Origin of the sequence: Paenibacillus ehimensis NBRC 15659, assembly GCF_004000785.1 — a bacterium.
Taxonomy (GTDB): Bacteria; Bacillota; Bacilli; order Paenibacillales; family NBRC-103111; genus Paenibacillus_G; species Paenibacillus_G ehimensis.
In genome coordinates this window covers 1-41527 of the sequence record NZ_BILX01000059.1, presented here as the reverse complement: position 1 = coordinate 41527, position 41527 = coordinate 1, and the positions used below count along the sequence as shown (strand labels likewise).

Annotated in this window: 46 protein-coding genes, 3 tRNA genes, 1 pseudogene and 2 riboswitches; of the genes and pseudogenes, 5 read left to right on the top strand and 45 right to left on the bottom strand. The window is 54.3% G+C overall.

The window, feature by feature from the left end:
• From PEH01S_RS25485 to PEH01S_RS25355, 27 genes and pseudogenes are all read right to left on the bottom strand, one after another.
• Positions 1–389 (bottom strand): annotated as a pseudogene (locus tag PEH01S_RS25485) (hypothetical protein); the annotation flags it as partial.
• Positions 386–904 (bottom strand): NuoB/complex I 20 kDa subunit family protein, encoded by a 519-nt coding sequence (locus PEH01S_RS25480; RefSeq protein WP_010500430.1) that lies wholly within the window; start codon positions 902–904, stop codon positions 386–388. The pseudogene PEH01S_RS25485 and the gene PEH01S_RS25480, both read right to left, overlap by 4 nt.
• A complete protein-coding gene (locus tag PEH01S_RS25475; protein WP_025852942.1) occupies positions 889–1254 on the bottom strand; it encodes an NADH-quinone oxidoreductase subunit A in 366 nt (121 codons plus the stop codon). Before PEH01S_RS25475 ends, PEH01S_RS25480 begins: the two co-directional genes overlap by 16 nt.
• Before the next feature lie 241 nt (positions 1255–1495).
• Positions 1496–1903 carry a F0F1 ATP synthase subunit epsilon gene (locus tag PEH01S_RS25470; RefSeq protein ID WP_025852943.1) on the bottom strand — a complete coding sequence of 136 codons (408 nt, stop codon included), beginning with the start codon at positions 1901–1903 and terminating at the stop codon, positions 1496–1498.
• A 209-nt stretch (positions 1904–2112) separates the two neighbouring features.
• Positions 2113–3519 (bottom strand): F0F1 ATP synthase subunit beta, encoded by a 1407-nt coding sequence (atpD, locus tag PEH01S_RS25465; protein ID WP_025850356.1) that lies wholly within the window; start codon positions 3517–3519, stop codon positions 2113–2115.
• A 137-nt stretch (positions 3520–3656) separates the two neighbouring features.
• Positions 3657–4514 (bottom strand): ATP synthase F1 subunit gamma, encoded by an 858-nt coding sequence (atpG, locus tag PEH01S_RS25460; RefSeq protein WP_025850355.1) that lies wholly within the window; start codon positions 4512–4514, stop codon positions 3657–3659.
• Positions 4515–4667: 153 nt separating this feature from the next.
• A complete protein-coding gene (atpA, locus tag PEH01S_RS25455; RefSeq protein ID WP_127488815.1) occupies positions 4668–6182 on the bottom strand; it encodes a F0F1 ATP synthase subunit alpha in 1515 nt (504 codons plus the stop codon).
• Positions 6183–6198: 16 nt separating this feature from the next.
• Positions 6199–6750 carry a F0F1 ATP synthase subunit delta gene (locus PEH01S_RS25450; RefSeq protein WP_127488813.1) on the bottom strand — a complete coding sequence of 184 codons (552 nt, stop codon included), beginning with the start codon at positions 6748–6750 and terminating at the stop codon, positions 6199–6201.
• Positions 6747–7232 carry a F0F1 ATP synthase subunit B gene (gene atpF, locus PEH01S_RS25445; protein ID WP_025850352.1) on the bottom strand — a complete coding sequence of 162 codons (486 nt, stop codon included), beginning with the start codon at positions 7230–7232 and terminating at the stop codon, positions 6747–6749. Before atpF ends, PEH01S_RS25450 begins: the two co-directional genes overlap by 4 nt.
• Before the next feature lie 82 nt (positions 7233–7314).
• Positions 7315–7530: a F0F1 ATP synthase subunit C gene (gene atpE, locus PEH01S_RS25440; protein WP_025850351.1), complete on the bottom strand. Its 216-nt coding sequence runs from the start codon at positions 7528–7530 to the stop codon at positions 7315–7317.
• 81 nt (positions 7531–7611) lie between these two features.
• Positions 7612–8385 (bottom strand): F0F1 ATP synthase subunit A, encoded by a 774-nt coding sequence (atpB, locus tag PEH01S_RS25435; protein ID WP_025850350.1) that lies wholly within the window; start codon positions 8383–8385, stop codon positions 7612–7614.
• Positions 8386–8411: 26 nt separating this feature from the next.
• Positions 8412–8777, bottom strand: coding sequence for an ATP synthase subunit I (locus tag PEH01S_RS25430; RefSeq protein WP_025850349.1), 366 nt, complete (start codon positions 8775–8777; stop codon positions 8412–8414).
• The gene (locus PEH01S_RS25425) at positions 8778–9014 is read right to left on the bottom strand and encodes an AtpZ/AtpI family protein (protein ID WP_025850348.1); all 237 of its coding nucleotides are present in this window, start codon (positions 9012–9014) and stop codon (positions 8778–8780) included.
• Positions 9015–9187: 173 nt separating this feature from the next.
• Positions 9188–10330, bottom strand: coding sequence for a non-hydrolyzing UDP-N-acetylglucosamine 2-epimerase (gene wecB, locus PEH01S_RS25420; RefSeq protein WP_127488811.1), 1143 nt, complete (start codon positions 10328–10330; stop codon positions 9188–9190).
• Between the two features lie 27 nt (positions 10331–10357).
• Positions 10358–10987 (bottom strand): uracil phosphoribosyltransferase, encoded by a 630-nt coding sequence (gene upp, locus PEH01S_RS25415; protein WP_127488809.1) that lies wholly within the window; start codon positions 10985–10987, stop codon positions 10358–10360.
• A 268-nt stretch (positions 10988–11255) separates the two neighbouring features.
• Positions 11256–12503, bottom strand: a complete 1248-nt coding sequence (gene glyA, locus PEH01S_RS25410) for a serine hydroxymethyltransferase (protein ID WP_025850345.1) — start codon at positions 12501–12503, stop codon at positions 11256–11258.
• A gap of 51 nt (positions 12504–12554) precedes the next feature.
• The gene (locus tag PEH01S_RS25405) at positions 12555–13169 is read right to left on the bottom strand and encodes a TIGR01440 family protein (protein ID WP_025850344.1); all 615 of its coding nucleotides are present in this window, start codon (positions 13167–13169) and stop codon (positions 12555–12557) included.
• A 33-nt stretch (positions 13170–13202) separates the two neighbouring features.
• Positions 13203–13661, bottom strand: coding sequence for a ribose 5-phosphate isomerase B (gene rpiB / locus PEH01S_RS25400; protein ID WP_025850343.1), 459 nt, complete (start codon positions 13659–13661; stop codon positions 13203–13205).
• 99 nt (positions 13662–13760) lie between these two features.
• Positions 13761–13841, bottom strand: a riboswitch (ZMP/ZTP riboswitch).
• 81 nt (positions 13842–13922) lie between these two features.
• The gene (locus PEH01S_RS25395) at positions 13923–14507 is read right to left on the bottom strand and encodes a low molecular weight protein arginine phosphatase (protein WP_127488807.1); all 585 of its coding nucleotides are present in this window, start codon (positions 14505–14507) and stop codon (positions 13923–13925) included.
• A 100-nt stretch (positions 14508–14607) separates the two neighbouring features.
• A complete protein-coding gene (locus PEH01S_RS25390; RefSeq protein ID WP_025850341.1) occupies positions 14608–15171 on the bottom strand; it encodes a manganese efflux pump MntP in 564 nt (187 codons plus the stop codon).
• A 190-nt stretch (positions 15172–15361) separates the two neighbouring features.
• Complete coding sequence (locus PEH01S_RS25385) at positions 15362–16423, bottom strand: L-threonylcarbamoyladenylate synthase (protein WP_164828044.1); 1062 nt, start codon at positions 16421–16423, stop codon at positions 15362–15364.
• A 48-nt stretch (positions 16424–16471) separates the two neighbouring features.
• Positions 16472–17299, bottom strand: a complete 828-nt coding sequence (gene spoIIR / locus PEH01S_RS25380) for a stage II sporulation protein R (RefSeq protein ID WP_127488803.1) — start codon at positions 17297–17299, stop codon at positions 16472–16474.
• 140 nt (positions 17300–17439) lie between these two features.
• A complete protein-coding gene (gene prmC, locus PEH01S_RS25375; RefSeq protein ID WP_127488801.1) occupies positions 17440–18357 on the bottom strand; it encodes a peptide chain release factor N(5)-glutamine methyltransferase in 918 nt (305 codons plus the stop codon).
• On the bottom strand, positions 18350–19429 hold the full coding sequence (prfA, locus tag PEH01S_RS25370) for a peptide chain release factor 1 (RefSeq protein ID WP_025850337.1): 1080 nt from the start codon (positions 19427–19429) through the stop codon (positions 18350–18352). The genes prmC and prfA overlap by 8 nt, the downstream gene beginning before the upstream one ends.
• A gap of 172 nt (positions 19430–19601) precedes the next feature.
• Positions 19602–20702, bottom strand: coding sequence for a redox-regulated ATPase YchF (ychF, locus tag PEH01S_RS25365; RefSeq protein ID WP_025850336.1), 1101 nt, complete (start codon positions 20700–20702; stop codon positions 19602–19604).
• Between the two features lie 165 nt (positions 20703–20867).
• Entirely contained in the window at positions 20868–21587 is a 720-nt protein-coding gene (locus tag PEH01S_RS25360) for a peptidoglycan recognition protein family protein (protein WP_025850335.1), read from the bottom strand.
• 90 nt (positions 21588–21677) lie between these two features.
• Complete coding sequence (locus PEH01S_RS25355) at positions 21678–22364, bottom strand: PilZ domain-containing protein (protein WP_025850334.1); 687 nt, start codon at positions 22362–22364, stop codon at positions 21678–21680.
• A gap of 99 nt (positions 22365–22463) precedes the next feature.
• A riboswitch (cyclic di-GMP riboswitch) is annotated at positions 22464–22552 on the bottom strand.
• A 349-nt stretch (positions 22553–22901) separates the two neighbouring features.
• Between PEH01S_RS25355 and tadA the strand changes: the two genes are divergently transcribed.
• Entirely contained in the window at positions 22902–23375 is a 474-nt protein-coding gene (tadA, locus tag PEH01S_RS25350; protein WP_025850333.1) for a tRNA adenosine(34) deaminase TadA, read from the top strand.
• A 115-nt stretch (positions 23376–23490) separates the two neighbouring features.
• Positions 23491–23564: transfer RNA gene (locus tag PEH01S_RS25345), tRNA-Pro, on the top strand.
• 123 nt (positions 23565–23687) lie between these two features.
• On the opposite strand, the gene PEH01S_RS25340 is transcribed toward PEH01S_RS25345, so the two are convergent.
• The 4 genes from PEH01S_RS25340 to PEH01S_RS25325 form a co-directional block, all read right to left on the bottom strand.
• Positions 23688–25082 carry an ABC transporter substrate-binding protein gene (locus PEH01S_RS25340; RefSeq protein WP_127488797.1) on the bottom strand — a complete coding sequence of 465 codons (1395 nt, stop codon included), beginning with the start codon at positions 25080–25082 and terminating at the stop codon, positions 23688–23690.
• Positions 25083–25154: 72 nt separating this feature from the next.
• The gene (locus PEH01S_RS25335) at positions 25155–25982 is read right to left on the bottom strand and encodes a carbohydrate ABC transporter permease (RefSeq protein ID WP_127488795.1); all 828 of its coding nucleotides are present in this window, start codon (positions 25980–25982) and stop codon (positions 25155–25157) included.
• Positions 25979–26905 (bottom strand): carbohydrate ABC transporter permease, encoded by a 927-nt coding sequence (locus PEH01S_RS25330; RefSeq protein ID WP_127488793.1) that lies wholly within the window; start codon positions 26903–26905, stop codon positions 25979–25981. The genes PEH01S_RS25335 and PEH01S_RS25330 overlap by 4 nt, the downstream gene beginning before the upstream one ends.
• A complete protein-coding gene (locus PEH01S_RS25325; protein WP_127488791.1) occupies positions 26902–27522 on the bottom strand; it encodes a glycerol-3-phosphate responsive antiterminator in 621 nt (206 codons plus the stop codon). Before PEH01S_RS25325 ends, PEH01S_RS25330 begins: the two co-directional genes overlap by 4 nt.
• Positions 27523–27812: 290 nt before the next feature.
• Between PEH01S_RS25325 and PEH01S_RS25320 the strand changes: the two genes are divergently transcribed.
• The gene (locus PEH01S_RS25320) at positions 27813–28295 is read left to right on the top strand and encodes a GNAT family N-acetyltransferase (protein WP_127488789.1); all 483 of its coding nucleotides are present in this window, start codon (positions 27813–27815) and stop codon (positions 28293–28295) included.
• 83 nt (positions 28296–28378) lie between these two features.
• Here the strand turns inward: PEH01S_RS25320 and PEH01S_RS25315 are convergent, their stop codons facing one another.
• The 5 genes from PEH01S_RS25315 to PEH01S_RS25295 all read right to left on the bottom strand — a co-directional run bounded on the left by PEH01S_RS25315 (position 28379) and on the right by PEH01S_RS25295 (position 34190).
• On the bottom strand, positions 28379–29050 hold the full coding sequence (locus PEH01S_RS25315; protein ID WP_127488787.1) for a hypothetical protein: 672 nt from the start codon (positions 29048–29050) through the stop codon (positions 28379–28381).
• Positions 29047–30180 (bottom strand): hypothetical protein, encoded by a 1134-nt coding sequence (locus PEH01S_RS25310; RefSeq protein WP_025850326.1) that lies wholly within the window; start codon positions 30178–30180, stop codon positions 29047–29049. Before PEH01S_RS25310 ends, PEH01S_RS25315 begins: the two co-directional genes overlap by 4 nt.
• The gene (locus PEH01S_RS25305) at positions 30177–30689 is read right to left on the bottom strand and encodes an anti-sigma factor family protein (protein WP_164828043.1); all 513 of its coding nucleotides are present in this window, start codon (positions 30687–30689) and stop codon (positions 30177–30179) included. The genes PEH01S_RS25310 and PEH01S_RS25305 overlap by 4 nt, the downstream gene beginning before the upstream one ends.
• A complete protein-coding gene (locus tag PEH01S_RS25300; RefSeq protein WP_084159629.1) occupies positions 30686–31210 on the bottom strand; it encodes an RNA polymerase sigma factor in 525 nt (174 codons plus the stop codon). Before PEH01S_RS25300 ends, PEH01S_RS25305 begins: the two co-directional genes overlap by 4 nt.
• Before the next feature lie 265 nt (positions 31211–31475).
• Positions 31476–34190, bottom strand: a complete 2715-nt coding sequence (locus tag PEH01S_RS25295) for a discoidin domain-containing protein (RefSeq protein WP_164828042.1) — start codon at positions 34188–34190, stop codon at positions 31476–31478.
• A gap of 261 nt (positions 34191–34451) precedes the next feature.
• Between PEH01S_RS25295 and PEH01S_RS25290 the strand changes: the two genes are divergently transcribed.
• Together PEH01S_RS25290 and PEH01S_RS34780 are read left to right on the top strand one after the other, a co-directional pair.
• Positions 34452–34524: transfer RNA gene (locus tag PEH01S_RS25290), tRNA-Arg, on the top strand.
• A 121-nt stretch (positions 34525–34645) separates the two neighbouring features.
• On the top strand, positions 34646–34798 hold the full coding sequence (locus tag PEH01S_RS34780) for a hypothetical protein (protein ID WP_161782261.1): 153 nt from the start codon (positions 34646–34648) through the stop codon (positions 34796–34798).
• Positions 34799–34854: 56 nt separating this feature from the next.
• Here the strand turns inward: PEH01S_RS34780 and map are convergent, their stop codons facing one another.
• The 9 genes from map to PEH01S_RS25240 form a co-directional block, all read right to left on the bottom strand.
• Entirely contained in the window at positions 34855–35598 is a 744-nt protein-coding gene (gene map, locus PEH01S_RS25285) for a type I methionyl aminopeptidase (protein ID WP_025850322.1), read from the bottom strand.
• 515 nt (positions 35599–36113) lie between these two features.
• On the bottom strand, positions 36114–36257 hold the full coding sequence (locus PEH01S_RS25275; RefSeq protein WP_084159627.1) for a small acid-soluble spore protein P: 144 nt from the start codon (positions 36255–36257) through the stop codon (positions 36114–36116).
• A gap of 17 nt (positions 36258–36274) precedes the next feature.
• Positions 36275–36454, bottom strand: a complete 180-nt coding sequence (locus tag PEH01S_RS25270) for a hypothetical protein (protein ID WP_025850320.1) — start codon at positions 36452–36454, stop codon at positions 36275–36277.
• An 18-nt stretch (positions 36455–36472) separates the two neighbouring features.
• A complete protein-coding gene (locus tag PEH01S_RS25265) occupies positions 36473–36820 on the bottom strand; it encodes a hypothetical protein (protein WP_127488781.1) in 348 nt (115 codons plus the stop codon).
• A gap of 275 nt (positions 36821–37095) precedes the next feature.
• Positions 37096–37185: transfer RNA gene (locus tag PEH01S_RS25260), tRNA-Ser, on the bottom strand.
• Between the two features lie 47 nt (positions 37186–37232).
• On the bottom strand, positions 37233–38513 hold the full coding sequence (gene serS / locus PEH01S_RS25255; protein ID WP_127488779.1) for a serine--tRNA ligase: 1281 nt from the start codon (positions 38511–38513) through the stop codon (positions 37233–37235).
• A complete protein-coding gene (gene pdxT / locus PEH01S_RS25250) occupies positions 38507–39097 on the bottom strand; it encodes a pyridoxal 5'-phosphate synthase glutaminase subunit PdxT (protein ID WP_127488777.1) in 591 nt (196 codons plus the stop codon). Before pdxT ends, serS begins: the two co-directional genes overlap by 7 nt.
• 39 nt (positions 39098–39136) lie before the next feature.
• The gene (pdxS, locus tag PEH01S_RS25245) at positions 39137–40018 is read right to left on the bottom strand and encodes a pyridoxal 5'-phosphate synthase lyase subunit PdxS (RefSeq protein WP_025850316.1); all 882 of its coding nucleotides are present in this window, start codon (positions 40016–40018) and stop codon (positions 39137–39139) included.
• A 120-nt stretch (positions 40019–40138) separates the two neighbouring features.
• Positions 40139–41527 (bottom strand): D-alanyl-D-alanine carboxypeptidase family protein (locus tag PEH01S_RS25240; RefSeq protein ID WP_307720123.1); only part of this gene is annotated, 1389 nt, incomplete at its 5' end.

The window sequence follows — 41527 nt, the reverse complement described above, 5'->3', positions numbered from 1 at the left end:
GCTGCCGTCGGCTCGCCGCTCATCGGCGCCGCGGACGCCTTGGGCTTCGCCTCGGGCGCTTCGCCGCCAGCGGCTTTCGCGCCCCCGCGTGCCTCTGCGCCGCCCTTCGCGGGAGCGTCTTCGCCTGCGACCGCTTCCCCGGCGGACGCTTGGCTTACGCTCACTTTCGCCGTATCGCTCGCCTGCTCGCCGGCTGCACCCGCTTTCACTCTATCGCTCGCAAGTTGATCGCCTGCGTTCGCTTTCGCATTTTCACCCGTCGTCGGCTGCTCGCTGGAGGCCGTTTCCGCCTGATCGCCCGACGGCTTTGCGCTGGCGTCCGCTTTCGATTGCTTTTGCTCTTCGGCAGCGGCCGCATCAGCTTTCTCTCGCTTTTGCTCCTCGCTCATCGATTGGTCACCTGCTTACCGGTTTTCGCTTCATAGCGGATTTTTTCCTGCAGCTTGTTGATGCCGTAGATCAGGGCGGCCGGATTCGGCGGACAGCCGGGAATATATACATCGACCGGAACGACTTGGTCAACGCCCTTCACTACCGCGTACGATTTCACATACGGGCCGCCCGCCGTGGCACAGGAGCCCATCGCAATGACCCATTTGGGCTCCGGCATCTGCTCGTACAAACGCCTCAATAGCGGGGCCATCTTCTTCGTCACCGTGCCGGCGACGATCATCACGTCCGACTGGCGCGGGGACGTCCGGAAAATGACACCAAAACGGTCCAGATCGTAATGGGACGCGCCCGTGCCCATCATTTCAATAGCGCAGCAAGCAAGTCCGAAAGTCAACGGCCACAGCGAGTTGCTGCGGGCCCACGCCTTCACCTGCTCCAGCGTGGTCATGAACACGTTGCGCTCCAGCTCTTGCCGTTCCTCAGGCGTAATGCTCTCTAAATTGAAGTCCATTGCAGCACCTTCTTCTTCCAAGCGTAGAGTAAGCCTATGATCAGCAAGCCTACAAATATGCACATCTCTACAAGCGCAAACAAGCCTAATTGCTTATAAGCAACGGCCCATGGGTACAAAAATACGGTTTCCACATCGAAGATGACAAACATCAGCGCAAACAGGTAATACCGGATGTTGAATCGGACATGGCCCGTACCTACCGGTTCGTTACCGCTTTCATAAGTCGTATACTTTTCCTCCACCGGTCTGTAGGGACGGAGCCAGCGACCGATTGTAAGCGCTGCAATTGGAAGCAATACCGCTAAGAAGAGAAAAATCGTTACGACCACGTAATTGTTCATGTACATCGCCAACGAACCGCCTCCCTATTATATTGGGTCCCGCCTGCATGTTCCCCTGCAGGACTGTTGTTAAAGTTATGCCTTCCCAATTATAACAAATGCCATTTGGGGTGTCTAACATTTTCATCCACTTTCACAATGCCTTCATAAGTCGGAAAGCCTAATTCTCTATATTACTCGTCCAGTTCAAGGAAGACTAGAAAAAAAGACGAAGGAACCGTGTTCCCCCGTCTTTTTGGTTCATTTATTATTTTTTCCCAGAGACGTCAATTCGATTCAATGCACGCTGCAAAGCGAGTTCCGCCCGCTTGAAGTCGATATGGTCTTGTTTGGCTTGAGACAACCGACTTTGCGCCCGTTCTTTCGCTTTCTGTGCACGCTCGACATCGATTTGTTCCGGCAGCTCGGCGCTTTCCGCCAGTATAACCACCTTATCCTTGCGCACTTCCATAAAACCGCCGTTCACTGCGATAACTTCGTCTTTCGACCCGCGTTTCTTCACAGTAATCGGAGCGATTCGTAATGGAGTGACCAGCGGAATGTGATTCGGCAGAATTCCAAGCTCCCCTTCAACGCCCTTTACGACAATCATGTTCGCCTGCTCGGCGTACACTTTACGCTCGGGGGTGACGATTTCCAACAGGAATGTGCTCACTTGGATTCCCCTCCTAAGGGCTTTCGTTAGAAAGCCACATCGTAAGCATTAGCTGAGTTTGCCTAGGGGCAAACTACTTCGTAAGCATAAGCTGGGCTTTCGTTAGAAAGCCGCATCGTAAGCATTAATCGGCTTTTTATTTCAAAAGCCGTTTTGCCGCCGAAGCCCGATTCTTTGACGGAATCGGCCTTCAGCAGCATTCTATTTCATTACAGCGTTTTTGCCTTTTCGATCGCGTCTTCAATCGTACCCACGTTGTGGAACGCAGGCTCCGGAAGGTTGTCGTGCTTGCCTTCGAGAATTTCTTTGAAGCTGCGGACGGTTTCTTTAACCGGCACGTACAGACCAGGAATCCCGTTGAACGCCTCGGCCACGTGAAGCGGCTGGGACAGGAACAAACGGAGACGGCGAGCGCGGTGCACGACCATTTTGTCCTCGTCGGACAACTCGTCCATACCCAAGATCGCGATAATATCGAGCAGCTCTTTATAACGCTGAAGAATCCGTTTTACGCCTTGAGCGACATTGTAGTGCTCTTCGCCGAGAATTTCCGGCGTCAAAATCCGGGAAGACGATGCGAGCGGGTCTACCGCAGGGAAAATACCGGCGGCAGCGATGCTGCGCTCCAGGTTCGTCGTTGCGTCCAAGTGGGCAAATGCCGTTGCCGGAGCCGGGTCGGTATAGTCGTCCGCCGGAACGTAAATCGCCTGGATGGAAGTAACGGAACCTTTTTTCGTCGAAGTGATCCGCTCTTGCAGCTGACCCATCTCGGTAGCCAGCGTCGGCTGGTAACCTACCGCGGAAGGCATACGGCCGAGCAATGCGGAAACCTCGGAACCCGCTTGGGTAAAGCGGAAGATGTTGTCGATAAACAGAAGCACGTCGCGGCCTTCTTCGTCGCGGAAATATTCCGCCATCGTCAAGCCGGACAATGCCACGCGAAGACGCGCACCCGGCGGCTCGTTCATCTGTCCGAAAACCATCGCGGTTTTCGAGATAACGCCGGAATCCTTCATCTCGTGGTAAAGGTCGTTACCTTCACGCGTTCTTTCGCCTACGCCCGCGAATACGGAGATACCGCCGTGCTCTTGAGCGATGTTGTGGATCAGCTCCTGCATCGTAACGGTTTTACCTACGCCCGCACCGCCGAAGAGACCGATCTTACCGCCCTTCGCATAAGGAGCCATCAAGTCGATAACTTTAATCCCCGTTTCAAGGATTTCCGCCTTCGTCGACAGGTTGTCGAACGCAGGAGCGGCTTTATGAATCGGGCTGGTGAGCGTCCGGTCGATCTCAGCCGTTCCGTCGATCGGATCGCCCAGTACGTTAAATACGCGGCCCAGCGTAGCCGGACCTACCGGTACGGAAATCGGAGCGCCGGTGTCGGTTACTTCCATACCGCGCACCAGACCGTCCGTGGAAGACATAGCGACACAACGAACCAGGTTGTCGCCGAGATGTACCGCAGCTTCAACCGTCAGGCTGATGTCATGCTCGCCTTGTTTTTCGGCTTTCTTTTCAATCTTAATGGCATTCAAAATCTCAGGGAGGTGTCCACGTTCAAACTCAATGTCAACGACCGGCCCTGTGATATTCACAACGCGCCCTTTGCTCATGTTTTCCCTCCTCAAAGTTTTGCCTATGGCAAAACTGTCTTCGTAAGCATCCGCCTAAGTTTTGCCGCAGGCAAAACTGCATCGTAAGCATATATCCGAGCCTTGCCGGAGCAAGGCCATTCGTGCATCTTAATCAACTAGCTTTGAGCGTTCGCACCGGCGACGATCTCGGAAATTTCCTGCGTAATCGAAGCCTGCCGCGCACGGTTGTACGACAACGTCAACTCGTTGATCATCTTCGTCGCGTTCTTCGTCGCGCTGCTCATTGCCGTCATTCTAGCCCCGAACTCGCTGGCCTTTCCATCCAATAACGCGCTGTAGATAAGCGTCTCGGCATACTTGGGAAGGAGCACTTCCAATACGCCTTCGGCAGACGGCTCATATTCGTAGGCAGACGTTGTTTCGACGGACACGTCTTCCATCGGGAGAAGGCGTTTGACGGTCGGGATTTGAGTCATCGCATTTTTAAACTGGTTGTAGACCAAGAACAACTGATCGTACGACCCGTTCTCGAAATTACCTACCGCCGCAGCTGCGATGGATTTGATATCCGAGAACGTCGGCGAATCGGGAAGTCCGGTGACTTCCTCCAGAATCGGAATGTTCCGTTTCTTGAAAAAGTCTCTGCCTTTGCGCCCGATCACGAAGATCGAATACTCGGCAGAAGAGCTGTGCTTTTCACGAATTTCCGCCATCACCTTCCGCAACACGTTGGCGTTGTAGCCGCCGGCCAGACCGCGGTCGGACGTGATTACCAAATAACCGGTCTTTTTCACCTCGCGGGTTTCGAGCATCGGGTGCTTCACACCCTTCGTTCCCGCAGCGATGCTGCCGACCACTTCCTTCAGCTTATCCGCGTAAGGACGGGCGGACTCCGCCGCCATTTGGGCTCTTCTAAGCTTGGAAGCCGCAACCATTTCCATGGCCTTGGTTATTTGCTTCATGTTTTGCTTGGATCTGATCGCGCGCTTAATCTCGCGCATCCCTTTTGCCATACCTGCTCACCTCTCTTTCGAGGCTTCTCCGCTTGCTTCCGCAGGCCTGAACGGCCAGAAGCTTCCGCAAGGGAGAACCTTCATCGAAACGCTTGTTTCAGGCTTATCGTGGAGCACCGGGTTTCTTCACCAGATTCCCGGGGTAATTATATATTATTCGGAAACCGAGAAGCTTCTTTTGAACTGTCCGATCGCGTCCGTCAATGCTTTCTCGTTGTCCGCCGTCAAGTCTTTCGTGTCGCGGATGCTTTGGAGAATTTCCGGACGGCTGGAGTCCAGATATGCCAAGAACTCGGATTCGAAGCGAAGCACGTCTTTAACCGGGATATCGTCCAGATGACCTCTGACGACCGTAAAGAGGGAAGCCACTTGACGCTCCAGACTCATCGGCTGGTTCACGCCTTGCTTCAAGATTTCAAGCGTGCGCTCACCACGGTTCAAACGGCTTTGCGTCGCTTTATCCAGGTCAGAACCGAACTGTGCGAATGCGGCAAGCTCGCGGTATTGAGCCAAGTCGACGCGGAGTGTACCGGCAACTTTTTTCATCGCTTTCGTTTGCGCGGAGCCCCCTACCCGGGATACCGAGATACCGACGTTAACCGCCGGACGTTGGCCGGAGTAGAACAGGTCGGACTCCAGGAAGATCTGTCCGTCCGTAATCGAGATTACGTTGGTCGGGATATATGCGGATACGTCGCCTGCTTGCGTTTCGATAAACGGCAGCGCGGTGATCGAGCCTCCGCCCAGCTCGTCGTTCAATTTTGCAGCGCGCTCCAGCAAACGGGAGTGCAGATAGAAGACGTCGCCCGGATAAGCTTCCCGGCCCGGAGGACGGCGAAGCAGCAAGGACAGCTCGCGGTATGCTGCCGCTTGTTTGGACAAGTCGTCGTAAACGATCAGGACGTGCTCGCCTTTGTACATGAAGTACTCGCCCATCGCGCAGCCTGCATAAGGAGCAAGCCACAGCATCGGGGACGGCTCGGAAGCCGAAGCGGTAACCACGATCGTGTAGTCGAGCGCGCCTGCTTTACGCAGCTGCTCTACGACGCCGACAACGGTGGATTGCTTTTGTCCGATCGCAACATAAATACATTTTACGCCGTTGCCTTTTTGGTTGATGATCGTATCGATCGCGATTGCGGTTTTACCCGTTTGACGGTCGCCGATGATCAGCTCGCGCTGACCGCGGCCGACAGGAATCATCGCGTCGATCGCTTTAATCCCGGTTTGCATCGGCTCATGAACCGATTTACGAGCCATAACGCCCGGAGCCGGAGACTCGATTGCGCGGAAATTCGTCGTGTTAATCGGACCTTTGCCGTCTACCGGTTGACCGAGCGGGTTCACGACGCGGCCCAGCAGTTCCTCGCCAACGGGAACTTCCATGATGCGGCCGGTACGTTTCACTTGGTCGCCTTCGCGGATGTCGGTGTAAGGTCCCAAAATAACGATACCTACGTTGCTTTCCTCAAGGTTAAACGCGTATCCCAACACGCCGTTGGGAAACTCGAGCAGTTCGCCTGCCATGACGTTCTCCAAGCCGTGAGCACGGGCGATACCGTCGCCGACCTGAATAACCGTACCTACGTCAACCACTTGAATCTCGGATTTATATTGTTCAATCTGCTGCTTAATCAGCGTGCTGATTTCTTCCGGTCTGATACTCAAATTCCCTCACCCCTATCTACAGTGCTTGAGATTGATTCAACGTTTTGTGCAGACGCTCGAGCTTGCCCGCCAAGCTTCCGTCATACAAACGGTCGCCGATGCGGACTTGAATGCCGCCGAGCAATCTTTTATCGAGAACCGAATCCACACGGATTTGTTTGCCGGTTAATTTGCCGAACGTTTCGGCAATGGTGCCGAGCTCCGCTTCGCTGAGCTCCACAGGCGTGTATACCGTGGCGTTCGCTTGACCGAGCGCATCGCTGGCGATTTTGCCGTAAGCTGTCACGAAAGCTTCCAGGGATTCTTCCCGGCGGCGTTGGATGAGCAGCTTCAGCGTGTTAACAACAACTTCGGATACGTCCGCATCGAAGATTTGCTTGATCAACCCGATCTTTACATCAGCCTCGATGCCCGGATGCTTGATGAGCTTGAACAGGTCCGGATTCTCGTTTAAGACCGCAATGACCTTTCCGAGCTCTTGCTCGACTTGAGCAACCCGGTCGGACTCCCTAGCGACATCGAATAATGCCTTGGCGTACCTTTTGGCTGCGATCAGATCCTGGCTCATCGGTTGCCCCCTACTTCTTTCAAGTAGTGTTCAACCAACTCTTCCTGGGACTTCTCGTCAACTTGCTTCTCGATAATTTTGGAAGCGATCATGACGGACAAAGCGCTGACTTGACCGCGAACGGCCGCAATCGCTTTGTTTTTCTCGCTTTCGATATCCTGAAGCGCTTCGTTTTTCAAACGAGCCGCCTCCGATTTCGCTTGCTCCACGATTTCTTCGCCTTGCTTGGCGCTTACTTTGCGGGCCTGCTCGATAATCTCGTGAGCTTCCTTGCGAACATCCTGCATCGCTTGCTTTTGTTCGGCAAGCAGTTGCTCCGCTTCACGGCGATTTTTGTCTGTAGATTCGATTTGCTCGGCAAGCATGCGCTTGCGCGCTTCCATGATTCCCATCAAAGGTCCGAAAGCGTATTTATTCAATAGCCAATACAGGATCAGAAAGGCTACGATCGCAAATACAAATGACTCCCAATGCCAACCCATCCATGCCACTCCTTTCAGTCATTTCAGGCAAAACGAAGGCGTGGATGGCTCAGGCCTTCCGCGCCAAACCGATTTCATTCAATTAAGCACCGAAGAAGATCAGGAATCCGAGTACGACACCGATAATCGGCACAACCTCGACGATACCTACACCGATAAACATAGTCGTTTGCAGAGTACCGCGGAGTTCAGGCTGACGAGCGATACCTTCAACTGTTTTGCTGACGATCAAACCGTTACCGATACCCGCGCCAAGCGCGCCCAAACCGATTGCCAAAGCTGCTGCTAAAAATTCCATTGTTAAAATCCTCCTCAACTGATCACTAGTTTTTTAATTTGTTTTCTTAAAATTCGCGACTGGCATGAAGCGGCCACCGGATTAATGACCTTCCTCATGCACGGTAGCTTGCGAAATGTAAACCATGGTAAGAATCGTGAACAGGAACGCCTGAATCGCGCCGACGAAAATACTGAAGCCTTGCCATGCGATAAGCAGCGGAGTTCCAAAGATACCAGCCATCAAGATGGTGGCGATCAGCACCTCGCCCGCAAAAATGTTCGCGTACAAACGCAAACCGAGCGTCAGAGGCTTCGAAATTTCCTTGATTACATTCAGAGGGAAGAAGAACCAGAACGGTTCGAAGTAATGCTTCAAATAATGCTTGGTATTAAGCTTAAGACCTAAATAATGCGTCAGCACAAATATGATCACAGCAAGCCCGAAAGTGACCGATACATCGGCTGTCGGCGATTTCCACCAAGCCACCTCGACTCCGTGACCGCCGTGGGCGCTTTTGATCATCTCTTCGGAAACGATCGTATAACCGAACAGCGTCAGCGGTTGGTCATGCGTAGTAACGATACCGAAGGGAAGCCCCAACAGGTTGGCTACAAAAATAAACATAATCAAGGTCATGCCCAGAGAAATATAAGGCTTCACTCTGTTTAAAGGCATAGTGCTGGCAATAATATTGTGCACGAACTCGACGACCCATTCCAAAAAGTTTTGCATTTTGGAAGGATTGGTAACGGACAAGTTCCTTACGGATAACCGTGCCAGAATGAACACGATGACGCAAGTAACGATAATCGCCAGAAACGTGGAGATATCGATATTCAGTCCCCCGAGCTGTAAAACCGGAAACTTATGCATTTTTACATTTCCCTCCTTTCCATGCACTACGATTGATTTCTTCTAAAAAGTAAACCCATCAGGAGTGTTACCAATTGGACGAAAAATAATCCAATGATGGTAAAAACAAGGTTGAATTGCGGCAGCTTCACGGCGATCATCACCGCGATTAGCGCCATGCACATCCTGGAGACCGTTCCCAAATTGACTCGCTTGCCCATGTATTCGTTTGCGTTCCGGGAAACCGATTCAATTTTCATGGCCAAAAGCCAGGCGTTGATCAGGCTGACCGCCAGGCCGAGCATCAATCCGCACACGTATGTCCGGTAAGCCGGCATGAACGCCCAAACCAGCAGCAGGGCAGACAAAAAATACAGCGTAACACGCACAACAGACTTTAACTGGTTCTTCATTTATTCCCGTTTGTCCTCCAGAAACCGTTTTAGTACCAGTACGACCGTAAAGATACCGATTGCAAAACCAATCAATACCCCGCCGATCACCCAAGTCTTCGTACCGCCACCCCAATGTTTGTCGGCCAAGCTCCCTATGAAATACCCAATCGTTGTGCATACGACAATGTCGATCCCCAAAGCGCTGACCAAAGCGGCCGCGCGCCAAGGCTGATTGTACGGATCCTTTTCATTCATGGATGCCACCCTACAATCCTAGTATATTTTATCGAAGCAAAGTCATTTTTGTCAATTGTGCAACTTGGCATTATTTCTATGACAAAAATCACAAAAACGTTGATATATCAAGGTTTTTTTGGCTTTCAAACCAAACAGTGCAACTGTACGCTGTAGCGTTTGTCAATATATTGTCACGGTTGGAACGGCTCCGGTCTGTCCGTCGTATGACCAAAATGGTAAAGGATGGCCTGAACGATCCGTTCGGACGCCTTTCCGTCGCCATAAGGATTGGCCGAACGGCTCATTCTCTCGTACAGCGCCTCGTCGCTGAGCAGCGCTTTCGCCCGTTCATAGACATGCTGTTCGTCCGTCCCCACCAGCTCCAGCGTCCCGGCATCGATGCCTTCAGGCCGCTCCGTCGTTTCGCGCAGCACGAGCACCGGCACCCCGAACGAAGGAGCTTCCTCCTGCATCCCGCCCGAATCGGTCAGGATCAGGTGCGCATGCCGGTAAAAGTTGTGGAACTCCAGCACGTCGAACGGCTCAAGCAGCTTGATCCGTTCATGCCCGCCGAGCATCTCGTGTGCCGGTTCCTTGACGGCCGGACTCGGATGCACCGGATACACGATGACAATATCTTCAAACTCGTCGACCAGTCTGCGCACGGCGCGGAAAATTTGCCGGTGCGGCTCGCCCTGCGACTCCCGGCGGTGAGCGGTCATCAGCACGAGGCGCTTGCCCTTGGCCCAATCCAGCACCGGATGGGTAAACTGCTCCTGTACCGTATATTGAAACACATCCGTCACGCTGTTGCCAGTGACATAGATCGCGTTCTCGGGCTTATTTTCTTTACGCAGGTTGCCAGCGGACCAATTCGTCGGCGCAAAATGCATATCGGCCAGCACGCCCGTAAGCTGACGGTTCATCTCTTCCGGGTACGGCGAGAGCTTGTTCCACGTCCGCAGTCCGGCTTCCACGTGCCCGACTTGAATCTGCTGCAGAAATGCCGCATAGCTGGCAAGGAACGTTGTCAGCGTATCGCCATGAACGAGAATGAGGTCCGGCTTCTCTTCCTTGAACACGGGGTCAAGTCCCTGCAGCACGCGAATGGTGATTTCGTTCAACGTCTGGCGGTCCTTCATGACGTCCAGATCGTAGTCGGGCTTGATTTTGAAAATATCGAGCACTTGATCGAGCATCTGGCGGTGCTGCGCCGTAACGCATACGAGCGACTCGATCTTATCCGGATGCTTCTCCAGTTCTTTCACCAGCGGAGCCATCTTGATGGCTTCCGGCCTTGTCCCGAAAATCGTAATGACTTTGGTTTTTTTCATGCTTTGCGGTTTCCCCTTCCCGAACCTTTATTTCGTTCCGAATAACCGGTCGCCCGCGTCCCCGAGCCCCGGCACGATATAGCCGTGGTCGTCCAAATAATCGTCGATGGCCGCTACGTAAATATCAACGTCCGGATGCGCCTGTTGTACGGCTTGGACGCCTTCGGGAGCGGCGATCAGGCACATGAGCTTGATCTGGGTGCAGCGGCGCTTCTTGAGCGCCTCGATAGCCGCATTAGCCGACCCTCCCGTAGCCAGCATCGGATCGATTACGATCAGCTCGCGCTCCGTGACGTCCGTCGGCAGCTTGGCGTAGTATTCAACCGGCTCCAGCGTTTCCGGGTCCCGGTACAATCCGATGTGACCCACTTTGGCTGCCGGAACGAGCTTCAGGACGCCGTCCACCATACCGAGCCCTGCCCTTAGAATCGGGATAAGCCCGAGCATCCGCCCGGAAATGACCCGGCCTTCCGCCGTGGTTACGGGCGTGCGCACCTTCACCTTCTCCAGCGGAATGTCTCTTGTAATTTCGTAGGCCATCAGCGTGGCCACCTCGTCGACAAGCTCGCGAAAGTCTTTCGTTGTCGTATTTTCGTCCCGTATGTACGTTAACTTATGTTGGATCAGCGGATGATCGCAAACAAACACTTTTCCCATGCCTTGCTCCCCCTACTAACGCTATGAAGCCAAACCTTGTCTATTATACCACAACTATAAGAAGTAATCCCAAATCGCGTGAAAAATATGCAGCTTCGGTAAAAATGATCCACGTGGAACAATAAAATCTACACGCGGTAAGGGCGGCAAACCTGCCATTAGCCAGGATCCGAGCATAGCTGGAGCATCTTGAGACCACCCGAAGCGAACAACACAAAAGAACCGGCCCCTTCACGCGGAAGGTCCGATTCTTTTGCAAAAAATGGAATTAATATTGAAGCCCCGAATAAAGCGGGAACTGTGCGGTCAAATCTTTAACCATCCCGCGCACCTTGTCATGCACCGCCGCGTCGGACGGATTTTTCAGGGTAAGAGAGATGATCTTCGCGATCGTTTTCATCGCTTCTTCGTTCATGCCGCGGGACGTTGCCGCCGGCGTGCCCAGACGGATGCCGCTTGTTACGAACGGGCTGGTCGGGTCGTACGGAATCGCGTTTTTGTTGACGGTAACGCCGACTTCATCAAGCAGATGCTCGGCTTCTTTACCGGTAATGTTCAGGCTGCGCAGGTCGATGAGCATCAAGTGGTTGTCCGTACCGCCGGACACGATGTTGATGCCTTCGGCCGACAAAGCTTCGGCCAGCGCTTTGGCGTTGTTGATGACGTTTTGCGCGTACGTCTTGAACTCCGGTTGGAGCGCTTCGCCGAACGCTACGGCTTTCGCTGCGATGATGTGCATCAACGGACCGCCTTGCGTGCCCGGGAAGACTGCTTTATCGATCGCCGCCGCCCAAGGCTTGCGGCACAAAATCAAACCGCCGCGCGGACCGCGAAGCGTTTTGTGCGTCGTCGTCGTGACGAAGTGCGCATGCGGCACCGGATTCGGGTGCAGACCGGCTGCGACCAGACCCGCGATATGCGCCATGTCCACCATGAAGAGCGCGCCTACGTCTTCGGCGATTTTGCCGAGCGCTTCAAAGTCGATCGTACGCGAGTACGCGCTTGCGCCCGCTACGATCAGGCGGGGTCTATGCTTGAACGCCGCTTTGCGGACGTCGTCGTAATCGATGCGGGCATCTTTCTCGGATACGCCGTACTCGACGAAATTGTACAGAATGCCGGACGCGTTCACCGGGCTGCCGTGCGTCAAGTGACCGCCGTGGGACAAGTTCATGCCGAGAATCGTATCGCCGGGCTTCACTGCCGCAAGATAGACAGCCATGTTCGCCTGCGCGCCGGAGTGCGGCTGCACATTCGCATGCTCGGCGCCGAACAGTTCTTTCGCGCGGTCGCGGGCAATGTCCTCTACGATATCGACGTATTCGCAGCCGCCGTAGTAGCGCTTATGCGGATAGCCTTCGGCATATTTGTTGGTCAGCACCGTACCCATCGCTTCAAGCACGGCTTGGCTGACAAAGTTCTCGGAAGCGATCAGCTCGATTTTGTCGCGTTGACGGCCGAGCTCCAGGTTCATCGCCTCGACGATTTTCGGATCTTGTTTACGCAACTGTTCCATAATGAATAAATCCTCCTCATAGTTAAAATGATTTATTTGGAATTATGACTGTTAATCGCAGCTTCCTTCACGCGGCGGCTCTGCCGAATAGACGGCGCGGGCTCCGCCGATCAGCTTCGGACGGGTGACCGCCATCAGCACGGGCGCCTCGCCGATCTGCCGGATCGACGGCCGGACCGGTACGGCTACGCGCTTCAAATGCATCCCGATCAATGTGCCTCCGATATCGATACCGGCATGCGCCGCCACGGTCTCGACGACGACGGCGTCGGCCAGCTTCCGGTAGGCATAAGAGGCCATGGAACCCCCGGCCTTCGGCATCGGAATGACGCTCACCTGCTCCAATCCGTACCGCCGCATCGCTTCCCGCTCCACGACAAGCGCCCGGTTCAAATGCTCGCAGCATTGATACACCGGGAAGAAGCCGGTTTCCGCCCTTACCGCTTCGACCGCTTCATAGATCTCCCTGGCGACCGCTTCGCTGCCTCCGGTGCCGATATGGCGGCCGAGCACTTCGCTCGTGCTCGTCCCGATCACGATAAGCTGACCCGGCTCGATTTTCCCGGCCTGAACCAGTTCCCGGACGATCGTTTCGACTTGCGCACGGACGGCTGAAACAGGCGAATCCGCTTCCTTTCCGCTAGTAACGTTCGGCTGTTCGGTCATCGATTTCACCCTCTTTTCCTGCCGTGTGGCGATTTAAGGATGTATGGCGAACTTATCTTCGAGCGCTTTGACCTTGTTCACCCGGTTCCGGTGGCGTTCGCCTTCCGAAAACTCGGTTTCGAGCCAAATCTTGACGATTTCCTGCGCGACCCCCGGGCCGACGACCCGCTCGCCCAGCGCGAGCACGTTCGAATCGTTATGCTCCCGCGTCGCTTTGGCGGAAAACAAATCGTGCACGAGCGCGCAGCGGATGCCCGGCACTTTGTTGGCCGCGATGGTCATGCCGATGCCCGTCCCGCAAATCAGAATGCCTTTGTCCGCTTCCCCCGCTGCCACCTTCTCGCACACCGCCAGCGCATAATCCGGGTAATCGACGGAATCGGCGCAGCTGCAGCCGTAATCTTGAACCTCGTGTCCCAACGATTCGATCAGCGGCTTCAGCTCGTCCTTCAGTCGGTACCCCGCATGATCCGCACCCATTGCAATTTTCATTTTTCTTTAATTCGCCTCCTCGCTAATGTCGATTTCATTATAACCCAAACCGCGACAAAAACGAAAAAAGAGCATGACGCATGCGTGTCCGCTTGCGATGCTCTTTGCCCAGGCGACCGGCCGTATGACCCGATGCTCCACTGTGGTTGCCCCCACTCGTCGCCAGTTACATCGGGATTCCTTCATGTATACGTCCATCATATCCGATTCTGCGCCCGCTGTAAAGCCTATCTTGCCGCCTGAGCGGTAACCTAAGGAGCTTTAGCGGGCATCTTTCAGCTTGGCTGCAAGCTTGATTAGACAGGCGTGAATTTCGGCCGCACAGCTCTCGTACTGCTGAAGCGAGCCGCCGAACGGGTCGGCGATGTCCGGATTCGGCAGTTCCCGCTGCAGCGTTACGATACGGGACCGCTCCTCATCCGTTACCGGCTTCGCCAGCGCTTGCTTCAGCTGAATATCGGTCATCAGCCTTTCGACTTCGGCGATTTTCGCCGCGGCTGCCGAATCGGCTTCCACGTATTCCTTCAAAGTATGAATCTTGTCCACGGTTTCTGGAAAGCGTTGAATCGTATATCTTTTGTGCGCAGAAGTCATCGTCAGAATCAAATCCGCCCACTCGACCGTCGATTGCGAAAGAGCAGCGGAACGCTGAGGCCCTATGCAGCCGTTCGATTTCAACACAAACGCCGCGTGCTCGGAGATCGGAGTCCCGTCTTGGGCGGCCACCCCGGCGGACCGCACCTCAATCCCCGCCAGCCCTTCGTCCGCCAGTATTTTTCGCATCAATCCTTCCGCCATCGGACTGCGGCAAGTATTGCCGGTACATACGAACAAGATCCGGTTCATCGCATTCTCCCCTCTTTCGTATCTAAATGGGTTACCCCTATATATTACCTCAAAAGCATCCGATTTACCTCTAAATCGCCCAAGGGCGGATGCGGATCTATCACAACAAAAATCGAATGCCAAACGCAAGCAAAATGACGCCGCCCAGCGCTTCGCCATACTCTCCCACCCATTCGCCGACCCTTCGGCCAAGCACCAGCCCGGCAACCGACATGAGACCGCCTGCCGTGCCGAACATGAGTACGGTCATGAGGACATCCCCTGCGAACATGCCGAGCGACACGCCGACCGAGAACGAATCGATACTGACGCTGAGCGAAAACAGCATGAGCCCCCAAAAGGAACGGTGATCGTACGTCGGGGATTCTTCCGAACGCAAGGAGCTGTAGACCATGTGCGCTCCGAGCAGCAGCAGGAGGATGCCGCCGCCAATCGTGGCGACCTTGCCGATCAGCGCGCTGATATAGCCGCCCGTCCACATTCCCGCGAGCGGCATCAAAATGTGGAACAGGGCGGTGACGATGCTGATTTTGGCAATATCGAGCTTGCGAATGCCCCGCATGCCGATGCCTAGCCCCAGTGATAACGCATCCAAACCGAGAGCCAGCGCCATAAACCCGATAGAAATGAATTGTCCCCATAGCAGCGGCGATGCCAGATCCATGCTTTCCCCTACCCCCTGTCCTCTTCTTAACCAACATATGCGGACAAGAGGGCAAACATGAATTCCATAATATGACACAAGTAAGGTGAATCCGCAGAAAGCGGGTGAGTCCCATGGCGGTGCTTTCACGGCGTTCGATGAATTTGATTGCCGTCAGACGGAACCGAAGACGCGAAGCTGCCCAAAAAGGCTACACCGTGAAAACGCGGCCTCCGGCAGCTTTACGCAACCGGTTCATAATCGCGGCCCCGAGGCCTTCTTCAGGGCAAGCTTCGGCAGCGATGAAGCCGACCCCGGCTTCGTCGAACTCGCGCAGTGCCGCGTACAGCCCATGGGCGACCGTTTCGAGGGCGTCCAAGCGGCCGCACGGCACGATATGGTCCGCGTGGAAGCGGTCCGCGTGCTCCGCGTAGGTCAATACGCCGGTGCGCTCGCCTCGCGCCCGGGCTTCGTCCAGCTCGCGCTGCATGCAGGCATGCACGAGCTTGTCCGATGCGCCTTGCACAAGCACCATCGTCCCCCGCGGAGCATAATGCGCATATTTCATGCCCGGCGCGCGCGGAGCGTTGGGCTCGCGGTGCTCCGCCTGGGGCTCCACTACGGGGGTACCCGGCAGCGCTTCGCGAAGCTGGTCTGCCGTAATCCCGCCGGGCCGCAAAATATAAAGCGCATCGCCCGCAAATTCCACCACGGTCGACTCCAGACCGACCCCGGCCTCTCCTCCGTCAACGATTCCCGCAATGCGGCCCGCCAGATCGCCCAGCACGTGCGAGGCCTTCGTCGGGCTGGGACGGCCGGAACGGTTCGCGCTTGGAGCAGCGACCGGGCAGCCGGCGGCCGCGATCAGCCCGAGCGCGACAGGGTGGCCCGGCATGCGCAGCCCGACCGTGGAAAGTCCTGCCGTAACGAGCGGAGACAGCGCGCCCGGCTTGACCTGTAGCACGACGGTCAGCGGTCCCGGCCAGAAGGCGTCCAGTAAACGCAAAACGGCCTCCTCCGGCGGAGCGACCAGCTCCTCCAGCTGAGACCTGTCGGCGATATGAACGATGAGCGGGTTATCCGACGGCCTGCCCTTGGCTGCGAAAATGTCCGCAACGGCCTCCGTATTCCTCGCGTCCGCCCCGAGGCCGTACACCGTCTCGGTCGGAAACGCGACCGTCCGCCCGTCCTGCAGCAGCGCGGCTGCTTCGAGCAATGCTTCCCGGGAAGGGGCTTCCGCGCTCACTTTCCACACCTTTGTTTCCGTCGTCATGTTCATTATCTTCCTTTCCTGACAGACCGGCCCGGACGGGCCGCCGCATCAGGCAAACCACGAGCCGACTTTGTTCATAAGATCCCATAAGAGGAAGCGCACTTCCGGCTGCGGAGCATCCTGGGCTTCCGGTTGAGCCTTGGATGGGACGGGAGCCTTGCCGCTGTCCGCCGCTTTTCCGTTCCGCACCTTGGGATCGCCTCCGGCGCTTCCTTTTTTGCCCTCTGACTTATCTTTCTTTCCCGCTTCGGCAGCGTCCCGTTTCGAAGGCGGGGCATGCTCGCCTTTCGCCGTTCCGCCATTTTCCGCAGACTCTTCCGCAGCGGCGGCATACGCCGTGCTGTTCTTTTTCACGACACCCGTGTCTGCGAAGCATAAAGGCGGGAACAGCACGCACCACCAGTTCTGCCCTTCGGCGGCGCCGATGGCTATGCGCAGCGCTTCATACTCCCCAGCGGGATACACTTCGTTGTTATATACTTTAGCCGGGAACGGGACCATCCCCAGTTCCACGCGATACGTATAATCAAAACCGTTCTTGCGCAGCGTTTCGCCGACGAGCTTATCGAGCTCGGGCAGATGGTCGCGCAAGGTTTGCCGGGCCGCTTCGATTCCTTGAGGCTCACTCGTCCAGCTTTTCATCCGCTCCATCACGGCGTCGCGCACTTCGCGCTTTACCCATTGATCGGCCGGAGCGTCGGAGTTGGCCAGAATGCGCAGACGGATCGCTTCCTTCGGAATCGAGCTCCCCGCTTCCATTTCGCGCTCCGCCGTAACCAGCATCGCGTTGGAACGGTTCGTTTCCCAACAGGCCAGCATCACCATTAACGCAAAAGCCAAGTATGCATATCGTTTCCATGCAAACCGTTTGACCATTCTGTACAGCCCCTCTCGAACTCTAGCATCTCTAGTTGTCAGTATGCTCGGGTTTGAGAGAGTTTATACTTGGCCGGAAAATAAAGTTCTGCGCCCCGCGCTTGCATAGCGGTTGTAAGCCGTCCTGCCTGTTATCATGCTTATTCCTTGCTTCGATAAGCGATCACATGCCGGTCGATCCCTGCCAAATCCGGCACGATCCGCACCTCGTTCCAATCGGCCGCCCACTCCAGCAATCGGCGCACCTCGTCCGCCTGCCCTTGGCCGACCTCGAAGCCGACCAGCGACGGCATCCCCGGCAGCTCGCCCAGCTGCGCCGTCAGGCGGCGGTACGGCTCCAGCCCGTCCGCTCCGCCGTACAGCGCCGTCCGCGGCTCGAACAGCCGCACCTCGGGCTGCAGCCCCGCCTCATCCGCCTCCGGGATGTACGGCGGATTGGACACCACCAGATCGAGCCGCTCGCCGCGCTCGATCCACGGGCCGAGCAGGTCCCCTTCCACGAAGGCGACCCGCCCGGCCACCCCATTGCGCTCGGCGTTCACCCGCGCCACCGCAAGCGCGTCCGGCGCGATGTCCGACGCCGTCACGCGCCACGAAGGGCACTGCACCGCGAGGCTCACCGCGATCGCGCCGCTGCCTGTGCCGACGTCTGCGACCGTCGGCGAAGCCACACCCCCGGCACCCGGCCCGTCCGCGGCATTACCGAAGAGCTGCCGCCCGAGCCGGACCACCTGCTCGACCAGCAGCTCCGTCTCCGGCCGCGGAATAAGCACCGCCGGCGTCACCGTAAAGGGGAGCCCGTAGAACTCCTGCTCCCCGATGATATACTGCACCGGCTCGCCGCTCGCCTTGCGCTCCAACAGCCGCTGCCAGTCCGCCTCCCGCTCCCGCGGGAACGGCTCCGGCCAGCGCAGCAGCAGCCCGCTGCGGCTCTCGCCCAGCAGGTGCTCGAGCAGCCGGGAGGCATTGGCCTCCGGTTCCCGCACCCCGCGCTGCCGCAAAAAAGAAGAAGCCTCGGCATAGGCTTCACGTATCGTTATCCGCCGCTCGTCACGCACCGGCGTATTCTCCTTTTTCCATCTGCTCGGTTTGCGAGGCGATCGTCAGCGCTGAAATGATCTCATCCATATCGCCGTTCAGCACGGCGTCCAGCCGATGCAACGTCAAGCCGATGCGGTGATCGGTCACCCGGCTTTGCGGGAAGTTGTATGTCCGAATTCGCTCCGAGCGGTCGCCCGTACCGACCTTGCTTTTTCGCTCTGCACCGTATTTTTCCATCTCTTCCTGCTGCATCTTGTCGTAAATACGAGCGCGCAGCACCTGCAGCGCCTTCTCTTTGTTCGAGTTTTGCGACTTGCCGTCCTGACAGGTCGCCACGATCCCGGTAGGGATATGCGTCACCCGCACGGCCGATTTCGTCGTATTGACGGACTGCCCGCCCGCGCCGCTCGAACAGAACGTATCGACGCGAATATCGGCATCGTTGATCTCGATGTCGAAGTCTTCCATCTCCGGCATAACCGCTACCGTCGACGTCGACGTATGAATGCGCCCGCCCGATTCCGTCGTCGGAATGCGCTGCACGCGGTGCGCCCCGCTCTCGAACTTCAGCTTGCTGTAAGCGCCCTTGCCGTTCACCATGAAGATGATCTCCTTAAAGCCGCCGAGATCGTTCATGTTCACGTCAAGCACTTCTGTCCGCCAGCCCTGCGCATCCGCAAACTTGGTATACATCCGGTACAGGTCCGCCGCGAACAAGGCCGCCTCGTCCCCGCCGGCCGCACCGCGGATTTCCACGATGACGTTCTTATCGTCGTTCGGGTCCTTTGGCATCATCAGCACCTTGATGCGTTCCTCAAGCTCCGTTTTACGCTCCGCCAGCTCGTCAAGCTCCATCTTCACGAGCTCCTTCATTTCGTCATCAAGCTTTTCGTTCTGCATCGCCCGTGCCGCTTCGTATTGCTCGGAGACGCTTTTATACTCCATGTAGGCGTCGTACGTCTCCTGCAGATCGGACTGCTCCTTGGAATATTCCCGCAGCTTCTTCGCGTCCCCCGCAACATCCGGGTCGCACAGCAGCTCACTCAACTTTTCATAACGGTCGGCCAAGGCTTGAAGCCGGTCCAGCATCGTCATTCACCCTTTCTTTTATTCCGTTTTTCGTAAGTTTGCCCGTTCCGGTTCCTTTGCAGCTCCCGTGGAGCTTACAGCCTTTCTTCCGGCTGCCGCTCCTTTCTCCGTTCCACCGCGAAGTCGCGGCCGAAGCGAGAGACGGTCTCTCAAGTCCCTCAGTCCGGCCTCGCTATACGTTGAAACGGAAGTGCATGACGTCGCCGTCCTGAACGACATATTCCTTGCCTTCCAGACGCAGCTGTCCTTTTTCCTTCGCCGCATTCATCGAGCCGGACCCGATCAAATCTTCGTAGCCGACGACTTCCGCCCGAATAAAGCCGCGCTCGAAGTCCGTATGAATCACCGCCGCCGCTTGCGGGGCTTTTGTGCCCTTGCGGATCGTCCAAGCGCGTACTTCCTGCACGCCGGCGGTAAAATACGTATACAAGCCAAGCAGCTTGTAGGCCGCTTTAATCAGCCGGTTCAAACCGGACTCCTGCAGCCCCAGCTCCTCGAGGAACATCGCCTTGTCTTCGCCTTCCAGCTCCGCGATCTCCGATTCGACCTTGGCGCTGATCGGCACGACTTCCGCGCCTTCCTGCGCCGCGTACTCGCGTACCGTCTGCACGTACGGATTGCCCTCGGCGTCGGCCACTTCCGATTCGCTCACGTTGGCCGCGTACAGCACCGGTTTCATCGTCAGCAGGTGCAGATCGCGGATCAGCAGCTTCTCTTCGTCGCTGAGCTCCACGCTGCGGGCCGGTTTATCGTTGTAAAGCGCTTCTTTGATCCGTTCGAGCACTTCTACCTCTTGCGCGTACTTTTTGTCCCCGCCTTTCATGTTTTTGCGGGAGCGTTCAATGCGCTTATCGACGGAATCCACGTCCGCCAAAATCAGCTCAAGGTTAATCGTCTCGATGTCGCTGATCGGATCGACCTTGCCCGAGACGTGGGTAATGTTCTCATCCTGAAAGCAGCGCACGACGTGTACGATCGCATCCACCTCGCGGATGTGCGCCAAAAATTTATTGCCCAGTCCTTCGCCTTTGCTGGCGCCTTTGACCAGGCCCGCAATATCGACGAATTCGAATGCCGTCGGCACGATGCGGTTCGGATTGACGATCTCGGCCAGCCGCTCAAGACGTTCGTCCGGCACCTCGACGACACCGACGTTCGGATCTATAGTACAAAACGGGTAGTTCGCCGACTCCGCACCGGCTTGCGTAATCGCGTTAAACAACGTAGATTTGCCAACGTTCGGCAGTCCGACGATCCCTGCTTTCAATGCCATGAAAAGGACAACTCCTTCAGTGTATTTCTAAGCAAATTCCTAACTTAAAATTATACTACACAACCGGCCTTTGTGTCACCTCATGCCCGCACAGCAAAAAATACCGGCTTCGCGTTCCGCAAGGCCGGCTCATTTCGCATATTCGCTCCGTTCTCTCGCTGTCCCCTACTCTTCCGGTTGGCCGGAAGCCTTTCTGAGCTCGTTCGCCAGCCGGTGAAATTCCGCCTGGCCTTCCGCATCGTCAATCGCCAAATACGACGCGGACAAAAAACGGATCAGGTTGTTCGCATCCTCCACGCTGAGAGGCGCATCCGGCGGGTCCGGCGTAACGCTGGAAGCATACTCGTCCGCCACGTCCTGCAAAAAATCGTCGAAGGTCTTCCCAAGCAGTCTCAGCGGCTCCCTGGGGTCCGTGCGCCGTGCCGGATCGAGCATGTAATGGCCGGCAATGTCCGTCCCGGGATTCAAGCCGTACCGGTAGCAGGCATAAGCCAATACCCAAACGTACCGTTTATACGCTTCGCCCAAATCGATGCGTCCCCCGTAGCAAAGCTCGACCGCACCGGCCGCATCATTGGCATCCGCACCGTAACGGATGTTGTCCGTCGTTACGTTATACACGACGTGATACGCCTTCTCCGCAGCCCCCGTCAAAAACGGGATGCACTCGATAATCTCCCGGTCGTCCACAAACAAATGCGCCGAAGCCGACATGTCGTTTCGGGTCCGCTCGTAATACGCTACGTTGGCTGCAGCCGTCGCACCGGGATTGCCCGTATCGTGCGCCACCATGAAGCGGCACGGGTCCAGAGCAAGAACCGGGCGGCGTTGGCTCGGCCCCGTCAAATACCGGGGAACGATCTCATATTTCATCGTAAACGCCATGCTGTTCACCACCTCGAAGCTTTTATCTTTATGATATGCTCCAAGTTACTAACCGGTCCGGCGCGTTTGCCGATGCAGATGGCGCCTTTTTTACTCTTCCCGTTTCAGCGCAAAATGTGCCTCCACCTGTTTTTTCAAGATGAATGCGCGCAGGGAATTGGCCTTATCCGCGGCAAGCTCGACGAAATGGGCCCCGTAATAACAGCCGAACTCCATCGGCTCCGTCCGTATAATTTCCGCACGACAGTGCATGGAGAAGCCCAGATCGAGATGCAGCTGCACCAGCGCGTCCCGATCCAGCTCGACGGGTTCTTCGATAATGAAACCTATCCCGCTGAGGCTGATGTTTTTAACGGTGAGCGGAATTTGCCCTTCCGGGACCTGCCAAGAGTCGTCTTCGTTGCGGTAAGAAACGAGAGCTCCCTTTTGATTCACCTCGACACGGGGATGCTCGCGCTTTTCCGCGAACCGGTTCTGATGCTGGGGCGGAATGAGGACCATGACCGCGCCCTGATCCTTTGCAACGACCGTCGACTCGAACGGGGAAAAGCCTCCCGGCGAATAAATCGTCAGTTTGACCGCATCGCCCAATTCGAATGCTTTGTATTCCGTCATTTCGATTTCGAGAATATCCCCTTCGACGTATGTCAATATTCCGGTGGATACGAATTTCTCTTTCTCCACTGCGATTCGGCTGTTCAGCATAACTGTGCCGGTGCTGCGGTGTCTTTCTTTGGATTGATCAAGATGCTTGCCGGAAACAGCCGGTTTGTTCATCCGTTACGTCACCATCCTTGGTTTTTTAAGTGATGTCCTTGGCGCAAAAAAGGCCGCCTCCCCCGTAACGGAAGAAACAGCCGGCGAATTCCGCATCTTTTCGGCGGCCAGGCTGTCGTAGTCCGTCTGCGGACCTTAGACCCTAAGCTTTGCGTCGCTGCCTTTCAGCAGGTTTGCCATGAACGAATGGTTGCAATACTTTACTATCATTTATCGTATATGTAAAAACAATGAATTATAGGACATTTTGCCTAATCCATACTATATTTAGTTTACCGATTCCCCATCAGCGTTCAATGGTATCGCTAAACTTCATTTTTGCTTAATAATTCACAATGGGGATAACTTTGCTATTCACACCTTCAACAGTCTGTGGATAACTGCGAGATTCGTTTTATTTCTTGCTTTTTCGACTTAATTTATCTACAATGAATTGAAAATAGAGTCTTTTATCCACAATTTTATCCACAGCGTGTTAACAACGAATACTTGTTCGAGAACGCAGTGTGCACACATACGCTAATCGAGGTGTCCAGTTTGTCCGAAGCCTTATGGGAAGAACATTTGCCTTTTATGAAAGCCGCGATCGAGGAAGCGCAGAAAGCGGAAGCGATACGCGAAGTGCCGATCGGAGCGGTCGTCGTGCTCGGCAGCGAGATCATCGGCCGCGGCCACAATGTCCGCGAAACGACGCGGGACCCGCTAGCGCATGCCGAGCTGATCGCGATTAAGCAAGCGAGCGAGCATCTGGAAGCTTGGCGTCTGCTGAACTGCCGGCTCTATGTTACGTTGGAGCCTTGTCCAATGTGCGCAGGTGCAATCGTGCAAGCCCGAATCAGCCAAGTCGTATTCGGTACCCCGGACCCGAAAGCCGGGTGCGCGGGCACGCTGATGAATCTCCTTCAAGAGGACCGGTTCAATCATCGGGTCGAAGTAATCGGCGGGGTGATGCAGCAGGAATGCGGAACGATGCTGACGCAGTTTTTCCGCAAGCTGCGGGGAAAAGAGTAACTAACGGCTTCTAGCATGCGCTGCCACAATTTGTGGCGTAAAAAAAGAGGCCGTCCTCTTTACATTTTCTTAGGACAGTGGTAGAATAAAAAAGCTTCGTGCTAAGGCACACCGACGAGACGTGGCTCAGCTTGGTAGAGCGCTTGGTTCGGGACCAAGAGGTCGCAGGTTCAAATCCTGTCGTCTCGATACTTTGAAAACAAGAATTGCGGTCATGAGACCGCAATTTTTTTTATTTTTTTACGGAATCGACTGAAAAAGAGCTTTGACCCGGCTTCCTATCCGGCTCCAAAGCTCTTTTTCATTACGAGGCTAATTCTTGCTATTCGCCCGGTTATAATCCGCCAACGCTTTGTTGATTCGGGTGGTCATGGTGGCGATGGCCTTGTCGATGTCCTTCTTATCGTTGACGTAGGCCAAAATTTCTTCTTTCATCGCGGTGCTGATTTCGCTGGATACCGCATTCATCGGCTCTTGCGTATCCGGCGAGGAAGCATGCAGCTGGTTGATCGCTGTTTTAAACAGCGGATTTTTATCCAAATGCGCCTTCATGTCCGGCAGATCGTACGTCTTCAAGTTGACCGGGAAATAGCCCGTCCCGGAGTGCCAGACAAACTGGGTTTCCGCAGACGTACTGTATTTCATGTATTCCCGGGCCGCATCGATTTTGGCTTTGTCGCCGCGGTCCATCGTGTATAATGCGGAGCCTCCGACCGCCACGCCGCCCTTGTCGTCCGGACCTACTTTCGGAAGGAACGCCGTTCCGACTTCGAACTTCCCGCCGACGGCGTTCAGCACTCCTTTGAGCCCGGCAGTCGAATTCACGAACATAGCCAGCTTGCCTGCCGCGAACTCTTCGTTCTGATTCGTTTCCGTTCCTGTCTGGATTCCGCCGTAAGCGACCGCTTTTTTCCACTCCGTCATAAATTTCTTCATCATTCCGTTCGAGTCGAATTCCACGGCGGTCATCGTATTGGCGCGGCCGTTTTTGTTATTCCCGATATAGCCTCCCTGCATGCCGATCCAGCTGGACAGATGATACAAGTCCGGCGTTCCGGAAAAGCCCCACTGGCTGGTTTGCTTACCATTCTTCTTCGTCAGCTTGGCGGCAAACTGCCCCATCTCGTCGATCGTCGCCGGCGGCTGCTCGGGATTTAACCCGGCTTCCTTAAACAAATTTTTGTTGTAGTACAGCAAAATGGTAGAGTTGGCAAACGGCACGCCGATGAGCTTGCCATTGTAGCTGAAGGAGGCGACGACATTCGGCTCCAGGTCCGCTATGCGAAAGGAAGAATCTTGGTCGGCCAACGTCTGCGCCGGAATCACATAAGGGATATCCTTCATATAAGCCGTCTCCGAAGCGGGAGACTGCACGATGTCCGGCAAGTTTTTGACATCCTTGGCCTGCACCGCGGCTCTTACTTTCTTCATCAAGTCGCCGTAGCTGCCTTGAAAGACAGGCGTAATGACGATGCCTTTTTCCTTGCCGACCGTATCGTTGAAGGTCTGAGCCACTTTCTTGACGACCTCTTCGTTGGCGCCGCCCATCGCGTGCCAGAAGGTCAGGTTCACCGGTCCGGCACTCGTCGACGGAGCTGCGCTGCTGTCGGACGTCGCCTTGGCGCTCGGATTCGCGCCGCCACCGCATGCGGTCAATACGTTAAGGGCTGTCAATATGCTGACTAAGGTGATGATGGGCTTTTTCATTTGGTTATCCTCCTCAGGTAGTGGGCTATGTAGGTTGTCCCTTACAAATTACGGTCGAATACCGGGCCTCTCTTATCCTTTCAAGCCGCCCGATGTGACGCCGAAGACGAGCTGCTTCTGAAAGAAGACGAAGACCAAGACGGACGGAATGAGGATCACGGTTACACCGGCCATAATCGGCCCGTACACCATCCCTTCCGGGAATTGCAGCATCGTGATGCCGACCTGCACCGTTCTCATCTGCTCCGAATTCGTCACCAGCAGCGGCCACAGGTACGTATTCCAAAGACCGATAAACGATGTAATCGTGATTGAAGATAAAACGGGCACGGACATCGGAAGCAAAATTTGCCCAAAAAAACGCAAATCCCCGCAGCCGTCCACAAACGCCGCATCCCTGTAATCCCTCGGCACGCTCATAAAGTGCTGCCGCAGCATAAACATGAACACCGCTGCCACCAGCATGACGATCATGACGCCGCCGTAGGTATTGATCAGCCCCATCTGGGCGACCGTAATATAGTTGGTGATGATGAGCATATCCCCGGGGATCATCATCGTCCCGAGGATGAGCAGGAACCACCCTTTCTTCCACCGGAATTCCATAAACGCGAAGGCGTACGCCGCCAAGCTGCTTGTAATGAGCCGGCCAATGGTGCCGACAACCGCGATCAGGAACGAGTTCCACATAAACATGAAGATCGGCGTCGAGGTGAATACCGTTTTGTAATTATCCAGGAATAACGTGCTCGGAAACAGTCTGGGCGGGTAAGAACCGAGATCGGACGGGCTCATCAAGCTGACTCCGATGCAATAAACAAGCGGGAAAATGACGATCAGGCCCGCCAGCATGGAGATTGCGGTCACTCCCCAATCGTACAGCCGCTTCGATGCCGTCATGTGTAATGCACCCCTTTTTTCTCGTATGCGAAGGTGATCAGCGTAAAGATCATGACGATGAAGAAAATGATGACGGCGATAGCGCTTCCGTATCCATACTTGCCTTTCTCGAAGGCTTCCGTGTACATCCAGTACACCATCGTCTCCGTTGCGCCCATCGGCCCGCCTTTGGTCAGAATCGAGACGGGACCGAACACCAGCAGGGAGCCGATCAAATCGGTGCACAGCAGAAAAAACAACGTCGGCGAGATGAGCGGCAGCTTGATTCGAAAGAGCTTTTGCATGTAGCCGCTCCCTTCCATCTCGGCCGATTCCAGCAGCTCCTGCGGGACGTTCCTAAGGGCAGCCAGCAAAAACAAGAAGCTGAACCCGATGCTCATCCACACCGAAATGATCGCAATGCCCGTTAGCGCATAGGTTTCATCGCCGAACCAGTTCAAGTCCAGGCCGGTGATATAATTGAACATCCCGATCGTCGGGTTCATAAGCAGTTGGAAGATCATAACCGCGGACGACATGGAGACGGCCATTGGCAAAGCGAACATCACTTGATAAATACGGCTGCCTTTCCTCACCTTCTCCGCCAGCAGCGCCAAGGTCAGCGTGATCAACAGCATAGCGGGCACCGTCAGAATGGTGAATTTCAGCGTATTCAGCAGTGCCCGGAGCAGCTGCTCATCCCGGAATGCTTCGACGAAGTTTTCCAGCCCCACGAACTCCACCGGATTGCCGAGCATGTCCACCAGCGTAAAGCCCAAAACCATCGTTTTGACAAAAGGGTAATAGTTGAAGAGAAGCAACAATACGATGCACGGCAGAATAAACAAATAGGGCTTCAGCCTCCGTCCGATTTTGCTGCCGGTCTGCTTGCGGGCGGCTTCTTTAAACGTCGGCTTGGAAGCGTAAGAAGCGTCCGGATTCATCTGCATTCCTCCTCTCCCGGGCTGCCGTTCGGCAGCTCTTCGCCGATGGGCTCCCTCCACAATTCATGCGTCCCCATTGAGACGGCTACCGCCCCGCTTTGCAGCGCCTCCTTGATATGATCCCGGGTCCGGATCAAACCGCCTGCAATAATCGGGATATTCGTCTCCTGCCGATACACGCGAATATATTCCGGCAATAGCGCAGGCATGATCTCGATCGCATTCGGCTGGGTTTCCTGCACCGATTTGAGGCCTGATTTGACCGAATCGCTATCGAATAAAAACACCCGCTGAATCGTAAGCAGGCCCTCCTTCTTGGCAAGCTTGATCAGTTGATTCCTCGTCGTAACAATGCCGTCAGGCTTGACGCAGTTGGCCAGGAAGGCCATCCCTTCGCTATCTTGACTTAGTCCCCCGAGCCGTTCTACGTGAAGAAATACGGGAATCCTGTTCTTTTTGTACAGGTCCACAAAGCTTTTAATATTGCCGATGTTGCCGATCGAAAGCACCACGGCGCCGATCTGGGCCTTCGAGGCCTTCTCCAGCGTCTTGTGCTCCTTAACGGATGCAATGATCCGGCTTCGACGCAGTTTTTCCAAAAAATCCAGATCCCGCATATCGCTCAGCCCGCCTTTCTGACACAAAAAAACCTTAAATAGACTTTTCCCGCCCTGCAGCTTCGTGAAAAAATCTAATTAAGGTTTCTCCATGACTCCAACCTATCGGATTGATTTACTTGTTCGGTTACAGCATACCCCTCGTATGTTAGAGCAAGTTTAACCGGGTCTAAAGATATTGTTAACGCGGGCATCGACAACAAGAGAAAATAACTATAATCGTTCTTTCCGTACCGTTTCATTTATAATAACAATGGGGAGCTTCATGATTATGGAAAAGGAGAGCTGAAATGGATATTGTCGTTTCTAAAGCCGCGGTAGAGCAAAAATCCGTCGTGCGAAATTTGCTGGAGCTGTATAAGTATGATTTTACCGAATTTGATCCGGAAGACGTGAACGAGCACGGATTATTCGAATATCCGTACCTGGATCATTATTGGACGGAGGAAGGAAGACACGCTTTCCTCGTTCATGTGGACGGGAAGCTGGCCGGGTTGGCCTTGATTCGGGAGCTGGGGTCGGATGAGCGGGTGTATTCGGTCGCCGAATTTTTTGTCATGAAAAAATACCGCCGTCACGGTGTCGGGCGTGAAATGGCTTTTGCTTTATTTAACCGGTTTCCGGGTCAATGGGAAGTGGCGCAAATGGAGGAGAACGTGCCGGCCCAGATGTTCTGGAAACGGATCATTGATGAATACACGAAGGGCAGCTATGAAGAGATTACAAGAGACGATTGGGAAGGTCCCATTCAAACCTTTCGATCGGCCCCATAAACAAACAGCGGCCTTCTCCTCAGCTTTTGGAGAAACGGCCGCTGGCTCAAATGCTAGTGGACCGTAAATAATCGGTCCATTTTCTATGACCCGGTAATCTCAATCGGGTTGTGGTACCTGTCCCGCACCTCCGCTTGGATATCCTGCGGCAGCACCACGGTAACGCTCATATCCGGATAGTCGGAATGAAAGCCCCGCCGCACAGGCGGCTGCTGGAGCTGAACATACATCGTATCGCCGATGGTATGAATGGAGTACGCCTTGTCTTGCGGGACGGACTCTCCTCCGTCATTCGCGACTCGCTCCCGGTAGCTGCCGAACAGATGCACCGTTTGACCGGACGTTTTGTCCACCTTCACCTGCTGGCCCGCCGTCTGCACGACGATTCGCTTCACCTCGGCCGCTACCGCCTCTTTGGCTTCCGGCAGTTCGACCGTCCGCTCCACTTCGCTAAGCAGGTGCCGGACTTCGCCAATGACGCCAAGGCCGGACAACAGGGTGAAGCCCAAGCAGCCAAAGAACAGCACGCCGACGAAAAACACGCTGATAAAATCGTAGCGTACCCCGCCGTTCTCCTTGCGTGCGACGAACAAATAGACGATGATCTCAAGCCCGAGCAGGACGAACAGAAGCGGCCACCAAGCCATAAGCGTATCGTACGCGGCAAGCCCCCTCAGTTGGGCCGTTACCAGCACGACACCGAGAAAGATAAGCGACAGTCCCATAGACAGTGTACCTACGCGCCATGGTCTCATGAGCGGTCCCCCCTGCCCTTTTTATTTCCGAGCAGAAGCCGAATGCCCCCGCCAATCAGCAGCACCGAGATGACGAACGTTTGCAAATACTGGTCGAACCAACGCATGACCCGCCGCTGCTGTTCTTCCGGAAGCCAAATATCCAGCGCGCTCAGCAGCACGCGATCAAGCAAATAATACCCCCCGAGCGCAAGCAACCCGTATCCGAGCCACCGCTGATGGTGCAGCAGCCAATCGACGACCGGCACGTCCCTCAATTCCTCGCGGCCGCTCTTGGATACCATCTGCAGCGCGTCGAAGAAGCTGAAAAACCACAGGATCGGAATCAGGAACATGAACAGCGACAGCCGCATCACATCCATGATATAGATGCAGAACAGAAAGGCCGCCATGAGCTGCAGGCCGCGCTTTTGCAAGCCCAAGTACATATGCCCGGCCCCGGGGAAAATCGAGAGCAGCGTAGCCAGCGTTCTATTCTTCTTGCCCGACTCCCGGGTCTCTTGAAATTCTTCAAAAATCGTCCGGTCCGTCAGGACCTCTCCCCGCTCCTTCCGTCCATACTGCTGCACGCAGTCGAACATGCAGTACAGCCAAATGACCGGCAGAGCGCCGAGAAATACGAGGAATACGTCGCGGTGCGTAATGACGCTGAGGAAGAAGATCAGCACCGTCAGCCCGAAGAACAAGACCATAAAGCCAAGCCCGCGCTGCATAAGCCCGAGGTGGAGATGGCCGAGCCCCGGAACGAAAGAAAGCGCTATAGTGCGAAAACGGTCGTTCATCTGGGCTGCGGCATCATGCGGCCAAGACCGGTAGCTTCCATCTGCAGGTCCATACGGCTGGCCTTCCCCGGGGTGGGATTGCCGGCTCGCAGGAGGACGGCCGCCCCGGGTAAGCAGGAAAAATACCATATCGAAGACATTAATGACGGCAATAGCAAGGGCAACTAACAAAATTAAGAACGCGTCGTTCCCCCTAGATTGTGTAGCGACCAAGAACGTCAGCAGCGCCAGGCCAAAAAATCCAAACCCGTACACCAACCCCCGGAATATGCGCCCCATATACAAATGGCCCAGTCCGGGAATGAACGACAGCAGGAACGCCGCCACCGGACTTTTATATGTGTTCATCGGGTACCTCCTCTTTCATGTTTCGGTTGGATGGAATCGAGTATGCCAATCGTCTTCTCCAGCAAGATTTCGGAGAATGGAACGTAGGCTTCCGCCCGATCCGAAGCGGAATGGGACATGCGGCCGGGCTCCGGATGGCCCATAAGCGATTGGAACACGCCGGTGCTCATTAAGAGCAGCGTGATGGCCGCAGCAACAGCATAATGGAAAAAGGGACTCTGCGTCCAGGGAATACGCCGTTTGCGCTCTGGCGGTTGGTTCGCGAGATCATCTTCGGCCCTGGGAGCAAGCGGCTGCTCTTCCGTCCAACGCTGCATGACGGCAGCTGCAAATGCGTCCGAATCCGGTAGTGCCGGCAGCCCGGCAGCCATTTGCCCGATACACTCCATGTACAGCTCCAAGCAGGTGTCGCAGCCGTCCAGATGCGCCTCGCAGCGCTCCCTTTCTTCCGGCGGCAACTCATCATTCACATACTGCATCCAGATATTCAGCGGCCTGTGTTGATTCATTCCCACTCCTCCTCCTTCCATACCTTCCGCATATATTGCTTCGCCCGGTACAGCTTCGATTCTACCGTTTTGATCGCAACCTGCTGCTCTTCGGCAATCTGTTGATAGCTTTTTTCCTCAATATAAAAAGCGACCACGACATCCCGGTAATTTTCCGGCAGACGATCGAGACGTTCACGAACATACGTGCTTCTCTCGCGTCGGATGACCTGTGTCTCTACGGGGCTGCTCTGGAGCGGTTCGGGAGGCGTGCGTCCCTCCCAGTCATCCGTTAAGTCTTCTTTCTTGCGGTCCTGCGACCGTTTGAAATCGATTGCTTTATTGACGGCGATTCGCGTGAGCCAGGTTTTGAGGCCTTGGTATCGGTATTGGGGGAGAGACGCATATATTTTCAGCAGCGCTTCCTGCGTGACGTCTTCTGCATCTTTCGTAGAACGCAGCACCCCGTAGACCGCTTGAAACAAATAGTTTCCGTATTTGTCCACCAGTTCACGGAAGGCATCTGCGTCGCCCGATACGATGCGCGCAATCCATGCTTCTTCTGTAATCGTTCTCCCCCTCCCTTCTCAGCGAATAGACGAACCGGGGCAAGCAAAACCCTGCATTATTTTTATAAAACTTAAAAAAGATCTTTTTATTGTAACGGTCATACCGGGCGGGAACAATGGAAAACAAAACAAGAGCCGGACAACGCCCGGCTCCTGCAACCTGCTATGAATTGATAAATCCGACATGTACCAGCATCTGCTTCAGAATTACAGCCGCTAACGCACGGCTCCATTCGTTCTAATTGCTTTGAGATGGCCCCGACTGCTGCGGGATCGGCGTATCCAGCGAACCTCCCCCTACCGCCCGATAAGCGATATTATGCAGAGCTTGCTCGCCCAAGCGCTCTTTCAATTGCTGCTTATATAAGCTGATCGGCGTCACGTGCTGCCCGTGCCATTCCCAGTAAGCCTCCTTGCGCGGCCGCGTATCGTAATCCGTATTCGGCAAAAATCCGGGTACCTTCTCTCCGACATGGCCGATTGCGTAGTTTTGGGCCGTCGGCGGCTGCTGGCTCGTCAGCTTTCCTTCGGTATTCCATGTGACATAGTTCGCTCCCGCCCAGCCGTGACCGCTTCCCAGCCAACCCCGGTCCCGGATCATGATCGGGGATTGGATATTGTCGAACAGCCCGCCCACCGACCAGCGATGATGCGGCTCACTTGTGTTGTAGTCGATCCGGCTCTCGCCTTCCAGAAATACGTTAGGTCCCTGCACGCGGCTGTCCACCACATAACCGTGCCTTGCCGTCTCCGCATACGTGCGCTGCACCAAATTTTGCTGCCCTTGAATGTAATAAGCGTAACGTCGTCCACCGGTAATAATGCTGACCATATCGAACACTTTGGAGTCCTGCACGGTTACCCATTTTGCGCTGCGGCCCATTTGCACCAAGGCATAAGCCAAGTGATAACCGGTCACGTCCCGGACCCAGGCATTTTTCACGCCGTTCATCATGACAAAGCGCTCGGTATGCTTCTCGTCGGCATAATACGGGTCGGTCTTCCCGTTATCCATGGTCGTATCGATGACGGACGGGTCAAAAGCCGAATCCACCCGCATCTTCTCCACGCCGACCTTCTCGATCCGCTCGTCGTCGTTGTACTTGTACAGCTGTCCGCCGCCCCAACGAAGCTCGATGCTGTTCGCCAGCGGCGCGTCCACCGTAACCTCATTGCCGTTAATGCCGGTAATGACGCGGTCAAAATCAAGGTTGAACGGCCCCCATTGACTGACGGTGCCCCCCGGCCGTTTGTAAATATAATCCATACCGATTTCAGTAATAAAACGGGCATTGCCGATCCGGCGCACAATGACTTTATCGCCTATTTTGTAGGCGCTCGCGTCTTTCACGTGAAACGTTCTCGCCCCGGAAGGGACATACAAGTCCGTCACCTCCGTCATAGAGGCGCTGTCGATGACCGGTCCTTTGGATGAGCCGATTTCGATCAGATTGCGGGGTTTATTCCCCGAGCCGAACAGGAGCGTACCTCCTTCGTCCTGCCCTTCCCCGCGCAGTACGACGCCGCCCGTCCGAACGTACAGCGTGCCTTCGATCTCGTAGCGACCCTTCTTCAGCAGAACCGCTCCGCGGAATCCGTCGGGTCCGACCGGTAGTTGAGACACCTCATCGATCGCCTGCTGGATTCGCGCCGTATCGTCGCCTTCTCCCGGCTCGACCGCCACACGGGCCTGTACATCCGGAATCGGGACCCCGCCGCCCATATACCCGGCGTTCGAGAAATCGATCACCCGGTTGCCTTTATAGTCCGGGACATAGACAAGCTTGCCGTCAGGCCCCATATATGCAATGCTGCTCTGCCCGCCCGGAATCGCATCCGGATCCAGCGCCATAAAATAGAACACGTCATAGGCCGGAGGCAAGCCTTCCCTTTCCAGCGTCAGCCGGATCTCGTAGCTCCCGGGTTGATTGGCTTTGAACGGAAGCGTGATGTTCTTCGTTTCCGCCTTGTTCACAGCTACTTTCGGAATTACCGCCACAGGCTGACCGTTTCGGACCACTCTCCCGCTCACGTCCAGCTTCACATTCGCCTGCACCGATACGGCTGGAAAATCGTCACCGGGCTGCAGTACCGCAGGCTGGCCGATCTCCGTTTTCATGCGGGGGTGAGAGAGCGAAGTATTCGCAATCAACGCTTCCGCCAAAAACTCGTTCGGATCTTTGACCAAGATCCAAATATCCGGGGTAGTCAGCGTCAGGTCCTTAGTCACCTTCACTTCCGTGTACACCGTGCTCGCTCCGACTTGAAGTGCCGTGACGGTTCCGTTCTGTTCCACCATGATGAACTTCGTATTCGTTTTTAACGTTTTATTGTAATTGGACAAGTCGACGATCTCGCCGTTCTTTCGCTTTCCCTTCAAATTCAGCGGCAGCGTTTTTGAATCGCCCTTCTTCAGCTCAATCGCTTCGTTTACGGCATAAGGCTGCCCGTTCTCCTTAACGAAATAAACGCTTGCCAAATCCGCCGGAACGCCCGGTTCCTCCGGATTCGGTCCGGGACCGTCCCCACTCTCCCGATAAACGCCCCATTCGAACAAATTGATATTGCTGTTCTTACTGAGCGTGATATCCAGCTTCACATACCGGGCGGAGGTATCCTTAAACCGGATTTGATCCTGTACGGCCAAATCGCTTTTCTTGGAGGCAACCTCTTCCCAAGTTGTGCCGTCCGACGATACAAGTGCGCTTACAGCCGACACCATATCCACACTCCGAAAAGATACCGTAAATGTATTAAACGTTTCCGCCTTGCCCAGATCCGCCGAGATCCACACGTTCATATCCTCCCGGTCTTTCGCCAGGGGCTGCCAGTACGTCGAGGCATCGCCGTCGACTGCAGCTGTCCCCGGTCCGGTGGAGCTCGCTTGCGAGCTTGTTTGGACCGGCTTCTTCCGCACAAGATTGACAGGCTGTTCTGCCGCCTCGGTTTTCACAGCTGGTATTCCAATCGTTACGGCCAGGATAAAAGAAAGGGGGAAACCTATCCACTTGCGCCAAACCATTGTGCATACCTCCGATTTCTATGAATTTTAGAAAACGCTTGCAAAAAGAACATACCAAACTTTTCCCAGCATAGAAGATGTGCTATTTTATGCTCTACCTGTATATTTTTTCGTTTCGCCCTGCAATCCATCAGCGGTGACCGACTTTATTCCCTTTGAGCGGTATGGTATAATGGATATTGCTTGAATCAAGTCCCCGTAGCTCAACAGGATAGAGCAGTCCTCTCCTAAAGGACCGATAGAGGTTCGAGTCCTCTCGGGGACGTTTGTACATTTACGTAATCCGAAATAACTGAGGCCCTGAAAGGGCCTCTTTTGCTTTTCAACCTGCGCATTTTGTGCATAAAAAACGTCCCTCATGCCATACTAGCGTTGAGGTGACGCCGATGGCCAGCAGGAACGATACGGATGAAGAGATCTACATTTTCAACAACGAAGCAATTAACGATGTCAAGACAGATGCTACCGGTGAACCGGGCTCTTCCAAACGGACGGATGTCTCTGAAACGCCAAAAAACCAATCCAACGAGCAAGCTTGACAACGGCCAAGAGCCCGCAGTACGATTTCGTTTCGTGCCGCAGGCTCTTCTCATTTTCATTCGGTTAAAACGAGCGGACCATTGCGGGTAATAGCAACCGTATGCTCGAATTGTGCCGACAGGCTGCCATCGTACGTTCTGGCAGTCCAGCCATCGAAGTCGATAAACATCTCATGCTTTCCCGCGTTGATCATCGGCTCGATCGTGATCACCATGCCTTCCTGCAGCAAAAATCCGCGCCCTGGCTTGCCGACATGCGCAAAGGAAGGTTCTTCATGCATCTCGCGGCCGATACCGTGTCCGACCAAATCGCGAACGACGGAAAAGCCGGCTTGCTGAGCGTGCTGCTGCACCACATGCATGACGTCCCCGATCCGATTCCCGACAATGGCTTTTGGGATCGACAAATCCAGGCACTCCTTCGTGACGCGAATTAAACGCTCCGCTTCCTCTGATATTTTTCCGACGGCATACGTACGGCAAGAATCGGCCATCCACCCGTCGTAGCTGCAGACAATATCCATCTTTAAGATGTCCCCGTCCTGCAACGGCTCTTGGCTAGGAAAACCGTGGGCAATGACATCGTTCACGGATGCGCAGGTGGCGAACGGATAGCCTTTGTAGCCTTTAGTCACTTGCTTTGCACCATGCTCGCTTATGAATCGTTCGGCAAAATCGTTGATTTCAAGCGTCGTCAGCCCGGGACGAACCATCTTGGCGATTTCTTGATGGCATTGAGCCAATACGGCGCCGGCTTTAGCCATTAAAGCAATTTCCTGCGGCGATTTTAAATGAATCATCAGACCACTCCTCCTTCCGACGATAATTGATTGCGTGCGACGTGGAGGAAACCCGATGCACGACAGACAACAGTCGGTTTCCAACTATTTTACGACGATTCCCCGTATCCTGCCACTCAGGTCGAGATAAGCTCCTTCCCGTTTACAAAATCGTGCAGCGGTATGTGCATTATGACGCAAAGAGTGATTAATATCACGCAAAAAATGCATTCTCTTTTGTTGCGGTCTATGGTAAAATAAGGTTTCAATCACAAAATCGAGGTGGACATGATGCCGGCAAACAGCTGCTATTACATCATTTATGATGAATACTCCATTTCCATTTGTACCATGTTGGACGATGTATGTGATGCGATAGCAGGCGGGTCCTTGTTATACGGATACACGGATAGCGAGGAAATGGCTCACTTGTTATTGAATGAATGCTTTTTTAGGGTGGAGAGAGAAAAAAACAATCTATAACCATGTAATATAAAAACGACAGCCTCTTACCTTTTGTAAGAGGCTTATTTGTGCTATCCTTCACCGTTATTATGGCGGCTATGGTTTTGATTCTTTACTTTTTTCGAACCGGACAAGGGGGCATTGGGCTGACGGCTCTCTTCTTGATTGTGCCGGCCGCTTGGAGGATTGACCGGCTGTGGAATATCTTTGGGCATCGTTGGACCTTCTCCCTTCAGTCGATATCGGACATAGGCTCATGAGGCGGCTTATCGTGGTTTAAGGCATCCTGATGCCGGTGATCGTTTGTTTGTTGCTGCACTTGTTGAGCTTGATGGCTGGTGACCGCCGTTTTGTCCAAATCTTTCACGACATTTTGCAAATTTTTATCGACACTGCTTTTATTTTGAGTCATGATTTGACCTTCCTCCGTTTAGCTATGCGTAAAAGCATGAAGCTGCTGGGCGCACTCGTGGATATGTCTTACATAATCGTCCACGAGCGTTTGAATAATGTCGGTCCGCTCGTCAACAGTTGTACCTTCCCTCTCAACGTCAACCAACTCCACCTGCACTTCGCGGGAATCGACATACGTGCACTTAAAATCGAAGCTGTAATTACTCCGTCCGGCTGTCGCGATATGAATCCGAATAACGTTCGCTTCCGCTTCATCCGCCTTCACTTCCGCACGGTCCGAGGCGTTCAAGACGGTCGGCAGCGTTCTCGCCCAAGCTTCCGCCAAACGTTGGTTGTCCACTTGCAAGCTGTCGTTTTTACTCATGAGTCACACCTCCATGGTTGTTAACATGCGAAGTCCGCGACCTTCTTATACCAAGGACGAAGCAGCAAAAAAAGCCATCAAAAAAACGACCTCTCGCAAGGTCGTTTCATATTTTGATGTATGGCGGAGAGGGTGGGATGCGTCCGCTTCGCGGCCGACTGCGATGTATCCCTATCGAAGCTTATGCTCTGACGAACCCTATGGGTTCTCATCCCACCTGCTTGCTCCACCATACAAAAAACGACCCCTCATTTGGGGTCGTATACTTGTATGTATGGCGGAGAGGGTGGGATTCGAACCCACGGTGCCCTCACGAACACGGCGGTTTTCAAGACCGCTGCCTTAAACCACTCGACCACCTCTCCGGGTGACACCAAGCATTGTATCATAAATCAAAAAGCTTTATCAAGCTCTATTTCTTGCTGATCCTTGTAACATTCCCCATATAAGGCTGCAGCACTTCCGGAATCAGCACGCTGCCGTCTTCCTGCTGATAATTTTCGAGAATCGCAGCGACCGTCCGGCCTAACGCCAGACCCGATCCGTTCAGCGTATGAACAAATTCCGGCTTCGCTTTCGCATCGCGGCGGAAGCGGATGTTCGCACGGCGCGCCTGGAAATCTTCGAAGTTGCTGCACGACGAGATTTCACGGTACGTGTTGCTACTGGGCAGCCATACTTCCAGATCGTACGTCTTCGACGAGGAGAAGCCCAAATCGCCCGTACAAAGCGCCATAACGCGATAAGGCAGCTTCAGGAGCTGCAGCACCTTCTCCGCCTCGCCAGTCAGCTTTTCAAGCTCTTCATTCGATTGCTCCGGCAGAACCATCTTCACGAGCTCTACCTTATTGAATTGATGCTGGCGAATAAGTCCGCGAGTGTCGCGCCCGGCCGAGCCGGCCTCGGAGCGGAAACAAGCGCTGAACGCCACGAAATATTTCGGCAGATCCTCCAGAGCCAAAATATCGTCCCGATGGTAGTTTGTCACCGGTACCTCGGCAGTCGGGATCATGAAATAATCCGAGCCTTCGATCTTGAATACATCTTCTTCGAACTTTGGCAGCTGTCCGGTCCCCGTGAGGCTATCGCGGTTTACGAGGTAAGGAGGAAGCATCTCCGTATACCCGTGCTCGTCCGCATGCAGGTCCATCATAAAGTTCATCAGAGCCCGCTCCAGACGCGCCCCAAGCCCTTTATAGAATACAAACCGGGAGCCCGTAACCTTCGCCGCCGATTCAAAATCCAAAATATCAAGCTCTTGTGCCGTTTCCCAGTGAGGCTTTGGCTCGAAAGAAAAGGATGGTACCTCGCCAACCCGGCGAATCTCCACATTGTTCTCTTCCGAACCGCCCACCGGCACATCCGCTTGCGGCATATTCGGAATGGCCAGAATGATGGTATCCAGCTCGGCTTCCAGCCCCCGAATTTCCTCATCCAGCGACTTGATACGGTCACCGACAACCTTCATCTCTTCGATCAAGTGATCGGCGTTTTCTTTCGCTTTTTTCAGCTGCGCCACTTCTTGCGAAACGACGTTTCTGCGGTTTTTCAATTGCTCCGTTTCTTGCAAAAGCTCTCTGCGCTTCAAATCCAGACTTGTAAAACGGTCCAGCTCCTCCAGGTTTTTACCCCGGTTGGCCATCCCTTGTTTCACCTTGTCCAAATCCGCGCGCAGCAATTTTATATCTAACAAGGAGATCCCTCCTGCTTCGTCTCACGTACCATGTCCAAAAAATAAGCGTGCATTCGTTCATCATCGGTCAGCTCCGGATGAAACGATGCAGCCAGCAGATGCCCTTGACGGGCTGCAACGATCTGGTCACGGTACGTCGCCAACACTTCCACGCCTCCGCCCACCTGTTCGATTAGAGGCGCACGAATGAATACCGCACGCACATCCCGATCGATACCCTTAATATCCAAATCCGTTTCAAAGCTTTCCCGCTGCCGGCCAAAAGCATTGCGCGCAACCCGGATATCCATCAGTCCAAGGTGAGCCTCTTCCTGCCCTGCAATATGCTTTGCCAGCACAATCAGTCCTGCGCATGTGCCGAAAAGCGGCTTGCCCTGCCGCGAAAACTCGCGTAGGGCATCTATGAATTGATAGGTCCGCATCAGCTTGCCGATCGTCGTGCTCTCGCCGCCCGGAATAATCAATCCGTCGATCTCCGCCAGCTGTTCCGTCCGCTTCACTGCGACACCAGTGCCGCCGGCTTTCTCGATCATGTGGATATGCTCGGCCACGGCGCCCTGCAGCGCCAAAACACCTATGTTCATCCCTCTATACCTTCTTCCCGAAAACAAGCTCCAGCCGGCTTACCAGCCACGCTCCTGCATCCGTTCGGATACATGCAGCTTGGAAATTTCGATCCCTTTCATCGGCGTACCGAGATTTTTCGAAATATTCGCAATCAACTCATAATCCGTATAATGGGTCGTAGCCTCTACGATCGCTTTCGCGAATTTCTCCGGATTTTCCGATTTGAAAATACCCGAGCCTACAAACACGCCATCGGAGCCCAAATGCATCATGAGCGCCGCATCCGCTGGAGTTGCTACACCGCCAGCCGCAAAGTTGACAACCGGCAACTTTCCGGTTTCATGCACTTGCAGCAGCAGCTCGTAAGGAGCGCCCAAGTTTTTGGCTTCCGCCATCAGCTCGTCCTTCGACAAGCTTTGGATTTTGCGGATTTGGCCCGTGATCATACGCATATGACGAACGGCTTCGACAATGTTGCCCGTTCCCGGCTCGCCCTTCGTACGGATCATCGAAGCGCCTTCTCCGATCCGGCGAAGCGCCTCGCCGAGGTCTCTCGCGCCGCACACGAAAGGTACTGTAAATTCCTTTTTATTGATATGGAACACTTCATCGGCAGGAGTCAATACTTCGCTCTCGTCGATGTAGTCCACGCCCATCGATTCCAGTACTTTGGCTTCGACAAAATGTCCGATACGCGCCTTGGCCATAACCGGAATGGAAACAACTTTCATAACTTCTTCCACGATGGTAGGGTCGGCCATCCGGGCAACGCCGCCAGCCGCACGAATATCCGAAGGAACTCTTTCCAAAGCCATAACGGCAGAAGCGCCTGCAGCTTCAGCAATGCGCGCTTGCTCTGCGCTCATGACGTCCATGATGACGCCGCCTTTTTGCATTTCGGCCATACCTTTTTTAACGCGGGATGTACCTGTTTCCATATCCGATTCCTCCTGGGAACATATCGTTAATATTACTTCCAGCCACATGAAATTAGGACAAACTACTAAAAAATTATTTTACAGCAAGCGCTTCAAATTAACAACCCGTTTGCCCTGTTTTTATCCCTTTTTGCCGCTGAACATATCGACGAAGAAGTCTTTAATCGCCCGGAAAAACAACCGGAACCAACTGCCCTTCTCCACTTCCTCCGAGGCAACCAGCTTGGTCGTATATTCTTTGCCCCCATACGTCACTTTGACCGTTCCGAGCTCTTGCCCCTGGGCAATTGGTGCGACCAGCTTGCTCTCATCCGTCAGCGGTTCCGCCGTGATTTGGAATTGCTCTTTAGGTGTCCCTTTTTTGGCGACAATCCTGAGTTCCGATTGCGTCACGACTGGAACTTCCGTAGCAACGCCTTTTTTAATATTGACTGTTTTCAAATTTTCTATTTCCTGCTTCGCATTCAGCACCGGAACGAATTCGAAATTATTAAAGCCGTAGTCCAGCACTTTGCGGGTTTCGATAAAACGGTCCGGCTCCTTCGGCGCCCCCATAACGACGCTAATTAACCGCATACCGTTGCGTTCAGCCGTACCTGTAAAGCAATAAAGCGCCTCTTTCGTGCTCCCTGTCTTTAACCCGTCCAGCCCTTGGTATGCAAACTTCTTAAAGTTAGTGTTATCTTTGTTTCCTTCGAGCATCCAGTTCCAATTGATCATCGGAGACTTGTCCTTCTCCCGGAACTTCCTGGACGGAGTTGCCGTATATTTCAATACTTCTTTGTGATCCTTAATAATATTATAAGCGATAAGAGCCGCATCTCTGGCCGTCAGCATCGTTTCGCCTTGCACTTCGGTAGGCGCATATTTCCCCATATCCGCTCTCGGCAAGCCCGTTGCATTGATAAAATGAGCCTTGTCCGACAGCCCAAATTGTTTTGCTTTCTCATTCATCATCTTGGCAAAATTTTCTTCGGTATCGGCAATTTTCTCCGCTAACGCTACCGAGGCATCATTGGCCGAATAAATCGACATCGCGGCAAACATGTCATCTACCGTAGCTTGTTCGTTCAAAGCCAGCAGACCACCGGAACCGATGACATCAGCTGCATTTTGGCTTGTAGTAATCATCTCTGTTGAACTGATTTTTCCGTTTTTAATGGCTTCCATCACCAAGTATTCGGTCATCATCTTCGCCATACTGGCCGGAGGATACGCTTCGTCAGCATTCATTTCATATAAGACTTGCCCGGTACTCGCTTCCATGAGGATCGCAGATCTGACATTGAGCTTCAAATCTGGGGCATCCGCTGCTTGTACAGACGCGGATTGTACCAGAACAAGAGTGGCGTTCAGCAAAAGAGTGGCAGCTACGATCGAACAAATGCGTTTTACTTTAAAAAACAACCAACTCACTCCTAAAAAAAATTTTATAAAATAACGTACGTTTAATTGTACCACAAGCCTCTTTCGCTTTACAAAAACAAAACGGAAGCCTGGGGCTTCCGT

Bases quoted from the DNA above. Each gene is read 5' to 3' on its own strand.
- rpiB (WP_025850343.1), bottom strand. From the start codon at position 13,661: ATGAAAATTGCAATGGGTGCGGATCATGCGGGGTACCGACTGAAGGAC.
- PEH01S_RS25425 (WP_025850348.1), bottom strand. From the start codon at position 9,014: ATGAATGAAAAGGATCCGTACAATCAGCCTTGGCGCGCGGCCGCTTTG.
- PEH01S_RS25450 (WP_127488813.1), bottom strand. From the start codon at position 6,750: ATGAGCCAGGATCTGATCGCAGCCAAAAGGTACGCCAAGGCATTATTC.
- upp (WP_127488809.1), bottom strand. From the start codon at position 10,987: ATGGGAAAAGTGTTTGTTTGCGATCATCCGCTGATCCAACATAAGTTA.
- PEH01S_RS34780 (WP_161782261.1), top strand. From the start codon at position 34,646: ATGGCCAGCAGGAACGATACGGATGAAGAGATCTACATTTTCAACAAC.
- PEH01S_RS25405 (WP_025850344.1), bottom strand. From the start codon at position 13,169: ATGACCGAACAGCCGAACGTTACTAGCGGAAAGGAAGCGGATTCGCCT.
- pdxS (WP_025850316.1), bottom strand. From the start codon at position 40,018: ATGGAAACAGGTACATCCCGCGTTAAAAAAGGTATGGCCGAAATGCAA.
- PEH01S_RS25325 (WP_127488791.1), bottom strand. From the start codon at position 27,522: ATGCGGGATCTGGATTTTTTGGAAAAACTGCGTCGAAGCCGGATCATT.
- PEH01S_RS25360 (WP_025850335.1), bottom strand. From the start codon at position 21,587: ATGGCGTTTACGATGAAATATGAGATCGTTCCCCGGTATTTGACGGGG.
- atpE (WP_025850351.1), bottom strand. From the start codon at position 7,530: ATGGAATTTTTAGCAGCAGCTTTGGCAATCGGTTTGGGCGCGCTTGGC.
- ychF (WP_025850336.1), bottom strand. From the start codon at position 20,702: ATGGCATTGAAAGCAGGGATCGTCGGACTGCCGAACGTTGGCAAATCT.
- PEH01S_RS25395 (WP_127488807.1), bottom strand. From the start codon at position 14,507: ATGAACCGGATCTTGTTCGTATGTACCGGCAATACTTGCCGCAGTCCG.
- PEH01S_RS25275 (WP_084159627.1), bottom strand. From the start codon at position 36,257: ATGCCCAAAGATATTCCACAGCCGGTCAATCCTCCAAGCGGCCGGCAC.
- atpD (WP_025850356.1), bottom strand. From the start codon at position 3,519: ATGAGCAAAGGGCGCGTTGTGAATATCACAGGGCCGGTCGTTGACATT.
- atpB (WP_025850350.1), bottom strand. From the start codon at position 8,385: ATGCATAAGTTTCCGGTTTTACAGCTCGGGGGACTGAATATCGATATC.
- PEH01S_RS25480 (WP_010500430.1), bottom strand. From the start codon at position 904: ATGGACTTCAATTTAGAGAGCATTACGCCTGAGGAACGGCAAGAGCTG.
- PEH01S_RS25355 (WP_025850334.1), bottom strand. From the start codon at position 22,364: ATGAACAAACCGGCTGTTTCCGGCAAGCATCTTGATCAATCCAAAGAA.
- PEH01S_RS25385 (WP_164828044.1), bottom strand. From the start codon at position 16,423: ATGACGACGGAAACAAAGGTGTGGAAAGTGAGCGCGGAAGCCCCTTCC.
- PEH01S_RS25310 (WP_025850326.1), bottom strand. From the start codon at position 30,180: ATGAACACATATAAAAGTCCGGTGGCGGCGTTCCTGCTGTCGTTCATT.
- PEH01S_RS25320 (WP_127488789.1), top strand. From the start codon at position 27,813: ATGGATATTGTCGTTTCTAAAGCCGCGGTAGAGCAAAAATCCGTCGTG.
- spoIIR (WP_127488803.1), bottom strand. From the start codon at position 17,299: ATGGTCAAACGGTTTGCATGGAAACGATATGCATACTTGGCTTTTGCG.
- PEH01S_RS25390 (WP_025850341.1), bottom strand. From the start codon at position 15,171: ATGGATCTGGCATCGCCGCTGCTATGGGGACAATTCATTTCTATCGGG.
- prfA (WP_025850337.1), bottom strand. From the start codon at position 19,429: ATGCTGGACCGGCTTCAAGCCTTGGCCGACCGTTATGAAAAGTTGAGT.
- atpF (WP_025850352.1), bottom strand. From the start codon at position 7,232: ATGGGTTGGCATTGGGAGTCATTTGTATTTGCGATCGTAGCCTTTCTG.
- PEH01S_RS25305 (WP_164828043.1), bottom strand. From the start codon at position 30,689: ATGAATCAACACAGGCCGCTGAATATCTGGATGCAGTATGTGAATGAT.
- PEH01S_RS25330 (WP_127488793.1), bottom strand. From the start codon at position 26,905: ATGAATCCGGACGCTTCTTACGCTTCCAAGCCGACGTTTAAAGAAGCC.
- PEH01S_RS25475 (WP_025852942.1), bottom strand. From the start codon at position 1,254: ATGTACATGAACAATTACGTGGTCGTAACGATTTTTCTCTTCTTAGCG.
- pdxT (WP_127488777.1), bottom strand. From the start codon at position 39,097: ATGAACATAGGTGTTTTGGCGCTGCAGGGCGCCGTGGCCGAGCATATC.
- PEH01S_RS25315 (WP_127488787.1), bottom strand. From the start codon at position 29,050: ATGAGACCATGGCGCGTAGGTACACTGTCTATGGGACTGTCGCTTATC.
- PEH01S_RS25335 (WP_127488795.1), bottom strand. From the start codon at position 25,982: ATGACGGCATCGAAGCGGCTGTACGATTGGGGAGTGACCGCAATCTCC.
- PEH01S_RS25265 (WP_127488781.1), bottom strand. From the start codon at position 36,820: ATGAGTAAAAACGACAGCTTGCAAGTGGACAACCAACGTTTGGCGGAA.
- atpG (WP_025850355.1), bottom strand. From the start codon at position 4,514: ATGGCAAAAGGGATGCGCGAGATTAAGCGCGCGATCAGATCCAAGCAA.
- PEH01S_RS25270 (WP_025850320.1), bottom strand. From the start codon at position 36,454: ATGACTCAAAATAAAAGCAGTGTCGATAAAAATTTGCAAAATGTCGTG.
- PEH01S_RS25340 (WP_127488797.1), bottom strand. From the start codon at position 25,082: ATGAAAAAGCCCATCATCACCTTAGTCAGCATATTGACAGCCCTTAAC.
- PEH01S_RS25430 (WP_025850349.1), bottom strand. From the start codon at position 8,777: ATGAAGAACCAGTTAAAGTCTGTTGTGCGTGTTACGCTGTATTTTTTG.
- glyA (WP_025850345.1), bottom strand. From the start codon at position 12,503: ATGGAACAGTTGCGTAAACAAGATCCGAAAATCGTCGAGGCGATGAAC.
- wecB (WP_127488811.1), bottom strand. From the start codon at position 10,330: ATGAAAAAAACCAAAGTCATTACGATTTTCGGGACAAGGCCGGAAGCC.
- map (WP_025850322.1), bottom strand. From the start codon at position 35,598: ATGATTCATTTAAAATCGCCGCAGGAAATTGCTTTAATGGCTAAAGCC.